The organism is Achromobacter ruhlandii (genome assembly GCF_902859695.1).
Lineage (GTDB): Bacteria > Pseudomonadota > Gammaproteobacteria > Burkholderiales > Burkholderiaceae_B > Achromobacter > Achromobacter ruhlandii.
Genome location: NZ_CADIJL010000007.1, coordinates 169,310 through 224,591 on the forward strand (window position 1 = coordinate 169,310; position 55,282 = coordinate 224,591).

Here is a 55,282-nt window from a genome sequence, read left to right on the forward strand (position 1 = left end):
GAGCGCGGCGCGCGCGGCCAGCAGCGCCGCGCCTTCCATGCCGCGCCCGCCGCCCACGACGCCAACGGTGCCGAAACTGCCCTTGTGGGTGTCCGGATCGCGGACGGCGAACAACGCCGGCAGGTCGTCGCGGCGGATCTCGCCGGCAAAGGAGGGGGCGGGGGTGTTCATGGGCTGAGGCTCCGGGATCGGCGGCGGGCGCTGGGGATGGGGCTATCCACTATAGTGCCCCAAAACGCGCGGCCTTCCGCCCGCGCCACCGGAGACGACGATGACCGATATCACGCTGGAACACTATTCCGCCTACGAGTCCCTCAAGCTGCGCCGCCATCCCAATGGCGTGCTGGAGCTGATCATGGGGTCCAAGGACGGCAAGCCGGGCAAGCTGTCCACCGCCGACGACCGCATGCACCGCGAGCTGGCCGACATCTGGCGCGATATCGACACCGACCCCGACACCCGCGTGGTGGTGATCCGCGGCGAGGGCAAGGGTTTCTCGGGCGGCGGCGACCTGGACCTGGTGCAGCAGATGGCGGACGACTTCGACGTGCGCACCCGCGTCTGGCGCGAGGCGCGCGACCTGGTCTACAACATCATCAACTGCAGCAAGCCGATCGTGTCGGCGATGCACGGCGCCGCCGTGGGCGCGGGGCTGGTGGCCGGCCTGCTGGCCGACATCTCGATCGCCGCGCGCGACGCCCGCATCATCGACGGCCACACCCGCCTGGGCGTCACCGCCGGCGACCATGCCGCCATCGTCTGGCCGCTGCTGTGCGGCATGGCGCGCGCCAAGTACTACCTGATGCTGTGCGAAACCGTGAGCGGCGAAGAGGCCGAGCGCATCGGCCTGGTGTCGCTGTGCGTGGACGAGGCCGAGTTGATCGGCCGCGCTTTCGAGGTGGCCAACCGCCTGGCGGCGGGCTCGCAGACCGCGATCCGCTGGACCAAGTATTCACTGAACAACTGGCTGCGCATGGCCGGCCCGACCTTCGATACGTCGCTGGCGCTGGAGTTCATGGGATTTGGCGGCCCGGACGTGCGCGAAGGCGTGCAGTCGCTGCGTGAGCGGCGGGCGCCGAACTTCCGGCCCGACTCGCCCTTCTGACAAGGACGGCTGCCGGCCGCGTCCGGCCCCGCGCCGGGCGGGATCTGGCCAAGCGTCCCGGCCCAGGCGTCGCATGCGGCGGCGCGGGCGCGCAAGGCGCCCGGCCGTGCCGGATTCACTTCTTGAAGAACGCCGCGAACGCGGCCTGCGCCTCTTCCGTCTGCAGGCGGGCGCGGAACTGCTGCGCCTCGTAATCGAGCGTGTCCTGGATCGCCTGCCGGTCCGGGCGCTTGAGCATGGCCTTGGTCAGCCGCAGCGCGGCCGGCGGTTGTTTCGCCAGGCTGGCGGCGGTGGCCTGCGCGGCCGCCAGGGCGCCGCCCTTGGCGGTGACCGCGGTGGCCAGGCCGGCCTCGCATGCTTCCCGCGCCGAGAACGCCTTGCCCTGCAACAGCCATTCGGCGGCCCGGCGGGCGCCGGCCAGGCGCGGCATCAGCAGGCTGGACGCGCCCTCCGGGCACAGGCCCAGCGCCACGAACGGCATGCGCAGGGTGGCGCCTTCGCCGATGTAGACGAAGTCGCAATGCTGCAGCAGCGTCACGCCGATGCCGATGGCGTAGCCCTCGACGGCGGCGATGACCGGCACGTCGGCCTGCGTCAGCGCGCGCAGGAAGGTCAGGCCGGCGCTGTCGCCGGCGCCGCGTTCGGCCTGGAAATCGCGCAGGTCGTTGCCGGCAGTGAAGTGTTCGCCGGCCCCGGCCAGGATCACCGCCGACACGCCGGTGTCGGCGCTGGCCAGCGCGATCTGTTCGGTCAACGCCGTGTAGGTGGCCGTGTCGAGGGCGTTGCGGCGGTCCTGGCGATCGATCACCAGCGTCAGCACCGCGCCGTCGCGCGTGACCCGCAGCCCGGCGCTCATGCGAAGGTCCTGGCGGCCAGTTGCGTCTTGGCCTCGGCGTATTCGCGGCGCAGCGTGTCGACGATCTGGCGCGTCGGCTGCACGCTGCCGATGTTGCCCACGCCCTGGCCCGCGCCCCAGATGTCCTTCCACGGCTTGACGCGGCTGGAGCCGAAATTGGAGGCGCCGCTGTCCGGCTGCGGCAGGTTGGCCGGATCGAGGCCGGCGGCGCTGATGCTGGCCTTCAGGTAGTTGCCGGGGATGCCGGTGAAGAACGGGGTGTAGAGGATGTCGGCGGCGCTGGCCTCGACGATGGCGGCCTTGTAGCCCTCGCTGGCGTTGGCTTCCTCGCTGGCGATGAAGCGCGTGCCCATGTAGGCGAAGTCCACGCCCATGGCGAGCGCGGCCAGCACCTGGGCGCCGGAGGTGATGGCGCCCGACAGGATCAGCGGGCCATCGTAGAAGCGGCGCACCTCGGACACCAGCGCGAACGGGCTGAGGGTGCCGGCATGGCCGCCCGCGCCCGCGCACACCAGGATCAGGCCGTCCACGCCCGCTTCCAGCGCCTTTTCGGCGTGGCGGATGGTGGTGACGTCGTGGAACACCTTGCCGCCCCAGTCGTGGATGCCTTTGACCAGGTCGCCGGGGGCGCGCAGGCTGGTGATGATCAGTGGCACGCGGTGGCTGGCGCACACTGCCAGGTCCTGTTCGAGCCGGTCGTTGGACTGGTGGATGATCTGGTTGACGGCGTAGGGCGCGACGGCGGCGCGGGGGTTGGCCTCGCGGTACGAGGCCAGGCCGGCCTGGATCTCGTCCAGCCAGTCGGTCAGCAGGCTCTGCGGACGCGCGTTCAGCGCCGGAAACGAACCGACGATGCCGCTCGTGCATTGGGCGACGACCAGCTTCGGGTTGGACACGATGAACATGGGGGCGCTGATGACCGGCAGGGACATCTGGCCATACAGATCTGTCACGAGGGAGTGGGGCATAACGGCGTCACGTGTGGTTTCGGGTTGAGCGCCCAAGCCGCGCTTGCGTGGCGGAAAGGGATGTGTCTACAATTACCTACCGACCGTCCGGTAATTAATTAATCTTTATTTAACGGCAAGCGCCGAACCGCTGTCAATGGAACGGAACCGCCCGTGGTCCGGCATTGCCTGCCTCGACGCCGCCTCACCAGGTTCCCTCATGGCGACTTCCGCAGCCCCCGCCACCAAACGCGCCCGCGCCGGCCGACCGCCAACGCTGGCGGCCCCGCGCGAACGCATCCTGGCCGAAGCCGCCAAGCTGTTCGCGCGCAGCGGCTACGACGGCAGTTCGGTGTCGGACCTGGCCGCCGCCATTGGCGTGTCCAAGGCCGCCATCTATCACTACTTCACCACCAAGCAGGACATCTACGACGCCATCATCCTGGCGGTGCTCAATGGCCTGAACCAGAGCGTCGGCCAGGACGTGGCGCGCGCCGAGGGCGGCGCCGCCCGCCTGCGCGCCTTCATGGTCGGCCACGCCCGCTATTTCGAGCAGCACCACGCCGAGTTCGTCACCATGCTGATCGGCTATTCCGGCATGGCGCTGCCCGAGCGCGAGGACGCTGCCCGATTGCGCGACGGCTACGAGAAGCGCCTGCGCGACCTGATCGCGCAGGGCGTGGCCGAGGGCGCGTTCCGGCCGCTGGACGTGCCCGCCACCGGCCGCGCCGTGCTGTCGATGCTGAACTGGATGGTGCGCTGGTACAAGCCCGGCCAGGGCGACAGCGCCGAGACCATCGCCGCCGGCTATTTCGATTTACTGGTTGGCGGCATGCGCCCCTGAGCGCCGCCGCCCCGCACTCCCGAGAGACTGACATCATGGCCCTGGATACCGAAACCCTGACCCTGTTGCTGGACGCCGTGCGCCGCTTCGTGCACGAACGCCTGATTCCCGCCGAGGACGAACTGGCCGCCAGCGGCCAGGTGCCGCCGGACATCGTCGCCGAAATGCGCGAGCTGGGCCTGTTCGGCCTGTCGATCTCGCCCGACCACGGCGGCCTGGGCCTGACGATGGAAGAAGAAGTGAAGGTGGTGTTCGAACTGGGCCAGACCTCGCCCGCGTTCCGTTCGCTGGCCGGCACCAACATCGGCATCGGCTCGCAGGCCATCGTGCTGGCCGGCACGGACGAACAGCGCGCCCGTTACCTGCCGCGCCTGGCCAGCGGCGAACTGATCGGCTCGTTCGCGCTGACCGAACCCGATGCCGGCTCCGACGCCATGGCGCTGCGCCTGTCGGCCGAACGCGACGGCGACCATTACGTGCTCAACGGCACCAAGCGCTACATCACCAACGCGCCCATCGCCGGCCTGTTCTCGGTGATGGCGCGCACCGCGCCCGAACGCCGCGCCAATTCCATTTCGTGCTTCCTGGTCGAAGCCGGCACGCCGGGCCTCATCATCGGCAAGCCGGACAAGAAAATGGGCCAGGCCGGCGCGCTTACCAGCGACGTGGTGTTCGACAACTGCCGCGTCCCCGCCTCGGCCCTGCTGGGCGGCGAGGAAGGCAATGGTTTCCGCACCTCGATGCGCGTGCTCGACAAGGGCCGCCTGCACATCTCGGCCCTGTGCGTCGGCATCGCCGACCGCCTGCTGCGCGACGCTGTCAAATACGCCACCGAACGCAAGCAGTTCGGCCAGCCCATCGCCGAGTTCCAGTTGATCCAGGCCATGATCGCCGACAGCCAGGCCGAACTCTACGCCGCCCGCTGCATGGTCCTGGACGCCGCCCGCCTGCGCGATCGCGGCGAGAACACCACCATGCAGGCCGCCTGCTGCAAACTCTACGCCACCGAAATGGTCGGCCGCGTCGCCGACCGCGCCGTCCAGATCCACGGCGGCGCCGGCTACATGTCCGAATACGCCGTCGAACGCTTCTACCGCGACGTGCGCCTCTTCCGCATCTTCGAAGGCACCTCGCAAATCCAGCAACTGGTCATCGCCCGCGAGGTCATCAAGGCCAACAGCTAAGCCGTGCGAAGGCGTGGCGGGCATCCACCCGCCACCCCCGATGCCGACACCTCAACACTGGAGCAATAGGGCAGGGCGCCATGCCTCGTGTGCCGCCAGGCGGCCATGCAACGTGAAGGTCCTCCACCCCCGCGCAGCGTCATCACCCAACCGCAAAACAGCATGTAAGCCAAAGAAGGCTGCCCGCGCAGCCGCCTTTGGCGGGCCCCGCACTACCTCTCCACCCCCCGATGGTCGCCATCAAAATGCCAAGCAAACCGCCCGCCCCAGCACCCGCCATGAACCTTCAGCGCAGCCCTTTGCGGTGTGGCGTGGGGAATGGGGGGCGTGTAGATGCGCCCGACGGAAACCGTAGGGAGCCGCAGGCGGACGAGGTTGAGGACGGGGCAGTCCGGAGCGAACGCTCCGGACCGCAATCGTAGCCCCCCATTCCCCACGCCACACCGCAAAGGGCGTCTAAAGAACCCACCCGCGTCCCCCCAAAACGACCACCCCAACACACCCAAGCCCCCACCGGCTAATATCCCCACTGACCTAATACTCTTTGGCGAAAAGATAAAAGATGTCGCAACGTCCCGCTCCCCTGACAGGCATCCGCGTCCTGGACCTGACCCGCGTTCTCGCCGGCCCCTGGTGCACCCAGAACCTGGCCGACCTCGGCGCCGAAGTCATCAAGATCGAGCGCCCCGGCGCCGGTGACGACACCCGCGCCTGGGGCCCCCCGTACCTGAAGGACGCGGCCGGCAACGACACCACCGAAGCCGCCTACTACCTCTCTGCCAACCGCAACAAGTTCTCCGTCGCCCTCGACATCGCCTCGCCGCGCGGCGCCGAACTGGTGCGCGAACTGGCCCTGCAGAGCGACATCCTGGTCGAGAACTTCAAGGTCGGCGGCCTGGCCAAGTACGGCCTGGACTACGCCAGCCTCAAGGAAGTGAACCCGCGCCTGATCTACTGCTCGATCACCGGCTTCGGCCAGACCGGTCCGTACGCCAGCCGCCCGGGTTATGACTTCATGATCCAGGGCATGGGCGGCCTGATGAGCATCACCGGCGAGCGCGACGACCTGCCCGGCGGCGGCCCGCAGAAAGCGGGCGTGGCCGTGGCCGACCTGATGACCGGCATGTACTCCACCGTCGGCATCCTGGCCGCGCTGCACGAGCGCTCGGTCAGCGGCCTGGGCCAGCACATCGACATGGCGCTGCTGGATTGCCAGGTCGCCATGCTGGCGAACCAGAACCTGAACTTCATGACCTCCGGCAACGCGCCGCGCCGGGCCGGCAACGCGCACCAGAACCTGGTGCCGTACCAGGTATTCGCCGCCAGCGACGGCCACCTGATCGTCGCGGTCGGCAACGACAGCCAGTTCCGCAACTACTGCGGCGCCATCGGCCTGCCCGAGCTGTCGGCCGATCCGCGTTTTTCCACCAACCCGCAGCGCGTCAAGAACCGCGAGGCGCTGGTGCCGCTGCTGGCCGAACGCATGGCCACCGGCGCGCGCGATCACTGGCTCGCCTCGCTCGAGGCCGTGGGCGTGCCGGTCGGCCCGATCAATACGCTCGACCAGGTCTACGAAGACCCGCAGGTGCTGGCGCGCGGCATGAAGCGCGAATTGCCGCATCCGACCGCGGGCACCGTGCCCATGGCCGCCAGTCCGCTGAAGTTCTCGGGCAGCCCGGTCGAATATCGCCGCGCGCCGCCCATGCTGGGCGAACACACCGCGCAGGTGCTGGCCGAAAAGCTCGGGCTGTCGGCCGCGGAAATCCAGGCGCTGGCGCAAAGCCCGTCCTGATCCGCGCGCGCCATCCCGTCGCCGCGCTGGGCGCGGCGCACACACCATTCCAATGACAGGCAGGAGAAGTTGATGACGGAGATTCAAACCATCGGCGTCGTGGGCGCCGGGGCCATGGGGCGGGGCATCGCCCAGATCGCGGCGCAGGCCGGCCTGCGCGTGCGCCTGTACGACACCAGCGCCGACGCCGTGGCCGCCGCGCGCGAGTCGCTGCGCCAGACCTGGGACAAGCTGGCCGAGAAGGGCAAGCTGACCGCCGCCGACGCGCAGGCCGCGCTGGCGCGCGTCGAGTCCGCCACGGCGCTGACCGACATGTCGCAATGCCAGTTGGTGGTCGAAGCCATTGTCGAGCGCCTGGACGTCAAGCGCGACCTGTTCGCCGCCCTGGAGGGCGTGGTGGCCGACGACTGCATCCTGGCCTCGAACACCTCGTCGCTGTCGATCACCGCCATCGCCGCGGCTTGCAAGCTGCCGCAGCGCGTCGCGGGCTATCACTTCTTCAACCCGGTGGCGCTGATGAAGGTGGTCGAGGTCATCGACGGCCTGCGCAGCGCGCCCGAGACCGGCGACGCGCTGGCCGAACTGGCGCGCCGCATGGGCCACACGCCGGTGCGCGCCAAGGACATGCCCGGCTTCATCGTCAACCACGCCGGTCGCGGCATGAACACCGAAGGCCTGCGCGTGGCGCAGGAATCGGTGGCGAGCTTCGCGCAGGTGGATGCCATCATGCGCGAGCAGGCCGGTTTCCGCATGGGCCCGTTCGAGCTGCTGGACCTGACCGCGCTGGACGTCTCGCATCCGGTGATGGAATCCATCTACCGCCAGTTCTTCGACGAACCGCGCTTCCGTCCGTCGCCCATCACCACCGTGCGCCTGGCCGGCGGCCTGATCGGCCGGAAGGCCGGCGAGGGCTTCTACAAGTATGTGGACGGCCAGAAGCAGGTGCCGGCCGAGCCGCCCGTGCCGGCGCTGCCGCAAGGCCTGAAGGTCTGGGTCAGCCCGCGCCACGCGGAAGGTTACGCGCGCGCCACCGCGCTGCTGGAAAAGCTGGGCGCGCCGCTGGTGTCCGGCGCCACGCCGGCGGCCGATGCGCTCATCATCGTCACGCCGTTCGGTGAAGACGTATCCACCACGGTGTCGGCGCAAGGGCTGGATCCGGCGCGCTGCGTCGGCCTCGATACGCTGCACGCGTTCGACAAGGCCAAGCGCCGCACCCTGATGGTGTCGCCGGGAACCGACGCCAAATGGCGCGATGCCGCGCACGCGGTGCTGGCCGGCGACGGCGTGCCGGTGTCGGTGGTCGAGGATTCTCCCGGCTTCGTCGCGCAGCGCATCGTGGCCATGATCGTCAACATCGCCGCCGATATCGCGCAACAGCAGATCGCCACCCCCGAGGACATCGACCGCGCCGTGACGCTGGGCCTGGGGTATCCGGTGGGCCCGCTGGCCCTGGGCGACGCGCTGGGCGCGGAGCGCATCCTGGAGATCCTGAAGAACATCCAGCGCGTCACCGGCGATCCGCGCTATCGTCCCAGCCTGTGGCTGCAACGCCGCGTGCAGCTGGGCATGTCGCTGCTCAAGACCTCGGCCGCCGACTGACGGCGCGGCCCCAAACAAAAAGCCCCTCGATGCATCGAGGGGCCTTTTTTTCGACTGGCGCGGCGCCGCGCCCGGGGTGTGCGCGGCTTACTTGGCCGCGTCCACCATGTATTGCACGGCCGCGCGGATGTCGTCTTCCGAGGCGTTGGCCGCGCCGCCCTTGGGCGGCATCGGCGGCTTGCCCTGCATCGCGACCTTGACCATGGCGTCCATGCCGGTCTTGATGTACGGCTCCCAGGCGGCCTTGTCGCCGAACTTGGGAGCGTTGGCCACGCCGGTGGCGTGGCAGGCGAAACAGACGCTCTTGTAGAGCTTCTCGCCAGCGGGGTTGACCGCGGCGGCCTGTTGCGGCGCGGGCGCGGCGGCGGGAGCGGGAGCCGGCGCAGCGGCAGCGGCAGCGGGCGCGGCAGCAGCAGGAGCCGCGGCAGCCGGTGCGGGGGCGGGAGCGGCAGCCGCGGGCGCGGCCGGCGCGGCGTCGGCTTCCTTCTTGGCGCCTTCTTCAGCGGGGGCGGCCGGCTCCGGCAGCGAGCCGCCGGATTTGTTGGCCATGTACACCACGGCGCGCGCAACCTCGAAATCGGACAGAGTCGGGTTGCCGCCCTTGGCGGGCATGCCGCCCTTGCCATGCAGGGCGACGTTCATCATTGCGTCGAAGCCGGACTTGATGAAGGGGGCCCACGCGGCGTTGTCGCCGACCTTGGGCGCGCCCGCCACGCCGGCGGTATGACAGGCCGTACAGACGGCCTGGAAGACCTGTTCGCCGGTCTTGAAGACCTTGGGCGCGTTGGCGTCGACCAGTTCGAATCCCGCGACGGGGGCGATGCGTTTCGTGACGGCTTCCGTGGACAGGGTATCCGAGCCGGCGCCGACCTTGGCGCCCGAGGCGACCATGTTCACCAGTAGGATGATGATGGCGATAGGCACCACGAAGGCCAGTATGACCGTGACGATCAGTTGCTTCGGGGTCTTGATGGGGGAGGAGTGCTCTTCTATGTGTTCCTGCTCGTTGCTCATGACCAAATCCTGCTAACGGGTACCGGGGCGCCTGGCGGCGGCAACAGAAAATCAGTACTGCACAAAGGGCGGCAAAAAGCAGACCGCCTTGCAAGCAAACGCTGGATTATATAACGGTGTCAGGGACGCGCGTCCAACGGACGGACGGGGTTTTCACGCAGTTTGCCCGGCGAATCGATCCACTTCATGCAGATTGCGCAAAACTAGGTACAATACCGCCTCCTTGCGCTGCGCCCGTAGTTCAATGGATAGAATGAGAGTTTCCGAAGCTCTTGATACAGGTTCGATTCCTGTCGGGCGCGCCATCGACCAAATGGCCAATCATCGTCGCTGGCCCATCATCGCGTTGCCGCAACGGCGTCGCGGATGGCCAATGCGATGCCGATGCCCAGGCCGGCCAACAGCACGCCGGCGGCCTGATGGGCCGTTCCAGACGCAAGCAGCGGCGCCGCCAGCGGCACCAGCGACAGAATGGACACGTTGTTCAGCGTCTCCGCCGCGGCCAGCACCGCGCCCTTGTCCCGATCCGATCGTTTCGCCAATACGGCCGTGGATAGCGGCGCGCCCGCGCCCAGCGCGGCGCCCCACGCCGCCAGGCAGGCCAGCGCGCCGGGCAGTGGCAATGGCAGAAGATAGAATGCCGCCACGCAACCACCGAGCAGCGTGGTGGTGATGACCAAAGCGCCTTCTTCTCCGCAGCCCAGCCGGCGCAGCGCGCCGGTGGAAAGGTTGCCGACCCCCAGCCCGATGCCGAATGCCGTTGCGCTCAGGCCGACCTGCGCCACCTCCAGCTGATAGCGCGCGCGCAGGATTTCCCCCGAAAGCAGAAAGGCGGCCACGCCCGCGCCGTTCCAGAGCCCTTTGGCCAACAGCGGACGCACGATGGCCCGCGCGCGCAGCCAATGTACTGCGCTGCGCTGGCGCGGCGCGCGCGCGGCGTGCCCGCGCGGTATCGACATGCCGCTGACAACGCAGGCGACAAGGCAGCCCGCCGACGTCAGCAGGAACGGTGCGCGCCAGCCGATCCAGTCGGTCAGCAGGCCGGCCAGCGCGGGCCCCATCGCGATGCCCGCCGTCATGCCCAGCATGACGACGCCCATGGCCGCGGCCTGGCGGTCGCGCGGCATGCTTTCGGCGACCAGCGCGAACGCGTTCGGAATGATGACGGCGGAGGCGAGGCCGCCGAAAATCCGCAGCGCCAGCGCGACCTCCAGGGTTGGCGCCAACGCGACGCCGACGCCGTCGATCGCGAATGACAGCAGGCCGGCCAGCAACAGCCGGCGCCGATCGACGCGATCCGATAGGTGGCCAAGGATCGGCGCCGCGATGGCGTAGGCGAACGCGTAGCTGGAAATCAGCCACGCGGCCTGGGCCGGACTGGCGCGAAAGGCGTCGGCCAACGGGTTCAACATCGGCGCGAGCATGAACTCGCTCGCGCCGACGAAAAACACGGACAGGGAAAGTGCGGACAGCAAGTGGCGTCCGTTGCCGATGCCGGCAATGGTTCTGGAACAGGACATGCCTTCTCCCGTGCAGATGCGAGTGGAGGGGAATGGAAAGAAAACGGGGAAAAACGGGGAAAAGCGGCGACGCTGGGGAATGCCGCGAGGAGGCGGGGCGTCGGAGTGCGCGAGGCGGGGGAGCAGCCGCGGGAGCCGGGCTACAAGCGGCGCTGATCCGTGGATCAGGCAACCGACGTCATGATACCGGCTTGGTTGTGCGCGTTCAATCGACCAAGCGAAGCCATGGCGTCCATCCGCTGATTGTTGCCGCCGAGGCAACACCATGATCCCCTGGCCGGGCCTTCTGCCGCGGTTCAGGCCGACCTACGATCCGGGTGTCGTTCCAGCGCGCGCACCTTCCCGCGCCACGCTGCCTGGACCTGCCCAACCCCCTGAAGGAGTCACCATGAGTCAACGCCTGAACGCTTTCGCCCAATCGCCCGAACTGTTCAAGAAATTCGTCGAGTTCGGCATGCTCTTGAAGTCCGGCGCGATCGAGCAGTCCATCCTGTCGCTGGTGGAGATCCGGGCATCGCAGCTCAATGGCTGCGGCTTCTGCCTGGACATGCACGTGAAGGAAGCCAAGATCCGTGGCGAGCGCGAGCTGCGCCTGCACCATGTGGCGATCTGGCGCGAATCCACCGAGTTCTCGCCGCGGGAGCGCGCCTGCCTGGCCTGGACCGAGGCGCTGACGACGCTGGGCGCGCAGGGCGTGCCCGACGAGGTCTACGAGCGCGTGCGCACGCAACTGTCCGAAAAGGAGATCAGCGACCTCAGCTTCGCCATCATGTCCATCAACGGCTGGAATCGCCTGAACGTCGGCTTCCGGACCGTGCCCGGCTCGGCCGACAAGGCCTATGGTCTGGACAAGGCCAAGTTCAACTGAGGAGCGCGCCATGAAAATCCTGGTCATCGGCGGCACGGGCCTGATCGGCTCCAAGCTCGTCAAATTGCTCATCGAACGGGGCCATGACGCTGTCGCCGCGTCGCCCGCGACCGGCGTCGACACGATCACCGGCGCGGGCCTGGACGCGGCGCTGGCCGGGGTCGAGACGGTGGTCGACGTGGCCAACTCGCCGTCGTTCGAAGACAGGGCCGTGCTGGAATTCTTCCAGACCTCGGGGCGCAACCTGCTGGCCGCCGAGGCTCGCGCCGGCGTGCGCCACCATGTCGCGCTGTCGGTGGTGGGCACGCACCGCCTGGCCGAAAGCGGTTACTTCCGCGGCAAGATCGCGCAGGAACAATTGATCCAGGCGGCCGGCATTCCCTACACCATCGTTCACAGCACGCAGTTCTTCGAATTCCTGGGCGGCATCGTGCAGTCGGGCACCCAGGATGGCGAAGTGCGCCTGTTGCCCGCCTACGTCCAGCCGATCGCGTCCGACGACGTGGCGCTGGCCATGGCCGACGCCACGCTGGCGCCGCCGGTGAACGGCATTGTGGAAATCGCCGGGCCCGAGCGCCTGCGCCTGGCCGAACTGGCGCGGCGCTACATGGACAGGATCGGTGACTCACGCACGCTGCGGGCGGACGCGGGCGCGCGCTATTTCGGGGCGCTGCTCGACGATACGACGCTGGTGCCCGGCCCCGGCCCGCGCCTGGGCGCGATCGATTTCGAAACCTGGTTCAGCCGTTCCGGTTCGGGCACGTAGCGGCGCGCGCGGGGACTTCCATGAGCAGACCGCGGCCGCCTGCACAGGCGCTCCTGGACAAGTACCGGGGCGGTGATTTCCAACCCCTGTACGCCACCAGCGTGACGGTGCGGGGCGGCGAGGCCGCGCATGGCCGCGCCTCCGGCATCGCCATGTCGGATGACGGCGCGTTGCAGGTCGAGCTGCGCCTGCCTGTCGAACTGGGCGGCCCGGGCGGAGGAACCAACCCCGAGCAACTGTTCGCCGCGGGCTATGCGGCTTGTTTTCACGGTGCGCTCAGCATGCTGGCAGAGCGCGCCGGCCTGGCCATTGCCGATGCCTCGGTGACGGCCATCATCGCCTTTGGCCGCGATCCCGTCGACGGCCTGTTCGCGCTGTCAGCGGACATCAACATCCACCTGCCCGGCGTGGCCAGGGCGGTGGCCGAGGAGCTGGTGCGCAATACGGAACGCCTGTGTCCTTACGCCAAGATGGCGCAGGGCGGCATCGAATGCGTGGTGGCGTTGACGCAATAGCGATTCAGGCCGGCGCCGACAGCAGGCTGTCGAGGATCTGCAGGTCCAGCGCGCGGATGCGCTCGGTCATGTAGTCGATGAAGACCCGCATGCGCGCCGGCAGGTGTTGGCGGCTCAGGAAACACAGGTAGTGTCCGCGGTCGTCGGGCGCGTACTGCGGCAGGCACGCCACCAGCGTGCCGGCACGCAGGTGGTCACAGACCTGATAGCCGGCCATCTGCGCGATGCCATGGCCGTCCAGCACCGCTTGCAAGACCAGGTCGGCGTCATTGAAGGTGAGCATGGCGGGCGGAGCGACTTTGCGCAGCTGGCCGCCGACCTTGAATTCCCACTCATATACGCGTCCGGAGGCGAGCCGGAAGTTCACGCAGCGGTGGCCGGCGATGTCGTCGACGCTGTCCGGCAGGCCATGGCGGGCGACGTAGGCGGGGGCGGCGCACAGCATCATCTGCATGGGTATCACTTTCTTGGCGATCACCTGGCTGTCTTCCATGCGGCCGTTGCGGAACGAGAGGTCGACGCGGTCGGTGGTGAAGTCGGTGGGGCCGTCGTCCAGCAACAGTTCCACCGAAATATCAGGATTGGCGTGGCGGAACCCTTGCAGCAGCGGCGCGACGACCTTGCGGCCGAAACCCACGGTGGAACACACGCGCAATTGACCCGCGGGCGGGCCCTCGCGCAGTTCCCGCATGTCGTCCAGGGCCTGGACGATGCGTTCCACACCGGGATGGCATTGTTCGTAGAAGCGCTCGCCCTCGAGGGTCAGCGAGGTGCTGCGCGTGGTGCGGACGAACAGGCGGGTGCCCAACTGGTCTTCCAGTTTTTGCACGCTGCGGCTGACCGCCGAGCGACCGATGCCCAGGCGGTCGCCGGCCTTGGCGAAGTTGCCTTCCGCGGCGACGGCGATGAAGGCCACGACGCCCGCGTAGCTGGTTGCAAAGCTGTCGGCCAGGGAGTCCGGCGCGGTGGAGCGGGGCGCGGCCGACGAGGCGGATGAGAGTGTCGACATGGTGGTGGCTCGGTGAGTGGGTGGGTCCTACCCCTCAAGACGGCACACCGGCCAACTTTGTGACATCGTCCGCAAAAAATACGGGCTTTCCCTAGAGGCAAGGCCCGCGTGCGCGTGGGCCCGCTCCGGGCCGCCTCCGAACCGCCGACCGCCTATTCGACGGGTGTCAGGGCGGGGGCGCCCTGCTTCTTGATCAGGACCACCAGGAACCTGGCCGGCCTGGTCTGGCTGGCGTTGCGGCCTACGGTGTGAATGTCGTCCGGCCCTTCGTAGAACGTCTGGCCGGCGGTCAGCGTCACTTCCCTGCCGCCCTTGACCTGCATGACGATGCTGCCCTCGAGCACATAGACGAAAGCATGGGCGTCGTGGCGATGGACCGGGTCGGCGCCGCCAGGAGGGTAGTCGACGAGCAGCATCAGGGCGTCCTTGCCGGGAATGTCCGGCAGGTTCCTGGTCGTCAATTCCGTGACCACCGGATTGGCCGGCCCGGCGGTGGCTGCGTGGTGGGAGGCGGCGTGGGCCGGCGAGGCCAGCAATGCGCCGGCGGCAATAAGGGGGAGTGCGAACTTCGCGATTCTCGACATGGCCTGTCCTTGGTTGAAAGGTGACAGGTCGATCGTAGAAGCGCGGCAGGCCCGGCGGTAGGTCCGCGCAGGGGATCACCGTGTTGCCCGCCGCGCACCAACGCGGGCGGCGGGCAGTGGTCAGCCCCGGGCCAGCGCCGCCGCGATGCGCGCCAGCTTGTCCGGGTTGCGTTGCACCAGCACCCGCGTCAGGCGTTCGCCATCGGTCTCATAGGACTGCACGGATTCCAGTTGGCCATCGATGAAGCGCAGCAGGGCCCATTGCCCGTTCACCAGGACCACCTCGGTGCGCAACGCATCGCGGAACCGGCGCTTGCCCGCGTAGAACAGCTGTGCCAGGCGCTTGCCTCCCACCAGGCTGGCAAAGCTGCCGACCTTGCCGCCGCCGTCGCCAATGAGTTCGGCATCGTCGCTGAGCAGCGCATGCAGGCCATGGAAATCGCTGCGCTGCATCGCGTCGGCGAAGGCTTGCAGCAGGCGCTGCAGCGTCGCCCTTGGCACGGCTTCGCGCGGGGTGCCCTGGCGCAACTGCTGCCGCGCCCTTCGGACGAGCTGGCGCACCGCCGCCTGGCTCTTGTCTAGCGTCTGCGCGATGTCTTCATAGTCGGCGTCGAACACGTCGCGCATCAGGAAGGCCGCGCGGGCGTCCGGCGACAGGCGCTCCAGCATGAACAGAAACGCCACCGACACGTTGTCGGCCAGTTCGTGCAGCTGCTCCGGCGTGGACGGCGCGGCCATCAACATGGGTTCGGGCAGCCAGACTCCCACGTAATGGGCGCGCTCGGCCTTGGCCAGGCGCAGGCGGTCGATGGACAGGCGGGTGGCGACGGTGACCAGCCATGCTTCGGGATTTTCGATGGCGCCGCGGTCGGCGCCATGCCAACGCAGCCATGCGTCCTGCACCACGTCTTCGGCCTCGGCCACTTCGCCCAGCATGCGGTACGCGATCGCATACAGGCGCGGGCGATGACTGTCGAACAGGGTCACCGAGTCGGTCATGGCAGGGGTGGACGCGAAGGGAAGGGGATGTGGCAGGCGGCTATTTTGCCGCAGCGAGACGCGCCGCGACAAGCGGAAAACGCCGATGCGAACGCCTGGCGATGCGCAGTGGTGCGTCGCGCACAACAGCATGCTTCCCGCCGCGAGCCTACCGCCAGGGACGCGCCACCCCTAGGATGCCTCCATCGCCTTTCCGGCACGCCGCAAGGCCTTGCCGCCACCCCGCAGGATCGCGTCAATGCCGACCTGCCCGCGCTGTCGCGAGCCTGATCCAACCGCCTCTCTGGAGATCCCGTCATGCCATCCGCAACCCAAACCCTGCCGTTCAGCAGCCTGTCCGATCCGGGCGTCCGGCCTCCCCACGATCTGGTGCCCTCGCGTTATGCGCTGCGGGTGGGCGAGATCGATGCGCTGGTGATCAGCGATGGCGTGCTGCCGTTGCCCACCGCGACCATGGCCACCAATGCCGATCCCGCCGATCTGGCGCGGTGGCTGCAATACATGTTCATGCCGCCGGACGCCTTCGATTGGCCGCTGAACGTGATGGTGGCCCGCAGCGGCGACCAGACGATCCTGATCGACGCCGGCCTCGGCGGGCAGTTCCCGGGCTTTCCGCGCGCCGGCCAATTGCCCCAGCGCCTGGAGGACGCCGGCATCGCGCTGGAGTCGGTGACGGACGTGATCATCACGCACATGCACATGGACCATGTCGGCGGCCTGCTGGTCGATGGCGTGAAGGAACGCCTGCGGCCCGACGTGCGCATCCACGTGTCCGCGACCGAGGTCGCGTTCTGGACGTCGCCGGACTTCTCCCATACGGTCATGCCCAAGCCGGTGCCTGCCGTGCTCAGGTCGACCGCGACCAGTTTCTACAACGAATACCGCGACCGGCTGCGGATCTTCCAGGACCGGCACGAAGTGGCGCCCGGCGTGGTCGTGCGCATCACCGGCGGACATACCCCGGGACACAGCGTGGTCGACCTGATCGGCGGCGATGAGCGGCTGACCTTTGCCGGCGACGCGATATTCCCCGTGGGCTTCGATCATCCCGACTGGCACAATGGCTTCGAGCACGACCCCGAGGAATCCGCCCGCGTGCGGCTCCGCCTTTTCCAGGAACTGGCGCAGAACCGCGGGCTGCTGGTGGCCGCTCATCTGCCGTTCCCCTCCGTTGGCCGGGTGGCGATCGATGGCGAGGCCTTTCGCTGGGTGCCGGTCATCTGGGACTACTGACCGTGCCGGCGCTGCCCTTTAGGCGCTGCTCTTTAAATAGCACACCGTTGTGACACACCGGGGCGCGAGCCCCGATGTGGCTTGGGTGTCGGGCTCGCGCCACAAATTCGTCCGATTTTCATCGATGATGATCCGCGTGTGCCGAGGTCCCAAAAACTGACATACAGCGTTCCTAGAATTCGTTCCGGTCATGCGCGGAATCGCCGCTCGTGTTGCGTGCCGACCCGCATGCGCATGTCTGTTCAATCAACGGGAATCTGTAATGAAAAAGACTCTGTTCGTCACCGCTCTGTTCGCCGCGCTGTCCGGTGTTGCACATGCTGAAACCTCGGTGACGCTGTACGGCCTGATCGATACCGGCATCGGTTTCCAGCGCATCAAGGGCAACGACGGCTACAAGGAATCGAAGGTTGGCATGTCCAACGGCCTGTCCAGCGGTTCGCGCTGGGGCCTGCGTGGCGCCGAAGACCTGGGCGACGGCCTGAGCGCCGTATTCACGCTGGAAAGCGGCTTCAACTCGGCCAACGGCCAGTCGGGCCAGAGCAGCCGCCTGTTCGGCCGCCAGGCCACCGTTGGCCTGAAGGGTGATTCGTGGGGCCTGCTGGAATTCGGCCGCCAGACCAACATCGCCTCGAAGTACATCGCCGCGATCGATCCGTTCGGCGCCAGCTACGGCCAGGCCAACGTGGGTGCGGCCTTCGGCGCCGCCAACACGGTCCGCCACGACAACATGGTCATGTACCAGACCCCGTCGTTCAGCGGCTTCCAGTTCGGCCTGGGCTACTCGTTCAACGTGGCCGACACGACCGCCGCGCAAACCGGCTTCAAGACCGCCAACAACACCCGCGCCATCACCACCGGCCTGCGCTACGTCAACGGTCCGCTGAACCTGGCGCTGACGTATGACCAGCTGAACATGGCCAACCAGCTCGGCACCGACGAGAAGCCGAAGCAGTGGATCATTGGCGGTTCGTACGACTTCGAAGTGGTCAAGCTGGCGCTGGCCTACGGCCAGACGCGTGACGGCTGGTTCACCGGCCAGTCGCTCAACAACTTCAGCAGCGCCGCCAACCCGTCGGGCAAGAGCTTCAGCTCCAACGTCGTGGCCAAGGACTTCAAGTCGAATTCGTACCTGGTCGGCCTGTCGGCTCCGGTCGGTGGCGCGGGCAGCATCCTGGCCTCGTGGCAGCGTGCCGACGCCAACAACACTTCGTTGACTGGCGACGACGCGACCATGAACATCTACAGCCTGGGCTACACCTACAACCTGTCCAAGCGCACCAACCTGTACGCGCTGGGTTCGTACGCCACGAACTTCGCGTTCGTCGACGGCCTGAAGAGCACCGTCGGCATGGTCGGCGTGCGTCACCGCTTCTAAGCGGCGATTCGCCTCGTCCGGCGGCGCGCGCGGGTTGCGCGTCGCCGGACGCCGCGGTTGCAGTGAGCGGACTGGGCGTCTTACCCGGCCACAGACGCGAAAAAAGCGGCCACCTCCCTAGCTCCACTCTCAGTCCGCTCACCCCAACCCTGTGTGGGATGAGCTCCCCGAAGCGGCATGCGCGCCGCCGGCATGCAGATGCCGGCGGCGTTTTGCTTTGCGCGCGGCGGTCAGTCGTCGAGCGACGGCACCGTGCCGATCTGCGCGAGGATGCGCGGCGATTCCATGTCGCCGGTTTCCTTGTCGATCATGACTTCGTAGGCGGCGACGCCGGCGAACTTGCCGGCCATGGAGTTGGCGATGCGGATGGCGCCGAACTCGCTGCTGGCGGGCCGGATTTCGCCGGGGGCCACGCCATTGGCGGCGGCGCGGTAGGGAACGACGATGTATTGGACGACGTGGGTCTGGGCGATTTGAGCGGCTTCGGACACAGGAGTCTCCTGGAAGACGTTTTTCGGGCGAGCGCAATGTAGCACGTCGCACTGTGTTTTTGTACAGTATTTTCGGATTCGTCGCTGGTTTTTTTCCAGGCGGATGACGGGCCCCAGGAAAACCCCTAGCGCGCAATCATTGCCCGATTCGGCCGCCACCTCTAATATTTTCGAAAATCTTTTGATTTTTATAAAAAGAGGCAAGGGATGGAAGCGAACAGGTACGACACCTATCGGGAAGACACCGCTGGCCGCGCCAATGTGGCGGATTCGCCGGAGCGCATCGCCTATTACCAGGATCTGGCCCGGCTCGAGACGGGCGCGCTCTGGACGGTGGCCAACAAGATCGAGCCCTGGGCGCCGCGCTCGGCGTCGGTGCCGGTGGTCTGGCGCTACCAGGAACTGCGCGGCCACGTGTTGCGCTCGGCCGAGCTGGTGTCGCCCGAGGAAGCGGGCCGCCGCGTGATCTATCTGAACAACCCGGGCCGGCGCGACGTCGCCGCCGCGGTCGGCTGGCTGTATTCGGGCCTGCAGGTGATGCGGCCGGGCGAGCTGGCGTCGGCGCACAAGCATTCGCATTCGGCGCTGCGCTTCATCATGGAAGGCAAGGGCGCGTTCACGGTGGTGGACGGCCACAAGATGACGCTGGGCGCGAACGACTTCGTGCTCACGCCCAACGGCACCTGGCACGAGCACGGCGTGGCCGAGGACGGCACCACCTGCATCTGGCAGGACGGCCTGGACATTCCGCTGGTCAACGCATTCGAGGCCGGCTTCTACGCCGTGCATCCCGACCTGAACCAGACCGTGACGCACCCGGTGGACGACACCAGCGCGCTGTGGGGCAGCGCGGCGCTGCGGCCGCAGACGACGGGCTGGACCAAGCCGTATTCGCCGCTGTTCAAGTACGAATGGGAACCCACCTACGAGGCGCTGCGCCGCCACGCGCGGGTGTCGGCGGGCAGCCCCTATGACGGCATCCTGATGGAGTACGTCAACCCGGCCACCGGCGGCCCGGTCATGCCGACCATCGGCGCCAGCATGCAGCTGCTGCGCCCGGGCGAGCACACCAAGGCCCACCGCCACACCGGCAGCTTTCTCTACCAGGTGGCCAAGGGCAGCGGCTTTTCGGTCATCGACGGCAAGCGCTACGACTGGACCGAGCGCGACATCTTCTGTGTGCCGTCGTGGGCCGTGCACGAGCACGCCAACCTGTCGTCCAGCGACGACGCGTGCCTGTTCTGCTTCAACGACCTGCCGGTGATGCGATCGCTGGCGCTCTACCGCGAGGAAGCGGTCAAGGACAACGACGGCCACCAGCAACTGATCTAGCGGCTGGCGCCAACCCCCACTGAATTTTCATCCGCCGCCCGGCGCAGGCCGGGCGCCTGTCTCAACTCGTCTTGAATTTCCTGGAGTTCCTATGCGCTTGGTAACTTTTCGCGCCCATCCCACCGCCGCCGCCCGCCTGGGCGCGCTGGCCGAAGGCTATGTGATCGACCTGGCCCTGCTGGGGCAGGCCGGCGGCGTGGCGCTGCCGGACGACATGCTGGCCTTCATTGACCTGGGCCCGGTGGCCGTGGCGCAGGCCTCGAAGCTGATGGAGTCGTACCGCGGCGCCTGGCCCGTGGGCACCGCGCTGCCGCAGGAGAACGTCAAGCTGCTGGCGCCGATTCCGCGTCCGCGCAAGAACATCTTCGGCATCGGCCTGAACTACGTCGAGCACGTGGCGGAATCGAGCCGCACGCTCGATACCTCGGCCGACCTGCCCAAGCAGCCGGTGATCTTCTCCAAGCCGCCCACCACCGTGATCGGCCCGGGCGACGCCATCGAGCACAACGCCAAGATCACCCAACAGCTGGACTGGGAAGTCGAGCTGGCGGTGATCATGGGCCGCCGCGCTACGCGCGTGGCCGAGGCCGACGCGCTGTCGTACGTGTTCGGCTATAGCGTGATGCTGGACATGAGCGCGCGCGACTGCCGCCGCGCCGGCCAGTGGATCTATTCCAAGGGCCAGGATACCTACGCGCCGTTCGGCCCCTGCATCGTCACGGCCGACGAAATTCCCGATCCGCAGGTGCTGGATCTGTGGCTGACGGTCAACGGCGAGAAGAAGCAGGGCTCGAACACGCGCCACATGCTGTTCAAGGTGCCCTTCCTGATCTCGGACATCAGCGCCGGCATCACGCTGGAGCCGGGCGACATCATCGCCACCGGCACGCCCGAGGGCGTGGGCGCGGGCCGCAAGCCGCAGGAGTGGCTGTGGCCGGGCGACGTGGTGGTGGCGTGCGTGGAAGGCATAGGCACGCTGCGGCATCCGGTGGTGGCGGTCTAGGCGAAATTCCAGCGCCCGCCACGAGACGGCGGGCGCGGCGGTCTCCAAGGGGAAAACAATGATCAAGCAAACCATGTTGGCGGCGGGCCTGGCCTGGACGCTGGGGGGCATCGCGCACGCCGCGGAGCCAGTCAAGATCGGCTTCATCGCCACGCTGTCGACGCCTGCCGGCTACATCGGCGAGGACGAGCGCGACGCCTTCAATCTGGCGATCAAGCAGGGCGGCGGCAAGCTGGGCGGGGTGCCGGTGCAGCTGGTGATCGAGGACGATGGCCTCAAGCCCGCCAACGCCAAGCAGGCGGCCGACCGCATGCTGCAGTCGGGCATCAAGCTGTTCACCGGCGTGAACTTTTCGAATGTGCTGGCGGCGGTGGCGCCGGGTGTGGTCAAGTCGGGCGCGTTCTACGTCAGCCTGAACCCCGGCCCGTCGAGCTTTGCCGGCGAGAAGTGCGACCCGAACTATTTCGTGGCCTCGTACCAGAACGATGCCTTCCACACGGCGGGCGGCGTGGCCGCCAATGAGCTGGGCTACAAGCGCGTGGCGCTGCTGGCGCCGAACTACCAGGCCGGGCGCGACGCCATCGAGGGTTTCAAGCGCACCTACAAGGGCGAGGTGGTGGCCGAGATCTACACCAAGCTGGACCAGTCGGACTTCTCGGTCGAGCTGGCGCGGGTGCGGTCGCTGGCGCCCGATGCCGTCTACCAGTTCCATCCGGGCGGCACCGGCATCAACTTCGTCAAGCAGTACGCCGCGGCCGGCCTGAACAAGACCGTGCCGATGCTGATGCCGAGCTTCTCGATGGATGCGCGCATGATCAAGGCCACCGGCGACGCGGCGCAGGGCGCCTACGTCACCGGCATCTGGTCGCAGGACTTCGACAATCCGCAGTCCAAAGCCTTCGTGCAGGCGTTCAAGGAAGCCTATGGCCGCGTGCCCACCGATTACGCGATGCAGGCCTATGACACGGCGCAGCTGATCGGCGTCGGCCTGAAGGCCACCGGCGGCGACCTGTCGCGCCAGGCCGAGTTCCGCGCCGCGCTGCGCAAGCCCGAGTTCGCCTCGCTGCGCGGCAAGTTCAGCATGAACACCAACCAGCATCCGGTGCAGGACCTGTACCTGATGCGCATCGAGAAGGACGCTGACGGCGGCCTGTCGCCGCGCCTGGTGCGCAAGCTGGTGTCCGATGACAAGGACGCCTACGCCCAATTCTGCAAGATGCCGTCATGACATTGCTCTTCGAACAGTTGCTCAACGGGCTGCAGTTCGGCGCGATGCTGTTCCTGCTCGCCGCCGGGCTGACCCTGATCTTCGGGATCATGGGCGTGGTGAACCTGACCCACGGCTCGTTCTACATGGTGGGCGCATATTGCGCGGCCTATGCCATCGGCACCACCGGCTCGTTCCTGGCGGGTGTGCTGGCGGCGTTGCTGGGGGCGGGGCTGTACGGCCTGTCGGTGGAGGTGCTGGTGATCCGCAAGCTGTACAAGCGCGACCACCTGTACCAGGTGCTGGCCACTTTCGGCCTGCTGCTGTTCTCGAACGAGGCGGTCAGCCTGATCTTCGGCCGGCGGCCGCCGCTGGTGGGCATCCCGTCGTTCCTGGAAGGCGCGGTGACGCTGGCGCCGGGCTTCCAGTATCCGCTGATCCGGCTGTCGTTCATCGCGGTCGGCGCGCTGGTGGCGGTGGGGCTGTGGTGGCTGGTGAACCGCACCCGCATCGGCATGCTGATCCGCGCCGGCGCCGACGACCGTGAAATGGTCGATGCGCTGGGCGTGGATATCAAGAAGCTCTACACCCTGGTGTTCGGCCTGGGCGCGCTGCTGTGCGGACTGGCGGGCGTGATGGCGGCGCCGCTGCTGGCCGTCGAGATCGGCATGGGCGAGCGCATCCTGATCACCACCTTCGTGGTCATCGTGATCGGCGGCGTGGGCTCGGTGCGCGGCGCGCTGGCGGGGGCGCTGCTGGTCGGCATGGTCGACAGCATGGGGCGGGCCTTCCTGCCACAGCTGCTGGGCGCGGTGTTCTCGCCGGCCACGGCGGATCCGCTGGCGGCGGGCCTGGCCTCGGCCAGTATCTATGTGTTGATGGCGATCGTGCTGATCGCCAAGCCGGGCGGGCTGTTCCCGGCGCGAGGATGATGATGGCAAAGACACTTTCGAATCGTGCGCGCTGGGGGCTGGCCGGGCTGATCCTGCTGCTGGCGCTGCCGGGCGCGGCGGCGGCCACCGACACGCCGTTCCTGATCGGCGTGGTGACGCGCTTCCTGATCTACGGCCTGGCCGCGGTCAGCCTGGACCTGGTGATCGGCTACGGCGCCATGGTCAGCTTCGGCCACGCGATGTTCTTCGGGCTGGGCGGCTATGCGGTGGGCATCATCGCCTTCCACACCACCGAAGCCGGGCCGCTGTTCGGCTGGGCCGGCAGCAACGCCGCGCTGGTGGTGTGGCCGATCGCGCTGGCGGTGTGCGCGCTGGCGGGCTGGCTGTTCGGCTACCTGGCGCTGCGCACGCGCGGTGTGCAGTTCATCATGATCACACTGGCGTTCGGGCAGATGGTGTACTTCATCCTGGTGTCGCTGCAGTTCTATGGCGGCGACGACGGGCTGATGATCTCGCAGCGCAACGTGCTGCCGGGCCTGAACCTGGAGAACCCGCTGACGTTCTACTACGTCTGCCTGGCGCTGCTGACCCTCTGGACGCTGCTGTGCATCCGCGTTACCAACTCGCGCTTCGGCATGGTGCTGCAGGCGCTGCGCCAGAGCGAACGGCGCGCCATCAACCTGGGCGTGGCGCCCACGCCCTACCGCCTGAGCGCTTTCGTGCTGTCGGCGGTGGGCACCGGGCTGGCTGGCGTGCTGTGGGCCAACTATGCCGGGCTGGTGACGCCGGACATGGCGGCCTGGACCAAGTCGGGCGAGCTGATGGCCATCGTCATCCTCGGCGGCGTGGGCACGCTGCTGGGTCCGATCGCGGGCGCGGCGGTGTTCCTGGGACTGGAGCAGATGCTGTCGTCGCTGACCGAGCATTGGCTGCTGTACATGGGGCCGGTGCTGGTGCTGGTGGTGCTGTGGGGACAGAAGGGCCTGTTCGGCCGCCTCCTGGAGACGCGTCATGCGGATTGAGACCACCCCCGGAGCGCTGCGCGCTTCCCCCTCAAGGGTGCATGCCGGCGGACCGGCGGAGCCGGATCCGCGGCATTCCGATGAGGCATCGACAGTGGGGACGACTGATATGCAGACGCTGTTGCGTCTATCCGGGCTGCGCAAGGCCTTCGACGCGGTCGTCGCCACCAACGGCGTCGACCTGGACGTGCGCGCCGGAGAGATCCACGCCATCATCGGCCCGAATGGCGCCGGCAAGTCGACGCTGATCGCGCAGATCTGCGGCGAGATCCGGCCCGACTCGGGCACCATCGAACTGGACGGACGCGACGTGACGGCGCTGCGCGCCTTCGAGCGCGCCCGGCTGGGGCTGGGCCGCTCGTTCCAGATCACCGAGCTGTGCCAGGAATACACCGCGCTCGAAAACGTCATCCTGTCCAGCATGCTCAAGGGCGGCCGCGCCTTTGGCGCCTGGTCCGATCCGCGCCGCGACGCCGGCCTGAAGGCGCAGGCGATGCAATGGCTGACCCATGTCGGCCTGGCGGACCGGCGCCACGTGCGCACCGCCGATCTGGCGCACGGCGAGAAGCGCCAGCTGGAACTGGCGGTGGCCCTGGCGCGCTCGCCGCGCCTGTTGCTGCTGGACGAGCCCATGGCCGGCATGGGGCCGGAGGAATCCGCGCGCATGACGCGCCTGCTGCTGGGCATGAAGGGCGACTACGGCATCCTGCTGGTGGAGCACGACATGGACGCGGTGTTCGCGCTGGCCGACCGCATCAGCGTGCTGGTCTACGGCAAGGTGGTGTTCAGCGGCGCGCCCGACGAGGTGCGGCGCCATCCGGAAGTGCGCGCCGCCTACCTGGGAGAAGAACATGTTGAAGGTTGAGGGCCTGACCGGCGGCTACGGGTCGAGCAAGGTGCTGTTCGGCATGGCCTTCGAGGCCGCCGAGGGCGAGGTGATCTCGCTGATCGGCCGCAACGGCATGGGTAAGACCACCACCATCAAGACGCTGATGGGCATGCTGCCGGCCACCGGCGGGCAGGTACAGTTCCGCGGCCAGACGCTGTCGCGGCCCGCGCCCAGCGCGGTGGCGCGGCTGGGCGTGGGACTGGTGCCGGAAGGGCGGCGCGTGTTCGGCTCGCTGTCGGTGGAAGAGAACCTGGTGGCGACCTCGCGCGCCGCGCCTGGCGGCTGGGACCTGGCGCGGGTCTACGCGCTGTTCCCGCGCCTGAAGGAGCGCCGCGCGCAGTCGTCGCGCACGCTGTCGGGCGGCGAGCAGCAGATGCTGGTGGTCGGCCGCGCGCTCATGACCAATCCCAAGCTGCTGATCCTGGACGAGGCCACCGAAGGGCTGGCCCCGCTGATCCGCCAGGAAATCTGGCGTTGCCTGCGGGCGCTGAAGGCCGAGGGCCAGACCATCCTGGTGATCGACAAGAACCTGCCCGAGATGGCGACGCTGGTGGACCGTCACTACATCGTCGACAAGGGCCGCGTGGCCTGGTCGGGCGCGCCCGCGGAACTGTCCGCGCAGCCCGACCTGGCGCAACGTTATCTCGGCATCTGACCGCAATAGGAGCACACGCATGTTGAACCTGCCCGTTTTCAAGGCCGCCGCCGTCCAGGCCGCGCCGGTGTTCCTGGACACCGACGCCACCGTCGAAAAGACCTGCGCACTGATCGCCGAGGCCGCCGGCAACGGCGCCAGCCTGGTGGCCTTTCCCGAGGTGTTCGTCTCGGCCTATCCCTACTGGAGCTGGGTGATGAACCCGGTGCAGGGCAGCCCGTGGTTCGAAAAGCTCTGCAAGAGCGCCATCGAGCTGCCGGGGCCGGAGATCCGCCGCATCGCCCAGGCCGCGCGCCAGCACCGCGTCAACGTGGTGGTGGGCGTGAATGAGCGCAGCCGCCATGGCGTCGGCACGATCTACAACACCATGGTCTTCATCAACGAAGAGGGCCGCGTCCTGGGCCGCCACCGCAAGCTGGTGCCGACCTGGGCCGAGAAGCTGACCTGGGCCCACGGCGACGGCGAGTCGCTGCGCGTGTATGACACGTCCGTCGGCAAGCTCGGCGGCCTGGCCTGCGGCGAGAACACCAACACGCTGGCGCGCTTCTCGCTGCTGGCGCAGGGCGAGATGGTGCACGTCGCCAGCTATATCTCGCTGCCGGTGGCGCCGCCCGACTACGACATGGCCGAGGCCATCCGCCTGCGGGCGGCGGCGCATTCATTCGAGGGCAAGGTGTTCACGGTGGTGTCGTGCTCGACCATTTCCACCGAGATCCAGGACGCCATCAGCGCCAGCCATCCGGAAGCGCGCGAGATGCTGGCGCGCCGCAACAGCGCGTTTTCGGGAATATTGGGGCCGGACGGCCGCGTCATCGGCGAACCGCTGATCGACGACGAAGGCATCGTCTACGCCGAGATCGACCTGTCGCGCTGCATCCAGCCGCGTCAGATGCACGACATCGTCGGCCACTACAACCGCTTCGACGTGTTCGACCTGCGCGTGAACCGGCGGCCGCTGCAGGCGGCGCGCTATGACGACCTGGCCGAATCGGGCGCCGCCGACCTGGACGGAGACTTCGAGCCGTTGCCCGAGGCGCGCGGCTAGGGGCGACCGGGCCGCGGGTAGAATGGGCCGCCTGAGCGCCCGCCGGCCCCGGCCTCAAGGCCGCTGACATCTGGAGAGCACGTTGAAGCCAAGAATCAAAGCTTCCCGCCAGGACGAGCCCGGCGCCGACGGGAACGCCGAGGTAGAGGAAATCACGCTGTCCGAGCAGGTCTACCGCCTGCTCCGGCGCGACATCATGAGCGGGGCGTTCGCGCCGGGCCAGTCGCTGCGCCTGGAATTGCTCAAGCAACGCTACGGCAGCAGCTTTTCCCCGATCCGCGAAGCCCTGAACCGGCTGCGCAGCGAACGCATGGTGATCACCACCACCTCGCGCGGTTTTCGCATCGCGCCGCTGTCGGTCGAGGAAATGTGGGACGCCTGCGAGACCCGCATCCTGATCGATTGCGACGCTCTGCGGCGCTCGCTGGCCAACGCCGATGACGCCTGGGAGGCGCGGCTGGTCGGCGCCTACCATGCGCTGACGCTGGCGGCGCAGCGCGCCGGCGAGGCCGTGCCGCCCAGCCAGGAGCTGGAGGAGTCGCTCGAGGCGCGCCACCTGGACTTCCACCACGCGCTGATCGGGGCCTGCCGCTCGCACTGGCTGCTGGACCTGTCCACGCAGCTGTATGCGCAGACTGAACGCTACCGGCGCCCGGCGCGCGCCGGCGCCACCGCCTACGGCCCCGAGCGCAATGTCGACGACGAGCACCGCCAGTTGCTGGACGCGGCGCTGTCGCGCGACGTCGAAGGCTCGGTGGCGATGCTGGCGGCGCATTACCGCAAGACGGCGCAATTCATCGAACACATCATTTCCCAGGACGACAGGCAGGCCATTCATGCGTGACGCGGACATCGATCTCTTTTTCCCCACCATCGCCGAGCGCGAGGTGCAATACAACGCCCGCGAGTCGGTGGCGGACTTCGACGCCTGCGTGCGCCGCTACGCCGAGTCGGCCGCCGCGGTGAAGTCGCGCCGTCCCGGCCTGCTGAACCTGCGTTACGGCATGGGCCAGGACGAGCGGCTGGACCTGTTCCTGCCGGCGGCGAATCGCGGCCCGGCGCCGCTGTTCGTGTTCATCCATGGCGGCTACTGGCGCGGCCAGCGCAAGGAAGACGCGCCGGTGATGGCCGAGGCCTTCAACGCCGCCGGCGCGGCGGTGGCGGTGCCGGAATACACGCTGGCGCCCGAAGCGACGCTGCCGGAAATCGTGCGCGAGATGCGCTCGGCGCTGGCCTGGCTGTACCACAATGCGGAGATGTACGGCGTCGATCCCGAGCGTATCTACGTCGGCGGCAGTTCGGCCGGGGGGCATCTGGCGGCGATGCTGGCCGCGCCCGCCTGGCCGGCGCGCTACGGCGTGCCGGATGACGTGGTCAAGGGCACGCTGGCGCTGAGCGGCCTGTTCGACCTGCGACCGCTGTGCGACGTGCTGCCCAACACCTGGTTGCAGTTGACGCCGGAGCAGGCCGCGCGCCACAGCCCGATCTTCAACCTGCCCGAGCGCGCCGGCCCCATGTTGCTGGCCGTCGGCGGCCTGGAGACGCAGGGTTTCAAGAACCAGACCGAAGCCTTCGAACGCGCCTGGACCGGCGCCGGCCTGCAGGCCACGCGCATCCCGACGCCGCATTGCAATCACTTCGACCTGGTGAACGAGCTGGAGGACCCGGCCAGCGACCTGACCCGCGCCACCCTGGCGATGATGGGCCTGGCGCAAGCCTGAGCGCGTTCACGGACACGGGCGCGCCATGGCCGACCTGAAACTGCTCGAAGACCTGATCGCGCTGGCGCAGAGCGGCAGCTTCGTGCGCGCCGCCGAGGCGCGGCACGTCACGCATCCAGCCTTCGGGCGTCGCATCCGCGCGCTGGAGGCCTGGGCCGGCGCGCCGCTGGTGGAACGCCAGCGCGTGCCGGTGACGCTGACCGCCGAGGGCGAGGCCCTGCTCAAGACCGCCACCCAGGTGGTCGAGCAGATGGGCCTGGTGCGCCATCGCATCCGCAGTTCCGGCGCGGGCGGCGAGGCGGTGCTGCGCATCGCCACCGGCCGCAGCCTGTCGCGCACCGTGGTGGGCGACTGGATCGCGCGGCTGCGCCATCGCGCGCCGAAGGTGCTGGTCGAAGGCACGCAACTGGAGATCTCCACCGGCAAGATGGAAGACATGGCGATGCGGCTGGAGCAGGGCAAGGTCGACCTGCTGTGCTGTTACGAGCATCCGGCCCTGTCCATGCAGCTCAACCCGGTGCGCTACCGCTACATGACGCTGGGCACCGACAAGCTGGTGCCGGTCAGCCAGGCCGACGGCCGCGGCCGCGCCCGCTATGTGCTGAGCGAGGGCGGGCAGCCGGCGCCGCTGATTACCTACGCCGGCGGCCTGTCGATGGAGCGCATCCTGGGCGACAGGCTCGAATCCACGCCCTATGCGCTGACGCCGTTCGTGCGCATCGATTCGCTCGATGCCGCGCATGGCGCCGCGCTCAAGGGATTGGGGGTGGCCTGGCTGCCCTGGTCGATGGTGGCGGCCGACTGTCGCCGCGGCGTCCTGGTGTCGCTGGGCGGCCGCAGCGACGAGATCGCCTTCGAGGTGCGGCTGTACCGCTCGCGGGCGCGCCTGGCCGATCTCGCCGAGGCGGCTTGGGAAGCCACCGCCAATCGCAAGGCCTGAAGCGGCGCGTCATTGCTCGCAGGGGCAGGCCGGCGGCGATCTGAATTAGCACGGAAATGTGCCGACTTGGCACATCATGCCGCCGGCCCACGCGCAGAATGTCTCCCGAAACTCGAACGAGACGGCGCCGCCGTCCACCTCAGCACCCCAGGGAGAAATTCATGAAATTCGTTCCGCACGCCTTGCGCGGCGCGTCGGTCGCGCTTTGTGCCGCCGTTTCGTTGATCGCCTCGCCGGCCATCGCCGCCGGTTACCCCGACCACCCGGTCTCGTTGATCGTCGGCTACCCGGCCGGCGGCAGCGTTGACCTGACCGCCCGCCTGTTCGGCGAGGAGCTGGCCAAGCGTATCGGCCAGAGCGTGGTGGTCGAGAACGCCGGCGGCGCCGGCGGCACCATCGGCGCGCAGCGCGTGGCCCGCGCCACGCCGGACGGCTACACGCTGTTGCTGGGCTCGACCAATGAAATGGTCGTCGCCCGCATGATCAACAGCGCCGTCAAGTACGACGGCGCCAAGGACTTCACCGCGCTAGGCGTGATTGCCTCGCAACCCATGGTGCTGGCGGCCAGCAAGAATTCCGGCGTGAAGAGCGCCGCCGAATACCTGCAGAAGCTGCGCGCGGCCGCGCCGGGCAGCTTCAACTACGGCTCGTCGGGCGTTGGCACCACGCTGCACCTGGCCGGCGAGATGATCAACCAGGAAACCAATACGCGCGCTGAACATGTTCCTTACCGGGGTGTGTCGCCGCTGGTGACCGACCTGATGAGCGGCCAGCTGGATTTCGGCGTGCTGGTGCTGTCCTCGGGCCTGCCGCAAGTGCGCGCCGACAAGATCGTGGCGCTGGGCGTGACGCAGCCCAAGCGCTCTCCGGTGGCGCCGGACATTCCCGCTTTGGCCGAGACGCCGGGCTTCGAGGCCGTCGATCTCAGCATCACGTTCTCGCTGTACGGGCCGGCCGGCCTGCCGGAGCCGGTGGCCGCCAAGCTGCGCGAGGCCCTGGCCGATACGCTCAGGTCGGAACAATTCCGCGCCAAGATGCTGGAAGCCGGCGGCGTGCTGGCGCAGCCGGGCGTGGATCCGGTGGCCTCGCAGGCGGCCGAGACGCGCAAGTATGGAGAGCTGGTCAAGGCGGCCAAGATCGAAGCGCAATAAGCGCGATGCCTTCCCGCGCCGGCGGCCGCCCCAGCGCGGCCGCCGGCGCATCCGGACCCATTCCACACCCTATCAACGCAGGCCGTTCCATGGATTTCACGCTTTCCGTTCCCGACCTCGCCGCCGAGCGCCTGGGCAACACCGATACGCCGGGCGTCTGGCATTTCGACTCGGGCCTGCCCGGCCGCACCCTCATGCTGTCCGCGCTGGTGCACGGCAACGAGCTGTGCGGCGCCTGGGCGCTGAAGGACCTGCTGGCCGCGGGCCTGCGGCCGCGCCGCGGCCGCCTGACGCTCGCGTTCTGCAACCTGCCGGCGTTCGACCGTTTCGACCTGGCGCGCCATGACGCTTCGCGTTTCGTCGACGAGGACATGAACCGGGTCTGGAGCGCCGAGCGCCTGGACAATCCCACGACCCGCGACCGCCAGCGCGCGGCGCAATTGCGGCCATGGGTCGAGCGCGCCGATTGGCTGCTGGACCTGCATTCCATGCACGAGCCGGGCGCGCCGCTTTTGTTGACGGGCCTTCTGCCGCGCAATATCGCCCTGGCGCGGCGCCTGAAGGCGCCGCGGCACGTCATCGTGGACGCCGGCCACAAGGACGGCGTGCGCATGCGCGATTTCGCGCAGTTCGGCGATCCGGCGCGCGAGGACGCCTGCGCGCTGCTGATCGAATGCGGCTTTCACGGCGATCCGGCGGCGCGCGACGTGGCGCGCGACATGGTGGCGCGCATGCTGGTCGCGGCGGAGGTGGCGGATGCCACCGACCTCCCGGCCGGCTGGCTGCGCCCCGACGCCGCGCAGCGTGTGCTGGAAGTGACCGACGCCGTGGTGGCGCCGTCGATGGACGTGAGCTTCGCGCAGCCCTGGCAGGGCCTGGAAACGCTGGAGAAGGCGGGATCGGTGATCGGCTGGGCCGACGGCCGGGCGATCGTTTCGCCCTATGACCGTTGCACGCTGGTGATGCCGTCGCTGCGCCAGCTCAAGCCGGGCGTGACGGTGGTGCGATTGGCGCGCGACTACGCAGGCTGATGGCACGGACGGTTGGCGCGGCCTGATCGCCGCGCCGATCCGCCCGGCCGGGCGTCGCGTCGCGTCGCATGCCCTCCGGGCATTGCGACGCCGGGCCGGCCGTGTCGTTACTTCTGCGGCGTATAACGCAATTCGTCGAGTTGATAGCCCTGCGCCGTAGCGGCGGCCAGGGCGCGGTCCAGGTCTTCCTTGGGCAGTTGCGGCGAGCGCGACAGGATCCACAGGTACTTGCGGTCGGGCGTGCCGACCACCGCCCAGCGGTAGTCCGGGTCCAGTCCGATGACCCAGTAGTCGCCCTTGAACGGCTTGAAGAACGAGACTTCGAGCTTGGCGTTGTTGCTGCCTTCGACCACCGTGGCGGTGCCCGAGGCCGAGTCGATGTCGCCGTCCTTGGTGCGGCAGCGGTTGTTGACTCCCACGGTGCCGTCCGGATGCAGCGTGTATTCCGCGGTGGTGTCGCCCACGCAATTGCGCTGGAAGAACATCGGGAAGTTGGCGATCTCGTACCACATGCCGGCATAGCGCTTCAGGTCGACCGACTCCACGGTCTGCATGGGCGGCGGCGCGGCGTGGGAGATTCCGGCCGCGCTGGCGGCGACGGCCAACAGTAATGTTGCAATGCGGCGCATGGGGAAAGCCTCCTGATCCAAAACCCTAACGATACGCCTTATTTGCGCGGCGCCTTCAGCGCGGCGTGGTAGCGGGCGACGTAGGTATCGAAATCGACGTCATCGGATTGCTCGATGCGCCGCTGTTCGGCGCTGGAGTCCAGCGCGGCCTGGCGGTATTCGGCCGCCACGTCCGCCGGCAGCGGCTGGGCCCGCAGTGACTGCGCATGCTCGCGGCTCTGGCGCAGCGAATAGTCGTGGAACGATTCGCCGCTGTCGACCAGCGCGGCCAGCAGGCGCGCCGACGGCGTGGCGTCGGGCCGGCCCAGCTTGGCGCGCTGCGCGGCCAGGCTGTCGGCATAGGCGCTGCCGCCCAGGGCCGAATCGTACAGGGCCGCGTAGGGCGCGATCTGGTCCAGCAGTTCCTGGCCCCATTGCGCCAGGCCGATGGCCTTGCCGTCGCGGTCCAGTTGCAGGCCGGGCTTGCGGCCTTCCTTGACCACGGTGGAGAAGTTGTCGGCGCTGCGCTGACAGTAGCCGTTGGCGGGGAAGAAGGGGCTGTCGGAGGCGGCGCAGAACAGCAGGAAGGCGTCGACGAAGCGGCTGGTGTCGGCATCGATGCCCACCGGCGATTCGGGGTTGATGTCCAGGCAGCGCACTTCCACGTACTGCACGCCGCGCTCGGCCAGCGCGGTGATCGGGCGCTCGCAGCGGCCGGTGGCGCGCTTGGGGCGGATGCTGGAGTAGTACTCGTTTTCGATCTGCAGCACGTTGGTGTTGAGCTGGATCCATTCGCCATTGCGATGCGTGCCGAGCTTTTGGTAGTCGGGCCACGGCTGCGTGACCGCGTCGTACAGGCGGCCCAGGAAGGTATCGAGATCGTTGTAGCAGAGCTTGAGCTGCGACTGGGCCTTGTTCTGGTAGCCCAGGTCGCTCATGCGCAGGCTGGTGGCGTGGGGCAGGTACAGGGTGTGGTCGCCCAGGCGTTGCAGGCCGTGTTCGCCATCGCGCAGGAAATCGCGGGCCAGCGCCGGCGCGGCGCCGAACAGGTACATCAGCAGCCAGGAGTAGCGCGTGAAATTGCGGATCAGGCCGATGTAGCCGCGCGAGCGGCGGTCCTGGTCGGTGCCGGGCTGGGTGTCGAGCACCGACCACAGCGCTTCGGGCAGCGAGAAGTTGTAGTGGACGCCGGCGATGCATTGCATGGTCTTGCCGTAGCGCTCGGCCAGGCCGCGGCGGTAGACGTGCTTGAGCATGCCGGTGTTGGACGTGCCATACCAGGCGATGGGAATGTCGGCCTCGGCCGGCAGCGTGGCCGGCATCGACTGGTTCCAGATCAGCTCGTGGTCCAGCACGCTGTAGACGTGGCGGTGGGTGGCGGTCAGTTCGGCCAGCAGGGCGTCGACGTTGTCGTGGGTGCCGGTGATCAGTTCGAGCAGCGATTCCGAATAGTCGGTGGTGACGTGTTCGTTGGTCAGCGCGGAACCGAGCCCGGCCGGGTGCGGCGTGCGGGCCAGGATGCCTTGCTCGTCGACGCGCAGGCCTTCTTTCTCGATGCCCCGCAGGGTCTGGGTCAGTAGCGAGCGGTTGGCCTCCAGGCGGGAGAGGCGTTGGGCGGCGGTATCAGTCACGGAATCTTCTCGATGGGGTCTGTCGCCGGATTTTACGGGGTGCTGGCCTCCTCTGCCGAGGGAGCCTGTACTGGGGACAGGGACAATTGCGCGGCGGTGCGCGCCAGCCACTCGTCCAGGTCGGCGTAGACCGGGTCGGCGATGGGGGCGGTTTCGTTGAAAATCTCGTGCCAGGCGGTGTCGTACCAGCGCAATGTCAGCAATTCGGCGGGCGCGCGCTGGGCGAACTGGCGGCTGCCCTCGGCCGCCACGATGGAATCGTCGCCGGCCACCATCAGCAGGGTGCGGCAGGCCAGGAGATGGGCTTCCCGCAGGGAATCGCGGCCGCCGTCATCGACGAAGCGGGCCAGCCGGCCGGTCATGCTGCGCCGCACCAGGGGGTCGGACCGGTAGGCCTTGACCACCGCCCGGTCGTGCGAGATGCGGGCCGGCGCCAGGCCGTGAGGAACCCGCAGGTCCGGCGCGTGCAGCGACATCCAGGTCAGGGTACGGCGCACCCACAGGGGCACGTTGACCACGAAGGGCGGCGAACTCAGCACCAGGGCGTCGATCGGGGCCAGCCGCTGCAGGGCGATCCGCACCGCCACCAGGGCGCCCAGGCTGTGGCCCAGCAGGATCGGCGGGCGGCCGTGGGCGGCGGTCCAGTCGGCCAGGCGCGCCACGGCGTCGGTTACCAGGTCCTCCTGGCGCGCCAGGGTGGCGGGCCGGCCGCCGGAGCGGCCATGGCCGCGGTGGTCGTGGGCGCCCACCGTCCAGCCGCGCGCGGTCAGCCAGCGCGCCAGCCGGTCATAGCGCCCGGCATGCTCGCTCAGGCCATGCAGCAGGTAGATGCCGGGCGTGCCGGGGCCGATGATCGGCGGGGGCACATTCGGGGCGGCGGGCCAGACATAATTGGCCAGGGGCGTGCCGTCGGGCGCTGGGGTGGTCGAAATCGGCGACAATTTGGGGCTGTCCTCGAAATGAAAAGACCGTGGGGTCTTTACGGTAATGACGATTTCATCGCTGTTTCGTTTCATGTTCAAGAAAGCCGGCCTGATTCTTGTGGTGGCCCTGCTGGCCAGCGCCTGCTCGCCCCGTTACAACTGGCGCGAAGTGGACGTGGCGGACGGCCGGGTGCGGGCGGCGTTCCCGGACCGCGTGCAGACCGAGACCCGCCAGCTGCGGCTGGACACCCATACGCTGTCGTTCACGCTGGCCACCGCCACCGTGGGCGAGGCGGTGTTCGCGATCGGATCGGCGCCGCTGCCGCCGGAGATCGCGGCCGACCCCGTGGCGCGGCAGGCGCTGGGCATGGCCCTGATGCGCTCGCTGTACGTCAACATGCAGGCGCCGCCGCCCACCGAATGGCCGCCCTACGGGCAGGACATCGACGTGCAGGGCAAGGCCATGGGCAAGCCTGGCTGGCTGCGGGCGCGGGTGTGGGTGACCGACACCATGCTGATCGAGGCGGTGGCGGCGGGCACCGAAGCCAGCCTGCCCGAGGAACGGGCGCGTGAATTCCTGAGGTCGGTCGTGGTCAAGCCGTGACGGTTCACACCAATCCCCGCCGGATCGCCGCCGCCACCGCGGCGCGGCGGCCGCGCACCTGCAGCTTGCGGCAGGCGTTGCGCAAATGGAAATTGACGGTGCTTTCGCTGATGTCGAGGATGCGGGCGGTTTCCCAACTGGTCTTGCCGATGGCGCTCCAGTGCAGCGAGGCCGATTCTCGCGGCGACAGGCGGATGGCGGCGGGCGCCCGCGGCGGGGCGAAAGCGGGTTTGGCGGACATGGCGGATACGGCGTGGTGCGACTGGCAAAAGACAACCCATGCTCCGGCCCGGGATGGCCGACGGACAAGCGCCGATGCCGCTACGTATCTCACTTTGAATCTCTGATGGAATAAACGGATGCTGGCCATCGCGCAGTTCTATTTGTCGGCCATCGTGCTAATGCTGCCCCTGTTGTCGTGCGTCGGCATCGGCGTGTTCTGGGGCAAGCGCGACCTGCCGTTCGGCGGCGCCTTCATCACCACCCTGGTCACGTCCGTGACCACGCCGGCGCTGGTGTTCCATACCTTCGTCACCACCCACCTGGACGACCGCGCGCTGGCCGACGTGGCGGCCGCCACGCTGCTGGCGCTGCTGCTGTGCGCACTGGCCTGCGCCGCGCTCCTCAAGCTGGGCCGCCTGCCGGTGCGCACCCTGTTGCCGACGGCCTTCCTGCCCAACGCCGGCAACCTGGGCCTGCCGATCTCGCAACTGGCGTTCGGCGATGCCGGACTGTCGGTGGCGGTGGCGTTCTTTGCCGTCAATTCTTTCGTGATGCACACCATCGCGGTGCGGCTGCTGCCCGGCGTCAACACCAAGGGCAGTTGGAAGAGCCCGATCCTGTTGGCCTCGGTGGTGGCCGTGGCCATGCGCCTGCTGCACATCCCGGTGCCGGCCTGGCTGATCGAGACCGCCCGCATGCTGGGCGCCGTGACCGTGCCGCTGATGCTGCTGAGCCTGGGGCATGCATTGGCGCTGATCCCGGCCAATGGCCTGCGCGATGGCGCCAAGGTGGCGGCGATGCGGCTGGTGACCGGACTGGCCGCGGGCCTGGCGATCGTGTGGATCCTCGATCTGGAGCCGGTGCTGGCCGGTGCGCTGACGCTGCAGATGGCCATGCCGTGCGCGGTGGTCAGCTACATGTACGCCAAGCGCTACACCGCAATGGGCGATACGGCCGCCGGCGCGGTGCTGGTGTCGACCGTGGTGTTCCTGTTGCTGGCGCCGCTGATGCTCTGGTTCAGCCACGCCGGCCCATAGGGTCTGTTCACTCTGGCAAGAGCCTCACACAGGCAGGCAATCGGGCGCCTGGCCTGGCGGGGGCGCCACCGCGCGCCGCCGGGCAACGGCGGCCGCGTTTTTTTTGCGTGCGCTCATGCGGTCCGCGCCGCCGGAATGTGATGCCTCGTGTCATTTTTCCGCCCCGATTTCCGCCCTTTGAGGACTGCGCATTCCGGCCGTCCGATTCTGGATAGCGCGCGCTTCTTTCGCCGCAGGCATTCAGATACTTTGTGTATCCAATTGACCGTGGTGGTCGATTCGCTCACTTAATTTTGTGCGTCGGCCGCGCGGTCTTTTCGTCCATTTCAGGTACCTGGAATCAACGCATTCCTCGTGATTCAGGTTCCGGCGACATCGTCGCGGCCGATGTTGGAAGTATCAAAATGCCTCAGCCCGTTCCCTTGCGGAAATCCATCGCCCATCGCGCGGCCCATTCCAATACGGAATCGTCTCCTGGCAAGATGCCTGCCGACCGTGGCGGGCCCCTGTCCTGCCACGGCATGCGAGCGCTGCTGCTAGCGCTGGCCGCGGCCTTCGCCTCGCCCACGCCAGCCAGGGCGGCCGGGTTGCCCGACTTGCCGGCGCCGCAAGCCGGCGACAAGCGCGAACTCGAACGGGCCTTCGCTTCGTTCCTGCAGGACTCCGCGCGGGCCGAGCAGGCGCGGCGCGATGCCCGCGGCAATCCCATGATGGCCGCGGCGGCCGACACGCGCATGGGCGCGTCAAATGCGAACCTGACCGTGCCCGTGGGCGACGGCACCCTGGCGCTGGGGCGGGATTCCTTCGCGCTGTCCACGCCCGATTCGCGTTTCCGGGTCGGCGGCGGCGCCATGGACAACGCGCCGATCGGCCGCATCGAATATTCCCGGCTCATCACCGATCGTTTCGCGCTCGGCGCGAGCGTGCAGCTCGGTGAATACCAGCGCGAACTGATCGGCCGCGGCATTTTCGTCGACGCCAGCAAGCAATACGAATTCGACGCCGCGGTGTCGCTGATGAAGGGCCGGCCGTCGTTCGATTTCGATTCCGGCAGCGCGCGCGTGCCGGTCACACAGTTGGCGGGCATCGTGGCGGCGCGCCGCCTGTTCGCACCGGAATCGGGGCTGGGACTGCATGCGCTGGGCGCATCCGCGTGGGGCGCGCGCGCCCACAGCCCGAACGACCTGTCGAGCCGCACGGTGGTCGAGGACTACGCCAGCTACACCCGGGTGCTGTACGACCCGCGCCGCATCTCCACGGGCCGCTTGTTCGGCGCCAGCGTCGACATGCAATACGCGCCGTTCTCCACGCTGGTGCTCAACACGTCGCTCGGCTTGGAACACGAACGCTATCCGATGGGCGACGGCTCGGTCGAGAGCCGCCACCGTCCCTATCTGTCCGGCGGCGTGAAGTTCGCGGTCTACAAGGACTACCTGTTCGACATGCGCGTATCGACCGGCGTGTCGCGCGACCTGGTCGCCAGCCTGTCGGGCGACAAGGCGCGGCTGTCGTTCGGCATGTCGCGCGGCCGCGATGGCGCGCTCAACAGCAAGACGGTCATGGTCTACGTCGACCTGATGAAGCTGATCTCGCCGTCGCGCTATACGTCCGACGGCAGCTCGCTGGCCATGCGCGAATCGCTGCGGCAGTACACCGGCGAGCGCCTGCTGGACAAGGCCGTCACGCGGCCCGACCGCATTCCGCAGACGTTCCTGGCCAAGGTCGACCGCACCGGCGTGCAGGAAGTCTTCATCGAGAAGGCCGGCCTGCCGCCGGGCGCCAAGGTCAGCGCCGATGGCCAGCGCCTGACCATCGCCGTGGGCAGTGGCGCGCTGACGCTGGCGGCCGTGCAGAAAAACGGCGCCGCGGTGGCGATGCTGCCGCAGTTCGCGGTCGCGCCCGCGCAACTCTCGGTCGACCTGTTCAGGCTGCCTGTGCCGGCGCAGACCGACGAGTACGTGGTGCGTGTCAGCGACGCCACCATGGCGACCTACAACGTCAAGATCACCGTGGGCCGCAAATGAACGGCCGGATGAAGATGTCAAAATACCTCCAAACCCTTTCCGACCTGGTCGCCTACTTCCTGGCCGGGGTCTGCCTTGTCCTGGGCCTGTCCTGGACCGGCGCGACATTTGCGCAGTCGCGGCTGAGCGTGATCAACGTTGTCGTCGAGAGGGCCACCGCGACTCCGACGCTGAGCTTCGCGCAACCGGCGCTCACCCTGACGCTCGGCGACACGGCCGCCAATCCCGCGCGCAGCGACCAGCCGGCCAGCAAGGGGGCCATCACCTACCGTTCCAGCGATGACGCCATCGCGCGCGTCGCCGCCGATGGCACGGTCACCGCGGTGGCCCCGGGCACCGCCACCATCACCGCCACGCAGGCGGCCGACCTGCCCGCGTTCGAGGCGGGCACCGGCAGCTATCAGGTGGCTGTCGTGGGGCCCCTGTCGGCCAGCGCCAACTTCACCTCCAGGACCTGGCTGGTCAACGAACCGGTCGGTGTCGCTGTGGTTCCCGTGAGTGGCAGCGGTGGGATCGGCAAGCTGCGTTATGCCGTCTCCCCGGCCTTGCCCGCGGGGTTGGATTTCTCGGTGGACTCCGGCACCCTGACGGGTAGCGCCAGCGCCCAGTCGCCGCTGACTACCTATACCGTGACAGTGACCGACGGCGCCACGCCGCCGGGATCGGCCACGGCCACATTCAACCTGGAGGTCGGGCCGGCCATGCGCTCCTTCATCAACAGCGCCACCTTGACCTGGGTGGCGCAGGTAGGTGATGCGCTCAGTGGCACGCCAATGTTGGCCGACGGGGGAATCGGTACGCTCAGCTACGCCGTTGCGCCGGCGCTACCGGAGGGGCTGACAATGAATGCGGCAAACGGCCTCATCACAGGGTCGGCCGCGGTTGCATCGCCCCTGACCGAGTACACCGTGACGATCACTGATAGCGCCTCGCCCGCGCACCAGGTTAGCAGTACCTTCACGTTGGAGATCAGGGGCGCGCTGACGGCGGTTCCTTTCTCCTCGGAGAGAACGCGGGCGGCCGTGGGCTATAAGCTCAGCTATCAGCCGGTGAGTGCCGCGGGCGGTGTGGGCGCGCTTCATTACGCCATTTCCCCCGCATTGCCGTCGGGACTGAACCTGGATGAGGCGACTGGGGCGTTGACAGGAGCCGCGGTCGCGGTAGCGCCCTTGACTACGTACACCGTCACGGTTACCGATAGCGATACGCCGGCGCATACGGTCACGGCCAGTTTCATGATGGAGATTGATGAAATGCTCCTGGCGACGTCTCGGGTCGATTTGGTCTCCGTGATGGCGGAAGATCCCGTGACGGTAACGGCTCCGGTCAATGCTTCTGGGGGTGTGGGTACGTTCCATTTCGAGATTTCACCTGCGTTGCCGCCCGGCCTGGCCATGAATGCGAGCGACGGCAGCATCTCCGGTTCCGCCGTTGGCGAGTCGGCCGAGACCGTTTACACCGTCACCATCAGCGACAGCATCGCGCAGAGGGCCAGCGCGACCTTCTCGCTCCGGGTTTTTCCGACGCTCAAGACGTTCGTATTCAATGCCAGCGAAACGCATCGGGTAAATGACACGGTTTCCTATACGCCGGCCACCACCTCGGGCGGCTTGCGTCCGTATCACTACACCGTGACGCCGGCGTTGCCGGCGGGGCTGGTCATGAATGAGGGAACCGGCGCCGTCACCGGGATCGCCACTGCGGCGTCCGCGTTCACCATATATACCTACACCGTGATGGATGGCCTCGGGCATTTTGTGACTGGCAAGTTCTCTCTGCTGATCGAACCGGAACTGTCCGCGATCACGGTGACTCCGACGATCTCCGTGGTGGCCGATGCCAACGTCATGGAAATCCCGATCAAGGCCGAGGGCGGCCTGGGCCTGCATCATTTCAGCGTGCAGCCTGCCTTGCCGGCCGGGCTGACGATGGATGAACTGAGCGGCGCGATCAAGAATATTCCCGGCACGCGGATCGAGCTGTCGCCCGAGACCGTGTATTCCGTCACGGTCACGGACAGCGCCAATCCCCGGCAGTCGGCATCTGCCACCTTCAAGCTGGGCGTATCTCCCAATCCGGGCATCGCCATTACACTGAATGCGCCGGCAAAGCCCCAGCGCGTCAATCAGGCCTTCCCGCCCTACGCGCCGGTGACGGCGTCCAGCGGCGTCGGCAGCGCGCTCACGTACAAGGTGGCGCCAGCGCTGCCGGCCGGGCTGTCGATGGATTCCGCCACCGGCATCATCTCCGGCATGCCGACTGTCGAACAGATTGATGACGACGCCGCCAGGTACACCGTCACGGTCACCGACAGCGCTTCGCCTGCCCATGAGGCCGAGGCCCGTTTCGGCCTGGTGACGTACCAGTTGCCGACGGCGACGGTCCTGGAGTCGTCGAAGACGTATCAGGTCGGGGAAGCCGTCAATTATCAACCCGCGTCAGGCGTCAGTGCCGCGGGGCGGCCGGTCACCTATCGCGTGGCGGGAGGCGGATTGCCCCCCGGGTTGAAGATGGATCCCAACACGGGTGTCATTACTGGCATGGCCCGCGAGAAAATGAAGAACGAATTCTTCGTTTATATCTCCGACCTTGCCGTACCAGGCGTTGTGTCCGCCTCGGCTTTCTTCTCGCTGGAGATCGTGCAGCCGGCGGTGCCGTGATCGTCTGCGCGGCAGTGGATGGGGGGGCGGACCAAGGGTTGGTCAGCCCGAGTGGCGATCGGGCCGCCGCCACAGGGGCCGGCCAGATCGTCACGGGTCATGCCGAAGAGGGGTCATGGCGAGGAGCGTCGGGCCGGCTGTGCCCGGCGGCCGGTGCGATCCCGGGGAGCAGCCGCCAGGGACAATATCAAGCCACGCCCGCCATGGCGCGCAACTGCGCCATCAGCGCCTCGGGAATCTCCACCCCATGCTTGAGCGCTTCGTCGCGCAGCTTGCGGCGGCGATCGCCGGGCAGGCGCACGCCGTCGTCTTCCAGCATGGCCTCCACCAGCGTTTCGACTCTTTCCAGGTAGGCCTCGTTGCCCGCCAGCGCGCCCGGGTCGATGGCCATGAAGGCCTGCCCCAGCCGCGCCGGGCCACCCTCGTCGACGAAGAACGACTCGGTCTCGAAACCGAAGTGCGAGCCGGTCAGGGCGCAGGCCAGCAGTTCGATGATCAGCGCCAGCATCGCGCCCTTGACGCCGCCGGCTGGCAGCATGCTGCCGGCCAGGCCGGCCTTGGGATCGGTGGTGGGCTGGCCGTCGGCGTCCAGCGCCCAGCCCAGCGGGATCGGCTGGTTGTCGCGCGCCGCGATCATCAGCTTGCCGCGCGCCACCTGCGACAAGGACAGGTCGATGACGATGCGGCCGCCGCCGCGACGCGGAAAGACGGCGGCGATGGGGTTGGTGCCAAACAGCGGACGCTTGCCGCCCCAGGCCGGCATGGCGGCGGGCGAGTTGCTCAGCGCCAGCGCCACCAGGCCGGCATCGGCCAGGGCTTCCAGGTGATAGCCGGCCTCGCCGAAATGGTGGCTGTTGGCCACGCCGATGAAGGCCACGCCGTGTTCGCGCGCGCGGCGGCCGGCTTCGGCCACCGCCAGCGCGCACGCCGGGAACGCCAGGCCCGAGCCGGCATCGATCAGCGCCGCGCCGCCGCGCTCGTGCACGATGCGCGGCACGGCGTTGCCGATGGCGCGTCCGGTGCGCAGGTGGCCGGCGTAGAACGGCACGCGCGACAGGCCGTGGGAACTGAGTCCCTGGCTTTCGGCGAAGACCAGCGCGCGGGCGGTGCTGTCGGCCATGGCCGGGTTGGCGCCCGCGGCGGCCAGGCTGGCCGCGGCCAGGTGTTGGAGTTCGTCCAGATAGATGTGAGCCATATCCTTCCTGTCAGGGAGGCGCGCCGCGCTTCATCGGGCACCGCCGGTAAGCGCTATTGTCACACCGGCGGCCACCATGTCGGAAACGCGGGTGTTGGCTTCCCGCGTCAGGCCGGCGATGTGCGGGGTCAGGATCAGGTTGGGCGCGCCGGCCAGCGGGCCGCCGGCGGGCAACGGTTCCTGTTCGAACACGTCCAGCGCCGCGCCGCCCAGGTGCCCGCCGCGCAAGGCCGCCGCCAGCGCGGTCTCGTCGACGATGCCCCCGCGCGACGTGTTGATCAGCACCGCGCCCGGCCGCATGCGGGCGATGCGGGCGGCGTCCAGCAGGTGGCGGGTGCCGGCGGTCAGGGGCACGTGCAGGGTGACGGCGTCGGCCTGGGCCAGCAGGTCGTCCAGTTCCAGCCGCGTGGCGCCGGTTTCGGCCCAGGCGGGATGATCTGCCGGCAAGGCGGCGTCACAGGCGACGATGCGCATGCCCAGCCCGGCCGCGAGCCGCGCGGTCAACTGGCCGATGCCGCCGAACCCCACCACGCCCAGGGTGCGGCCGTGCGCCTCCAGGCCTTGCGACAAGGCCGCGCGCGGCCACTGTCCGCCCGCCACCTCGGCACTGGCGGCATAGGCGCCCCGCAGCAGCGCCAGCAGCGTGCCGATGACGTATTCCGACACCGCGCGCGCGTTGGCGCCGGTGGCCGGCACCACCTGGATGCCACGCGCGGCGCAGCCGGGCAGGTCGATGTTATCCAGCCCCACGCCCAGCCGGCCGACTGCCCGCAGGCGCGGCGCGGCCGCCAGCAGCGCCGCGTCCACCTGGCTGCGGTTGCGCACGATGAGGGCGTCGGCCTGGCCGGCAGCGCGCAGCAGGGCTTCGCGCCGCTCCACCAGGTCGGGGGCGTAGCGCACGTCGAAGCGCTGGCGCAGCGCGTCGACCGCGGGCGCGTCCATGAATTCCGAGATAAGCACGTGCATGGCGGCTCCGGCGTCAGGCGATCTGGATGTTGGCGTCGCGGATGATCCTGGCCCAGCGGTCGACCTCGGATCGCAGATAACTGCCGAATTCCGCCGGTCCGCGCGGCTGCGGCACGAAGCCCAGTTGTTGCAGGGCCTGCTGCATGGCGGGCTGCGAAATCTGTTTGACGATGGCATCGCCGATGCGCTGCACCAGCGCCGGTGGCGTGCTGGCGGGCGCCATGACGCCGGTGAAATTCTCCACGATCAGGTCCGGCAGGCCGGCCTGCGCCACGGTGGGCACGTCGGGCAGATCCCGGCTGCGCTCCCGGGTCGTGATGGCCAGCGCCCGCAACGATCCGTTCTTCACGTGCGACAGGGATTCGGGATAGTTCGAGAACACCACGTCCAGGTGGCCGCCGATGAGGTCGGTCAGCGACGGCGCGCCGCCCTTGTAGGGCACGTGCATCAGCGGCGCGCCGGTCAGCTTCTGGTACAGCGCCAGCGTCAGGTGCGGCGGCGTGCCGTTGCCGCTGGAGCCGGCCGCCAGCGGCTTGGCGGCCGCCGCGCGGGCCAGGTCGTCCATGGTCTTGATCGGGCTCTTGGCGTTGACCACCACCATGATGGGCGAGGACGCCAGGCCGGCCACCGGCGTCAGGTCGCGGGTCAGGTCGTAGCCGGCCTTGCCGGCGAACAGGGTGGCATTGGCGGCGTGCGACAGGGTGATGGCCAGCCAGGTATAGCCGTCAGGCGCGGCGTGCGAGACGTGAGCGGCGCCGATGTTGGCGCTGCCGCCGGGCTTGTTCTCCACCACCACGTTCCAGCGTTCGGCGTCGCCAAGCGCCTTGCCCACCTGGCGGGCGGCCACGTCGGTCAGGCCGCCGGGCGGGAAGGGCACGACGTAGTTGATGGGGCGATTGGGCCAGTTGCCCTTCTGCGCCAGCGCCTGTTGCCACGGCGCCAGCGCACAGAGGCCGGCGGCGCCCAGCGCGCCGAGTACGCGCCGGCGTTGCGCGTCGTCGATAGGGGGGTGTTGCTCGCGGTTCATCGGTCTTCCTCCTTGGGGATGGGCGCCCGGGTAGGAATGCTTGCGCCTGTGCTGCCGTGGCGGCTTGCGCCCGGGTCTGCATGCATTTTTTGCGTGTGCTGCGAGGGACTGCGGGTGCTGCGCGAGAGCGAGGTGTTGCAAGGGCTGCGGGTGCTGCGCGAGAGCGAGGTGTTGCAAGGACTGCGGGTGCTGCGCGAGAGCGAGGTGTTGCAGGGACTGCGGGTGCCGCGCGAGAGCGCGGTGTTGCAAGGACTGCGATTGCGGCAGGGCCGCCGCCGCGACGGTCCCGCGCGCGGCGGCGCGGACGGCCGCCGCGCGCCGGGCCGGGACCCCGTCAGGCGCTTTCGAAGATGCGGGTCAGGACGAACTCGCGGTGCCCCAGGGCCTCGGCCGCGGTCCAGCGGCCGTTGGCGGTGGCCAGCATGCATTCGAGCAGCTTGTCGCCGGCCTGGTTCAGGTCGATTTCGCGTTGCAGCAGGGCGCTGGTGTCGACGTCGATGTGTTCCGACATGGTGCGCACGGTGCGCGGATTGGCGCAGATCTTGATGACCGGCAGGATCGGGTTGCCGATGACGTTGCCCTGGCCGGTGGGGAAGAAATGCACCGCGTAGCCCGAGGCCGCGCACAGCGTCACCATCTCGGCGGCGGCCGAGGACGAGTCCATGAACCACAGGCCCGGGCCGTCGGGAATCTCGGCCTTGTCGATCACGCCGTCGACGCGGCACTGCTTGCCGATCTTCTGGATGTTGCCCAGCGCCTTTTCCTCGATGGTGGTCAGGCCGCCGGCGATGTTGCCCTTGGTGGGCTGCGATTCGGACAGGTCGCTGGTCTTCCAGCGGTCGATCATGGCCTGGTAGCGGTCGAACATGAACATGAAGCGTTCCCGCACGGCGTCGTTGGCGCAGCGCTCGGCCACGATGTGCTCGCCGCCGGTCAGTTCCGAGGTCTCGCCGAACACCAGCGTCGAGCCCAGCGCGTAGAGTTTGTCGAAGGCGTTGCCGACGGTGGGGTTGGCGCCACAGCCCGAGGTGGTGTCGGACTCACCGCACTTGGTCGAGACCCACAGGTCGGAGATGGGACACGTGCTGCGGGTGAGCGCGGTGGCGTAGTGCACGAATTCCTTGGCGCAGCGCGAGGCGCGCATGATGGTGTCGTGGTCGCCGTGTAGTTCGATGCTGAAGCCCATGACCGGCTTGCCGGTGGCGGCAATGCCGTCGACCACGCGCTTGGTCCAGCCTTCCTCGATGCCGATCACCACCACCGCCGCGACGTTGGGGTTGCAGCCGGTGCCGATGAGGGTGCGGAAGTGCAGTTCCAGGTCTTCGCCGAATTGCAGGCGGCCGTAGGGGTGGGGCAGGGCCAGCGTGCCCTTGATGTTGTTGGCGACGGCCTCGGCCGCGGCGTTGGAGATGTCGTCCACGGGCAGCACGATGACGTGGTTGCGCACGCCGACCCGGCCGTTGTCGCGGCGGTAGCCCTGGAAGGTGGTCTGAGCATTGATGACGGACATGATGGTTTCCTGTGTGGGCGAAGGATCGGCTTACCAGCGCTTGGTCTTGATGTTGTGCACGTGGGCGTGCTGGCCGGCCTGGATCGGCGCGACCACGCGGCCGATGTCCACGCCGTACTTGTAGACCGTGTCGCCCACGGCCATGTCCTTCATCGCGACCTTGTGGCCGATGGGGATGTCCTGCGAGGCCCGCACATGGATGATCTTGTCCTCGTCCATGATCCAGGCATTGAGCTCCGTTCCGGCGGTCAGTCCTTCCACCACGGCGACCGCCACCGTGTCCTTGGCATCGTGCAATACGGCGTGAATCATCGTCTTTCCCTCCTGGGTGAGCGCCGCGGCGGAGTGCCGCGGGCGCTTCGGATCACAACGTCCGGCAAATCTTAGGGCGGGCTTTTTTGCATGTCAACTAAATCATATATATGAATTGTATGACTTGAGTGAGGCCCGCTCGCGCCGCTACACTGGAGGCCCGGATTTATTGCGATGCACCCATGAACACCAGCCTGTCATCGACTGTGCCTTTGGGCAGTCCCTTGTACGAGCAGGTCAAGCAGGCCGTGCTTGCCGCGCTGGCCCAAGGCGAATGGAAGCAGGGCGAGGCGATTCCGCCGGAAAAGAACCTCGCCGAGCGTTTCGGCGTGTCGATCGGCACGCTGCGCAAGGCGATCGACGAACTGGCCGCCGAGAACATCCTGGTGCGGCACCAGGGCCGCGGCACCTATGTGGCGGTGCACACCCGCAACCACCACTTCTTCAAGTTCTTCCGCATCCTGCGCCAGGACGGCCACAAGTCGTACCCGACCACCGAGCTGCTGCGCTTTCGTCGCGTCAAGGCCTCGGCCGAGGCGCGCGACAAGCTGGGGCTGCCGGCCGGCGCCTACGTGTTCGAGTTCCTCAACATGCTGTCGCTGAACGGCGACGTGGTCATGGTCGATGACATCTGCCTGCCGGAATCGCGCTTTCCCGGCATGACCGAGGCGCACCTGCGGGAGCGCGCCAGCACGCTGTATGCGCTGTACCAGGACGTCTTCGGCGTCAATGTCATCGCCACGGACGAACGCCTGCGCACCTGCCTGGCGGACCGCGCCCATGCCCGCTGGCTCGGCGTGGCCGAGGGCGCGGCGCTGCTGGAGATCCGCCGCGTGGCTTATTCGTACAACCGCCAGCCGGTCGAATGGCGCATCTCGCGCGTCAATACCGAACGCTACGAATACCTGGGCCACGAGCCCTGGGAGGCGGGGGCCTGAGGCGCATGCCGCCCCGCAGCGGAAGGACGCGGCCGGCGGGGAAGGGGGCTGGCATTCCGATGCGGGCCTTCCCGCGATCACGGCGCTGACGGCCGCGGCCGTTCCCGGCCGCTTGCCGTCCCTGCCGCCAGCAGTGCTAGAATTCCTGCCGCACTACCCAATTTTCGGCGCCGATTTGCCTGATCCGCTTGCGGGCGCCTTCCAATAAATTCAGCTAAAGAGGTCCGTATGACCACTCCTGCCCAACATTTGGCCGGTGATTCGGCCAGCGCCGCGCTCGCGACCCTGCCCGCCGCCGCCATCACGCAGTCCGACGCCGCTGATCCCGGTTCCGTCGGACTCGTCGCTCCCATCTTCCTGCGTTTCGACGAGCCGCTGCCGTTGCTCAGCGGCCAGTCGCTGGCCAGCTACGAGCTGGCGGTCGAGACCTATGGCACGCTCAATGCCACGCGCAGCAATGCGGTGCTGATCTGCCATGCCCTGAACGCCTCGCACCACGTGGCCGGCCAGGCCGCGGACAGCCCCAGCGACGTCGGCTGGTGGGACAACATGGTGGGCCCCGGCAAGCCGGTCGACACCAACGTGTTCTTCGTCATCGGCGTCAACAACCTGGGCTCGTGCTTTGGCTCGACCGGCCCGGCCAGCATCAATCCCGAGACCGGCAAGCCCTGGGGCGCCGCCTTTCCGGTGCTGACGGTGGAGGACTGGGTGCAGGCGCAGGCGCGGGTCGCGGACCACTTCGGCATCGAACGCTTCGCCGCCGTGATGGGCGGGTCGCTGGGCGGCATGCAGGCCCTGAGCTGGGCCATCACGCTGCCCGAGCGCGTGGCCCATTGCGTGGTCATCGCCAGCACGCCGCGCCTGTCGGCGCAGAACATCGGCTTTAACGAAGTGGCGCGGCGCGCCATCATCACCGATCCGGATTTCCATGGCGGCGACTATTACGCGCAGGAAACCGTGCCGCGCCGCGGCCTGTCGGTGGCGCGCATGATCGGCCACATCACCTACCTGTCCGACGACGACATGGCCGAGAAATTCGGCCGCGCCCAGCGCGAACCCGCCGCCAATGGCGCCTACCGCTACGGCTACGACGTTGAGTTCGAGGTCGAGTCGTATCTGCGCTACCAGGGCGAGAAGTTCACCCGCTATTTCGACGCCAATACCTACCTGCTGATCACCCGCGCGCTGGATTATTTCGATCCGGCGCGCAAGACCGGCGGCGACCTGGCGCGCGCGCTGGCGCCGGCCAAGGCCGACTTCCTGCTGGTGTCATTCACCACCGACTGGCGCTTCCCGCCGGAGCGCTCGCGCGAGATCGTGCGCGCCCTGCTCAAGAATTCCAGCCCCGTCACCTATGCCGAGATCGACGCGCCGCATGGTCACGATGCCTTCCTGCTGGACGACGCGCGCTACCATGCCGTGGTTCGCGGCTATTACGAGCGCATCGCCCGCGAATTGGGGCTGACCGACGCCGCTCAGACCGAAGGACGCTCCGCATGAATCCCGTGACTCCCCGTCCCGCCGTCAATACGCTGCGTCCCGACCTGGCGCGCATTGCCAGCTGGATCGAACCCGGCAGCCGGGTGCTGGACCTGGGCTGCGGCGACGGCGCGCTGCTGGCGCACCTGCGCGACCATCGCCAGGTGCGCGGCGCTGGCGTCGAACTGGACGACACCTGCGTCATCGCCTGCGTGCGGCGCGGCGTCGAGGTGATCCAGCAGAACCTGGAAGACGGCCTGGCGCTGTTCGACGACAAGCAATTCGATACCGTGGTGCTGTCGCAGACGCTGCAGTCGATGCATCGCACCGAGCACATCCTGCGCGAAATGGCGCGGGTGGCGCGCCATGGCGTGGTGTCGTTTCCCAACTTCGGCTACTGGCCGCACGGTTGGGCCATCCTGCGCGGCCGCATGCCGGTGACGGGCCAGATGCCGTATCAGTGGTACAACACGCCCAACATCCACCTGTGCACGCTGCGCGATTTCGAGCAGCTGGCTGGCGAACTCGGCCTGCGCATCCTGGAGCGCGCCACCTTCAACGAGGGGCGCGAGATCAAGGCCTTTCCGAGCTGGCGCAGCACGCTGGCGGTGTACCGCTTCGCCTCGCCCTGACATTCTGAAACGCAGGCTGACGGCCCGGGCGCCAGCGCCTAAAATGCCGCAAGCCCGCCGCGCCCGTCCGTGCGCCCGGCCGGGCCGTTTCAGGAGACCGTCATTACCGCTGTATCCAACGTCTACACCAGTCCCCGCGTCGCGCCCCTGCTGGTCCTGGGGTTCGCCAGCGGATTGCCGCTGGCGCTGACCAGCGGCACCCTGCAGGCCTGGGCCACGGTGGCCGGCGTGCCCTTGCAGCAGATCGGTTTCCTGACCCTGGTGGGCACGGCCTACACGCTCAAGTTCCTGTGGGCGCCGCTGGTGGACCGCTATGCGCCGCCGCTGCTGGGCCGGCGCCGCGGCTGGATGCTGGTGACGCAGGTGCTGCTGGGGCTGGCGATCATGGTCATGGGCACGCTGTCGCCGTCCTCGGCGCTGCAGACGCTGGCCCTGCTGGCCGTGCTGGTGGCGTTCCTCTCGGCCACCCAGGATATCGCCTTCGACGCCTATTGCACCGACGTGCTGCGCAAGGAAGAGCGCGGCGCGGGCGCGGCCATCAAGGTCATGGGCTACCGGGTGGCGATGATCGTCTCGGGCGGGCTGGCGCTGATCCTGGCCGACCAGTGGATCGGCTGGGGCAATACCTACGTGGTGATGGGCGGCCTGATGCTGCTGTGCGCGCTGGCGACGCTGTGGGCGCCCGAGCCGGAGCACGTGGCCAAGCCGCCGCGCAGCCTGGGCGAGGCCGTGTCGGCGCCCCTGCAGGAATTCTTCACCCGGCGCGGCGCGCTGGCGGTGCTGCTGCTGATCGTGCTGTACAAGCTGGGCGACGCCTTTGCCGGCGCGCTCTCGACCACCTTCCTGATCCGAGGCGCGGGCTACACGCCCACCGAGGTCGGCGCGGTCAACAAGGTCATGGGCATGGCCGCGACCGTGGTGGGAGCGCTGGCCGGTGGCCTCGTCATGTCGCGCTGGACCCTGTACCGGTCGCTGATGGTGTTCGGCCTGCTGCAGGCGGTGTCCAACCTGGGCTACTGGCTGATCGCCGTCACCCCCAAGAGCATCTGGCTGATGGGCGCGGCGGTGGGGCTGGAAAACCTGTGCGGCGGCCTGGGCACGGCGGCCTTCGTCGGGCTCTTGATGGCCCTGTGCCGCCAGCGCTTTTCGGCCACGCAGTTCGCGCTGCTGTCGGCCTTGTCGGCGGTGGGCCGGACCTATCTGGCCGGGCCTTTGACGCCGCCATTGGTGGAGCATCTGGGCTGGCCCGGATTCTTCCTGGTGACGGTCGTCATCGCGCTGCCGGGCCTGTTGCTGCTGTATCTGCTGCGCGGCCGCATCGAGGCCATGATGCAGGACGGCGACGCCTGACGCCAGGCCCGCCAGGACCCGGCGCCAGGGCGGTGGGCTACGCCTCGTCGGTCAGGCGCACGATCAGCACGTCGCTCGGCAGGGCTTCCAGCAGGCGCTCGGCAACGCTGCCGATGGCCGTGCGCAGCAGGCCGGTGCGGCCATGGGTGCCCGTGACGACCAGGTCGGAACGGTGGTTGAACGAGTATTCCGACAGCACCGTTTCCGGCTGGCCGCATTCCAGCACCACCTTGGGCGGCGCCACGTTGGCCAGTTCCGGCGTTTCGGCGATGAATTCGCGCGAGCTCTGCTCGGCCGCGTGATAAAAGCTGCGGGTCACCGCATCGTCCGGCACGTTCTTGCCCTGGAACGGCACATCATAGGCATGGAACAGCGTCAGGTCGGCGTTGGGCACCAGTTGCAGCGCGGCGCGCAGCGCCCGGCGCGAGCCGGCCGAGAAGTCGGTGGCCACCAGCACGTCGCGGTACGGCTTGCGCGGCCGGTTCTTGACCACCAGCACCGGCTGGCGCGCCTGGCGAACCAGTTTTTCGACCGTGGTGCCCAGCAGCAGACGGCCCAGGGTTTCGTCGCGGGCGAGGCCGGCGATGATCAGCGAGCAGCCGAAGCTGTCGGCGGTTTCCATGATGCGCACCAGCGGATCGCCCGAGACCACCACGACTTCGGTGGCGACGCCGGCGTTGGCGAGGTCCTCGGCCAGCTCGCGTTCGGCCACCGCCTTGTGGTCGGCGGCCAGGCGGCGCCAGACCGGCGTGGTCAGGCGCGGCGATACGCCGTGACTTTCCATCACGTGCAGCACGACCAGCTTGGTATCGAGTTCCTTGGCCAGTTGCAGCGCGCGATCGAGGGCGCGATCGCCCCGCGCGCTGAGGTCGGTGGCCAGTAGGATGGGACCAGGTTGTTGCGACATACGTTTCTCCCGATATGGGGCCCGCCGGTGGCTCCCGCTAGCCCGCCGGTGGCCGAAATCGCCCTTGCGGGCACATCCCCATTGTCCCGCCGGGGCATGGACAGGGGCTTGACCGATATCAACGCGCTTCCAGGGTAAGGGAGGATCGGGCGGGGAGCAATCGCCCGGCCCGTGGGCTGTCAATACAATGGGGCCTGCCGCGCCGCGGCTTCGTCCATCGCCCACCTGTTTCATGTTCTACGACCTTTCTCCTGCCCTGCTGCACACCCTGTACCTGGTCGCCATCGTGGCCGAAGCCATGACGGCGGCGCTGTCGGCCGGCCGGCGCGACATGGACTGGATGGGCGTCTGCATCATCGCCTGCGTTACCGCGCTGGGCGGAGGCTCGCTGCGCGATGTGCTGTTGGGTCACTATCCGCTGACCTGGGTGGTGCACCCCGAATACCTGTGGATGACGGCGGGCGCGGCCTTGCTGACCGCCCTGATCGCGCCGGTGATGCGGCGCCTGCGCAGCGTGTTCCTGCTGGCGGACGCGCTGGGCCTGGTGGCATTCACGGTCATCGGCTGCCAGGTGGCGCAGCTGATGCAGCTGCCGATCACGGTCGTGCTGATCAGCGGCATGATCACCGGCTGCGCCGGCGGGGTCTTGCGCGACGTGCTCTGCAACGAGGTGCCGCTGCTGTTCCGCAAGGAACTGTATGCCAGCGTGTCGGTGGTGACCGGAGCACTCTACCTGGGCGCGCAGTCCCTGGGACTGCCGGCCAACGCGGCCGTGCCCATCGCGCTGGCGGTCGGGCTGGCGCTGCGCCTGCTGGCCCTGCGCTTCAATTGGCAGATGCCGAAGTTCGTATACCGCGACGACTGGCACTGAGATTTCCCGGCACGCGCTCCTGCAACAATTTTCCTATTTGTGTTTCAATAGATTTCTAGTATCTTGTCGCTGTCGCAATACTTGCATCACGCAGTACAAGGGGAGCCGATTGGACGTCAAAGCGCCCGCCACGATTCCGTATTTCCTACAGGAACAGATTCGTGAGTTGATAGTGGATGGCACTATCAGGCCCGGGCAGCCATTGCGGGAACAGGAACTGGAGCAGCGTTTCGGCACCAGCCGCAGCCCCATCCGGGAAGCGCTGCGTCTGCTGGAACTGAGCGGCCTGGTGACCCACGTCCAACGCAAAGGCTTCCGGGTCACCCTGTATTCCGAAACCCAGATCCGCCACCTGTACAAGCTGCGCGCGGAGCTGGAGGCTTATTGCATCCGCCAGGTCGCCGAGATCGACGACATCTCGCCCCTGGTGGCCGAGCTGCGCACCTATGACGAGGCGATCGCCGCCGCCATGGCCAAGCGCGACGTGCGCGCCTATATCGCGGCGCTGCGCGAGTTCTACCTGGCCGGCGCGCGCTTCACCGGCAACGCGCCGCTGGCGGACGTGCTGACCAAGCTTTACGAGCAGGTCGAGCCGCTTCGCTACCTTTTGGCGCGGCAGACCATGGCATCGAACAACCTGCAGACCTATACGCAGGGCATCACGCAGGCGCTGGCCAGCCGCGATTTCGACCGCGCCGCCGAGCTGACGCGCAATTACGTGATCGATGTGCTGCCGGGCATCCTGCGGGCCTACCATGAGGCGTCGCTGCAGGATGCCGAAGAGGCCGCGCCGCGCTACGGGCGCGCCTAAGCCCGTGACCGCGCCCGGCGCTTGAGGTGCCGGCGCGGCCCCGACCCTGCGCAGTGAAGCACGACGGTCCGCCACCCGCGTCCGCGGATGGCGGCGCCGACGGGTTTCAGGCGTGCGCGGCCGGCGTGCGCACGGCGATGCCGGCCCGTTCCAGCGCTTCGCGGATGGCGCGGGCGAACACCAGCGCATTGGGCTGGTCGCCGTGGATACAGAGCGTGTCGGCCTGCACGGGTACGTCCTTGCCGTCGACCGAGCGCACCTTGCCTTCCCGAACCATGCGCACCACTTGCGCCACCGCCTGGTCGACGTCCTCGATCATGGCGCCGGCGCGGGTGCGCGGCGTGAGCGAGCCGTCGTCCTGGTAGGAACGGTCGGCGAAGACTTCGTTGGCCGCCGCCAGCCCGATGGCGCGCGCGGCGTCGATCAGCTTGCTGCCGGCCAGCCCGTACAGCAGTAGCGAGGCATCCACGTCCTTGACCGCCTGGCAGATGGCGCGCGCCAGGGCCTCGTCCTTGGCGGCCATGTTGTAGAGCGCGCCATGCGCCTTGACGTGGTGCAGCCGCGCGCCTTGCGAGGCGGCCACGCCGGCCAGCGCGCCGATCTGGTAGACCGTGATGTCATAGGCTTCGTCCGGCGTGATCGGAATCGCGCGGCGGCCGAAGCCGACCAGGTCCTGCAGGCTGGGATGCGCGCCCAGCGCCACGCCCTGCCTGAGCGCGGCGGCCACGGTCTTGCGCATGGTGGCGGGGTCGCCGCCATGGAAGCCGCAGGCAATGTTGGCCGAGCTGACGAAGGCCAGCACCGCGGCGTCGTTGCCCATGCTCCAGGCGCCATAGCTTTCGCCCATGTCGCAGTTCAGGTCGATGCTTGTGCTCATGATGGGGTTCCTGTGGAGGTTCGGGCTGTTATTCGGGGGGCGCGTGCGAGCTGGCCTCACGGGTGGCCAGGCCCCAGCAGCGCGCGCAGCGGCGCCAGCGCGTCCAGCAACTGGGCGAAGGCGCGTTCGCGCTCGCCGTCCAGGCGTTGCGCCTCGTCGAGTTCGATCATGGCGAACCGCAGCGCGCGTCCCGGCGCGTATTGCGCCAGCAAGGGCAGGTCGACGGTGGCGATCTGCGCGATCTTGGGATAGCCGCCGGTGGTCTGACGGTCGGCCATGAGAATGATGGCCTCGCCGCCCGAGGGCACCTGCACGGTGCCGAAGCAGGCGGCCTCCGACAGCATCTGGCGCGGCTGGCTCATGGACAGCGCCGGACCCTGCAGGCGGTAGCCCATGCGGTCGGACTGCGGGCTGATGCGGAATTCCGCGCCGCCGAAGGCATGGCGGGAGGCTTCGGAGAATTCCTGCCACTGCATGCCGGGCAGGAAGCGGATGGTGTCGCGTTGCTTGTTGCCGAGCGCGCCGGGCAGGTAGATGCGCAGGTCCCACAGGGCCTTTTGCAACGCATCGAGGTCGCGGCCGGCAAGCGTGTGGCGCAGGCCGACCTGGTCGCCCTTGGCCAGCGCGCGGCCTTCGAAGCCGCCGAAGCCGCTGCGCAGATAGGTGGTTTCGCTGCCCATCACCGGCGCCAGCGCAAAGCCGCCGTGCACCGCCAGATAGGCGCGCACGCCGTTGGCCGGCCGCGCGCCAAAGGCCAGCGTGTCGCCGGCGCGGGCGACCAGCGGCCGGTGCCGGGGGATATCCTGGCCGTTGAGCGTGGCGCCCAGGTCGGCGCCCGCCAGCGCGAAGCAGGCCGGCGCGTCGAAGCGCAGCGTCGGGCCGGTCAGGGTCATTTCCAGGGTGGCGGGATCGCCGGTGTTGCCGGCGAGCGCGTTGGCCAGGCGGTGGGCGCGTTCGTCCATGGCGCCGGCGGCCGGGATGCCCTGGTGCTGGTAGCCCTCGCGGCCGCGGTTCTGGAAGCTGGACAGCATGCCCGGCTTGATGACGGCAACGCTCACGGCCGCGCCTCCCGCAGGCGTTGGAATTCGTCGGGGGTGATGGGCAC

The 55,282-nt window shown here is 68.3% G+C and carries 55 protein-coding genes, 1 tRNA gene and 1 riboswitch (2 of these 57 cut by a window edge); of the genes, 34 read left to right on the top strand and 22 right to left on the bottom strand.

Translation table 11 applies throughout. The features are described 5' to 3' along the window. Positions 1-171: the start of an NAD(P)H-hydrate dehydratase gene (locus HV742_RS11635; RefSeq protein ID WP_175145207.1), read on the bottom strand. 699 nt of this gene lie to the left of the window's left edge; 171 of the gene's 870 nt are visible here — the first part of the coding sequence; its start codon is at positions 169-171; the stop codon falls past the left edge of the window. Positions 172-271: 100 nt separating this feature from the next. On the opposite strand from HV742_RS11635, the gene HV742_RS11640 reads away from it, so the two are divergent. Continuing rightward, a complete protein-coding gene (locus HV742_RS11640; RefSeq protein ID WP_006392559.1) occupies positions 272-1,105 on the top strand; it encodes an enoyl-CoA hydratase/isomerase family protein in 834 nt (277 codons plus the stop codon). 115 nt (positions 1,106-1,220) lie between these two features. Here HV742_RS11640 and HV742_RS11645 read toward each other — a convergent pair whose 3' ends face one another. Both HV742_RS11645 and HV742_RS11650 read right to left on the bottom strand, forming a co-directional pair. Continuing rightward, on the bottom strand, positions 1,221-1,961 hold the full coding sequence (locus tag HV742_RS11645) for an enoyl-CoA hydratase-related protein (RefSeq protein WP_049070868.1): 741 nt from the start codon (positions 1,959-1,961) through the stop codon (positions 1,221-1,223). Next, positions 1,958-2,929, bottom strand: a complete 972-nt coding sequence (locus tag HV742_RS11650) for an NAD(P)H-dependent flavin oxidoreductase (RefSeq protein WP_175145209.1) — start codon at positions 2,927-2,929, stop codon at positions 1,958-1,960. The genes HV742_RS11645 and HV742_RS11650 overlap by 4 nt, the downstream gene beginning before the upstream one ends. A 199-nt stretch (positions 2,930-3,128) precedes the next feature. Here HV742_RS11650 and HV742_RS11655 point away from each other — a divergent pair, with 199 nt between their 5' ends. The 4 genes from HV742_RS11655 to HV742_RS11670 all read left to right on the top strand — a co-directional run bounded on the left by HV742_RS11655 (position 3,129) and on the right by HV742_RS11670 (position 8,327). Continuing rightward, positions 3,129-3,752 (top strand): TetR/AcrR family transcriptional regulator, encoded by a 624-nt coding sequence (locus HV742_RS11655; RefSeq protein WP_020925435.1) that lies wholly within the window; start codon positions 3,129-3,131, stop codon positions 3,750-3,752. 35 nt (positions 3,753-3,787) lie between these two features. Further along, complete coding sequence (locus HV742_RS11660) at positions 3,788-4,936, top strand: acyl-CoA dehydrogenase family protein (RefSeq protein ID WP_006386797.1); 1,149 nt, start codon at positions 3,788-3,790, stop codon at positions 4,934-4,936. A gap of 562 nt (positions 4,937-5,498) precedes the next feature. Then, positions 5,499-6,728, top strand: coding sequence for a CaiB/BaiF CoA transferase family protein (locus tag HV742_RS11665; RefSeq protein ID WP_175145210.1), 1,230 nt, complete (start codon positions 5,499-5,501; stop codon positions 6,726-6,728). A 12-nt stretch (positions 6,729-6,740) separates the two neighbouring features. Then, positions 6,741-8,327: a 3-hydroxyacyl-CoA dehydrogenase gene (locus tag HV742_RS11670; RefSeq protein ID WP_341461528.1), complete on the top strand. Its 1,587-nt coding sequence runs from the start codon at positions 6,741-6,743 to the stop codon at positions 8,325-8,327. An 87-nt stretch (positions 8,328-8,414) separates the two neighbouring features. On the opposite strand, the gene HV742_RS11675 is transcribed toward HV742_RS11670, so the two are convergent. Beyond that, positions 8,415-9,341, bottom strand: coding sequence for a c-type cytochrome (locus tag HV742_RS11675; RefSeq protein ID WP_175145214.1), 927 nt, complete (start codon positions 9,339-9,341; stop codon positions 8,415-8,417). A gap of 230 nt (positions 9,342-9,571) precedes the next feature. On the opposite strand from HV742_RS11675, the gene HV742_RS11680 reads away from it, so the two are divergent. After that, positions 9,572-9,646: transfer RNA gene (locus HV742_RS11680), tRNA-Arg, on the top strand. Positions 9,647-9,679: 33 nt separating this feature from the next. Here HV742_RS11680 and HV742_RS11685 read toward each other — a convergent pair. After that, the gene (locus HV742_RS11685; protein ID WP_254601071.1) at positions 9,680-10,816 is read right to left on the bottom strand and encodes an MFS transporter; all 1,137 of its coding nucleotides are present in this window, start codon (positions 10,814-10,816) and stop codon (positions 9,680-9,682) included. A 433-nt stretch (positions 10,817-11,249) separates the two neighbouring features. On the opposite strand from HV742_RS11685, the gene HV742_RS11690 reads away from it, so the two are divergent. The 3 genes from HV742_RS11690 to HV742_RS11700 are packed head-to-tail and all read left to right on the top strand — an operon-like array spanning position 11,250 to position 13,010. Then, positions 11,250-11,729 (top strand): carboxymuconolactone decarboxylase family protein, encoded by a 480-nt coding sequence (locus tag HV742_RS11690; protein ID WP_006386803.1) that lies wholly within the window; start codon positions 11,250-11,252, stop codon positions 11,727-11,729. Positions 11,730-11,739: 10 nt separating this feature from the next. Then, positions 11,740-12,495 carry an SDR family oxidoreductase gene (locus HV742_RS11695; RefSeq protein ID WP_175145216.1) on the top strand — a complete coding sequence of 252 codons (756 nt, stop codon included), beginning with the start codon at positions 11,740-11,742 and terminating at the stop codon, positions 12,493-12,495. 20 nt (positions 12,496-12,515) lie between these two features. After that, positions 12,516-13,010, top strand: a complete 495-nt coding sequence (locus HV742_RS11700) for an Ohr family peroxiredoxin (RefSeq protein ID WP_006386805.1) — start codon at positions 12,516-12,518, stop codon at positions 13,008-13,010. Between the two features lie 4 nt (positions 13,011-13,014). On the opposite strand, the gene HV742_RS11705 is transcribed toward HV742_RS11700, so the two are convergent. From HV742_RS11705 to HV742_RS11715, 3 genes are all read right to left on the bottom strand, one after another. After that, complete coding sequence (locus tag HV742_RS11705) at positions 13,015-14,019, bottom strand: LysR family transcriptional regulator (RefSeq protein WP_024067564.1); 1,005 nt, start codon at positions 14,017-14,019, stop codon at positions 13,015-13,017. A 152-nt stretch (positions 14,020-14,171) separates the two neighbouring features. Continuing rightward, positions 14,172-14,603, bottom strand: coding sequence for a cupin domain-containing protein (locus tag HV742_RS11710; RefSeq protein ID WP_049053329.1), 432 nt, complete (start codon positions 14,601-14,603; stop codon positions 14,172-14,174). A gap of 120 nt (positions 14,604-14,723) precedes the next feature. After that, complete coding sequence (locus tag HV742_RS11715; RefSeq protein ID WP_148317685.1) at positions 14,724-15,602, bottom strand: RNA polymerase sigma-70 factor; 879 nt, start codon at positions 15,600-15,602, stop codon at positions 14,724-14,726. A gap of 297 nt (positions 15,603-15,899) precedes the next feature. Between HV742_RS11715 and HV742_RS11720 the strand changes: the two genes are divergently transcribed. Further along, on the top strand, positions 15,900-16,835 hold the full coding sequence (locus HV742_RS11720; protein WP_020925411.1) for an MBL fold metallo-hydrolase: 936 nt from the start codon (positions 15,900-15,902) through the stop codon (positions 16,833-16,835). 262 nt (positions 16,836-17,097) lie between these two features. Next, the gene (locus tag HV742_RS11725; RefSeq protein ID WP_100503886.1) at positions 17,098-18,213 is read left to right on the top strand and encodes a porin; all 1,116 of its coding nucleotides are present in this window, start codon (positions 17,098-17,100) and stop codon (positions 18,211-18,213) included. Between the two features lie 230 nt (positions 18,214-18,443). Here HV742_RS11725 and HV742_RS11730 read toward each other — a convergent pair whose 3' ends face one another. After that, positions 18,444-18,704 carry a hypothetical protein gene (locus HV742_RS11730; protein WP_049070880.1) on the bottom strand — a complete coding sequence of 87 codons (261 nt, stop codon included), beginning with the start codon at positions 18,702-18,704 and terminating at the stop codon, positions 18,444-18,446. 207 nt (positions 18,705-18,911) lie between these two features. Between HV742_RS11730 and HV742_RS11735 the strand changes: the two genes are divergently transcribed. The 13 genes from HV742_RS11735 (at position 18,912) to HV742_RS11795 (ending at position 31,593) form a co-directional block, all read left to right on the top strand. Further along, positions 18,912-20,036, top strand: a complete 1,125-nt coding sequence (locus HV742_RS11735) for a cupin domain-containing protein (protein WP_175145218.1) — start codon at positions 18,912-18,914, stop codon at positions 20,034-20,036. A 91-nt stretch (positions 20,037-20,127) separates the two neighbouring features. Next, positions 20,128-21,039, top strand: a complete 912-nt coding sequence (locus HV742_RS11740) for a fumarylacetoacetate hydrolase family protein (protein ID WP_020925409.1) — start codon at positions 20,128-20,130, stop codon at positions 21,037-21,039. Positions 21,040-21,097: 58 nt separating this feature from the next. Continuing rightward, the gene (locus HV742_RS11745; protein ID WP_175145220.1) at positions 21,098-22,267 is read left to right on the top strand and encodes an ABC transporter substrate-binding protein; all 1,170 of its coding nucleotides are present in this window, start codon (positions 21,098-21,100) and stop codon (positions 22,265-22,267) included. Beyond that, positions 22,264-23,178 carry a branched-chain amino acid ABC transporter permease gene (locus HV742_RS11750; RefSeq protein WP_006392582.1) on the top strand — a complete coding sequence of 305 codons (915 nt, stop codon included), beginning with the start codon at positions 22,264-22,266 and terminating at the stop codon, positions 23,176-23,178. The genes HV742_RS11745 and HV742_RS11750 overlap by 4 nt, the downstream gene beginning before the upstream one ends. Then, a complete protein-coding gene (locus HV742_RS11755; protein ID WP_049070885.1) occupies positions 23,175-24,161 on the top strand; it encodes a branched-chain amino acid ABC transporter permease in 987 nt (328 codons plus the stop codon). Before HV742_RS11750 ends, HV742_RS11755 begins: the two co-directional genes overlap by 4 nt. 109 nt (positions 24,162-24,270) lie before the next feature. Further along, on the top strand, positions 24,271-25,026 hold the full coding sequence (locus HV742_RS11760; protein ID WP_049070886.1) for an ABC transporter ATP-binding protein: 756 nt from the start codon (positions 24,271-24,273) through the stop codon (positions 25,024-25,026). Then, positions 25,013-25,705, top strand: a complete 693-nt coding sequence (locus tag HV742_RS11765) for an ABC transporter ATP-binding protein (RefSeq protein ID WP_175145221.1) — start codon at positions 25,013-25,015, stop codon at positions 25,703-25,705. The genes HV742_RS11760 and HV742_RS11765 overlap by 14 nt, the downstream gene beginning before the upstream one ends. A 19-nt stretch (positions 25,706-25,724) precedes the next feature. Beyond that, positions 25,725-26,750, top strand: coding sequence for a carbon-nitrogen hydrolase family protein (locus tag HV742_RS11770; RefSeq protein WP_175145223.1), 1,026 nt, complete (start codon positions 25,725-25,727; stop codon positions 26,748-26,750). An 82-nt stretch (positions 26,751-26,832) separates the two neighbouring features. Beyond that, complete coding sequence (locus tag HV742_RS11775) at positions 26,833-27,594, top strand: GntR family transcriptional regulator (RefSeq protein WP_049070888.1); 762 nt, start codon at positions 26,833-26,835, stop codon at positions 27,592-27,594. Beyond that, positions 27,587-28,471, top strand: a complete 885-nt coding sequence (locus HV742_RS11780; RefSeq protein WP_175145225.1) for an alpha/beta hydrolase — start codon at positions 27,587-27,589, stop codon at positions 28,469-28,471. Before HV742_RS11775 ends, HV742_RS11780 begins: the two co-directional genes overlap by 8 nt. A 25-nt stretch (positions 28,472-28,496) precedes the next feature. Further along, positions 28,497-29,411 carry a LysR family transcriptional regulator gene (locus HV742_RS11785; RefSeq protein ID WP_059269135.1) on the top strand — a complete coding sequence of 305 codons (915 nt, stop codon included), beginning with the start codon at positions 28,497-28,499 and terminating at the stop codon, positions 29,409-29,411. A 161-nt stretch (positions 29,412-29,572) separates the two neighbouring features. After that, a complete protein-coding gene (locus HV742_RS11790) occupies positions 29,573-30,562 on the top strand; it encodes a Bug family tripartite tricarboxylate transporter substrate binding protein (RefSeq protein ID WP_175145227.1) in 990 nt (329 codons plus the stop codon). A gap of 89 nt (positions 30,563-30,651) precedes the next feature. After that, entirely contained in the window at positions 30,652-31,593 is a 942-nt protein-coding gene (locus tag HV742_RS11795) for a M14 family metallopeptidase (RefSeq protein ID WP_059269139.1), read from the top strand. A gap of 107 nt (positions 31,594-31,700) precedes the next feature. On the opposite strand, the gene HV742_RS11800 is transcribed toward HV742_RS11795, so the two are convergent. Genes HV742_RS11800 through HV742_RS11810 form a run of 3 tightly spaced genes read right to left on the bottom strand, consistent with a single transcriptional unit; the run spans position 31,701 to position 34,773 of the window. Beyond that, the gene (locus HV742_RS11800) at positions 31,701-32,222 is read right to left on the bottom strand and encodes a lipocalin family protein (RefSeq protein WP_049070897.1); all 522 of its coding nucleotides are present in this window, start codon (positions 32,220-32,222) and stop codon (positions 31,701-31,703) included. A 38-nt stretch (positions 32,223-32,260) separates the two neighbouring features. Continuing rightward, entirely contained in the window at positions 32,261-33,832 is a 1,572-nt protein-coding gene (gene gshA / locus HV742_RS11805; RefSeq protein WP_175145229.1) for a glutamate--cysteine ligase, read from the bottom strand. 32 nt (positions 33,833-33,864) lie between these two features. Next, a complete protein-coding gene (locus HV742_RS11810) occupies positions 33,865-34,773 on the bottom strand; it encodes an alpha/beta hydrolase (protein ID WP_063584589.1) in 909 nt (302 codons plus the stop codon). 46 nt (positions 34,774-34,819) lie between these two features. Between HV742_RS11810 and HV742_RS11815 the strand changes: the two genes are divergently transcribed. Beyond that, positions 34,820-35,359: a hypothetical protein gene (locus HV742_RS11815; RefSeq protein WP_049070903.1), complete on the top strand. Its 540-nt coding sequence runs from the start codon at positions 34,820-34,822 to the stop codon at positions 35,357-35,359. 4 nt (positions 35,360-35,363) lie between these two features. Here the strand turns inward: HV742_RS11815 and HV742_RS11820 are convergent, their stop codons facing one another. Further along, positions 35,364-35,600 (bottom strand): helix-turn-helix domain-containing protein, encoded by a 237-nt coding sequence (locus HV742_RS11820; RefSeq protein ID WP_054418955.1) that lies wholly within the window; start codon positions 35,598-35,600, stop codon positions 35,364-35,366. Positions 35,601-35,718: 118 nt separating this feature from the next. Here HV742_RS11820 and HV742_RS11825 point away from each other — a divergent pair, with 118 nt between their 5' ends. From HV742_RS11825 to HV742_RS11835, 3 genes are all read left to right on the top strand, one after another. Continuing rightward, complete coding sequence (locus HV742_RS11825; protein WP_175145231.1) at positions 35,719-36,618, top strand: AEC family transporter; 900 nt, start codon at positions 35,719-35,721, stop codon at positions 36,616-36,618. 482 nt (positions 36,619-37,100) lie between these two features. Next, the gene (locus HV742_RS11830) at positions 37,101-38,642 is read left to right on the top strand and encodes a hypothetical protein (protein WP_175145233.1); all 1,542 of its coding nucleotides are present in this window, start codon (positions 37,101-37,103) and stop codon (positions 38,640-38,642) included. Between the two features lie 8 nt (positions 38,643-38,650). After that, on the top strand, positions 38,651-41,302 hold the full coding sequence (locus HV742_RS11835; RefSeq protein ID WP_175145235.1) for a putative Ig domain-containing protein: 2,652 nt from the start codon (positions 38,651-38,653) through the stop codon (positions 41,300-41,302). Positions 41,303-41,489: 187 nt separating this feature from the next. Here HV742_RS11835 and HV742_RS11840 read toward each other — a convergent pair whose 3' ends face one another. From HV742_RS11840 to HV742_RS11860, 5 genes are all read right to left on the bottom strand, one after another. After that, positions 41,490-42,497 carry an Ldh family oxidoreductase gene (locus tag HV742_RS11840; RefSeq protein WP_175145237.1) on the bottom strand — a complete coding sequence of 336 codons (1,008 nt, stop codon included), beginning with the start codon at positions 42,495-42,497 and terminating at the stop codon, positions 41,490-41,492. Positions 42,498-42,527: 30 nt separating this feature from the next. After that, positions 42,528-43,463 (bottom strand): hydroxyacid dehydrogenase, encoded by a 936-nt coding sequence (locus HV742_RS11845; protein ID WP_175145239.1) that lies wholly within the window; start codon positions 43,461-43,463, stop codon positions 42,528-42,530. Between the two features lie 13 nt (positions 43,464-43,476). Continuing rightward, positions 43,477-44,490, bottom strand: a complete 1,014-nt coding sequence (locus HV742_RS11850; protein WP_175145240.1) for a Bug family tripartite tricarboxylate transporter substrate binding protein — start codon at positions 44,488-44,490, stop codon at positions 43,477-43,479. Positions 44,491-44,824: 334 nt separating this feature from the next. Further along, entirely contained in the window at positions 44,825-46,000 is a 1,176-nt protein-coding gene (locus HV742_RS11855) for a UxaA family hydrolase (protein WP_054433131.1), read from the bottom strand. Between the two features lie 30 nt (positions 46,001-46,030). Next, positions 46,031-46,312, bottom strand: a complete 282-nt coding sequence (locus HV742_RS11860; RefSeq protein ID WP_026385179.1) for a UxaA family hydrolase — start codon at positions 46,310-46,312, stop codon at positions 46,031-46,033. Positions 46,313-46,494: 182 nt separating this feature from the next. Here HV742_RS11860 and HV742_RS11865 point away from each other — a divergent pair, with 182 nt between their 5' ends. The 4 genes from HV742_RS11865 to HV742_RS11880 all read left to right on the top strand — a co-directional run bounded on the left by HV742_RS11865 (position 46,495) and on the right by HV742_RS11880 (position 50,711). Further along, the gene (locus HV742_RS11865; RefSeq protein ID WP_054503569.1) at positions 46,495-47,250 is read left to right on the top strand and encodes a GntR family transcriptional regulator; all 756 of its coding nucleotides are present in this window, start codon (positions 46,495-46,497) and stop codon (positions 47,248-47,250) included. Between the two features lie 157 nt (positions 47,251-47,407). Then, positions 47,408-47,489, top strand: a riboswitch (SAM riboswitch). Next, entirely contained in the window at positions 47,479-48,750 is a 1,272-nt protein-coding gene (gene metX / locus HV742_RS11870) for a homoserine O-succinyltransferase MetX (RefSeq protein WP_063584595.1), read from the top strand. It overlaps the preceding riboswitch by 11 nt. Continuing rightward, on the top strand, positions 48,747-49,361 hold the full coding sequence (gene metW, locus HV742_RS11875; RefSeq protein ID WP_049070919.1) for a methionine biosynthesis protein MetW: 615 nt from the start codon (positions 48,747-48,749) through the stop codon (positions 49,359-49,361). The genes metX and metW overlap by 4 nt, the downstream gene beginning before the upstream one ends. A gap of 69 nt (positions 49,362-49,430) precedes the next feature. Then, entirely contained in the window at positions 49,431-50,711 is a 1,281-nt protein-coding gene (locus HV742_RS11880) for a muropeptide transporter (protein ID WP_081330420.1), read from the top strand. Positions 50,712-50,748: 37 nt separating this feature from the next. Here the strand turns inward: HV742_RS11880 and HV742_RS11885 are convergent, their stop codons facing one another. Next, entirely contained in the window at positions 50,749-51,618 is an 870-nt protein-coding gene (locus tag HV742_RS11885) for a universal stress protein (protein ID WP_049070920.1), read from the bottom strand. A gap of 232 nt (positions 51,619-51,850) precedes the next feature. On the opposite strand from HV742_RS11885, the gene HV742_RS11890 reads away from it, so the two are divergent. Together HV742_RS11890 and HV742_RS11895 are read left to right on the top strand one after the other, a co-directional pair. After that, on the top strand, positions 51,851-52,489 hold the full coding sequence (locus HV742_RS11890) for a trimeric intracellular cation channel family protein (protein WP_049070921.1): 639 nt from the start codon (positions 51,851-51,853) through the stop codon (positions 52,487-52,489). A gap of 85 nt (positions 52,490-52,574) precedes the next feature. Then, positions 52,575-53,300 carry a GntR family transcriptional regulator gene (locus HV742_RS11895; protein WP_049077407.1) on the top strand — a complete coding sequence of 242 codons (726 nt, stop codon included), beginning with the start codon at positions 52,575-52,577 and terminating at the stop codon, positions 53,298-53,300. Between the two features lie 106 nt (positions 53,301-53,406). On the opposite strand, the gene HV742_RS11900 is transcribed toward HV742_RS11895, so the two are convergent. The 3 genes in view from HV742_RS11900 to pxpB are tightly spaced (at most 56 nt apart) and all read right to left on the bottom strand, a layout consistent with a single transcriptional unit that may run on beyond the window. Continuing rightward, on the bottom strand, positions 53,407-54,177 hold the full coding sequence (locus HV742_RS11900; RefSeq protein ID WP_063580559.1) for a LamB/YcsF family protein: 771 nt from the start codon (positions 54,175-54,177) through the stop codon (positions 53,407-53,409). A 56-nt stretch (positions 54,178-54,233) separates the two neighbouring features. Then, a complete protein-coding gene (locus HV742_RS11905) occupies positions 54,234-55,235 on the bottom strand; it encodes a 5-oxoprolinase subunit C family protein (protein WP_063584598.1) in 1,002 nt (333 codons plus the stop codon). Next, positions 55,232-55,282, bottom strand: the 3' portion of a protein-coding gene (gene pxpB, locus HV742_RS11910; RefSeq protein ID WP_175145242.1) for a 5-oxoprolinase subunit PxpB. It continues 684 nt past the right edge of the window; the window shows 51 of its 735 coding nt (coding positions 685-735); the start codon falls outside the window, past its right edge; its stop codon occupies positions 55,232-55,234. Before pxpB ends, HV742_RS11905 begins: the two co-directional genes overlap by 4 nt.

Bases quoted from the DNA above. Each gene is read 5' to 3' on its own strand.
- HV742_RS11695 (WP_175145216.1), top strand. From the start codon at position 11,740: ATGAAAATCCTGGTCATCGGCGGCACGGGCCTGATCGGCTCCAAGCTC.
- HV742_RS11690 (WP_006386803.1), top strand. From the start codon at position 11,250: ATGAGTCAACGCCTGAACGCTTTCGCCCAATCGCCCGAACTGTTCAAG.
- HV742_RS11740 (WP_020925409.1), top strand. From the start codon at position 20,128: ATGCGCTTGGTAACTTTTCGCGCCCATCCCACCGCCGCCGCCCGCCTG.
- HV742_RS11885 (WP_049070920.1), bottom strand. From the start codon at position 51,618: ATGTCGCAACAACCTGGTCCCATCCTACTGGCCACCGACCTCAGCGCG.
- HV742_RS11845 (WP_175145239.1), bottom strand. From the start codon at position 43,463: ATGCACGTGCTTATCTCGGAATTCATGGACGCGCCCGCGGTCGACGCG.
- HV742_RS11815 (WP_049070903.1), top strand. From the start codon at position 34,820: ATGACGATTTCATCGCTGTTTCGTTTCATGTTCAAGAAAGCCGGCCTG.
- HV742_RS11725 (WP_100503886.1), top strand. From the start codon at position 17,098: ATGAAAAAGACTCTGTTCGTCACCGCTCTGTTCGCCGCGCTGTCCGGT.
- HV742_RS11720 (WP_020925411.1), top strand. From the start codon at position 15,900: ATGCCATCCGCAACCCAAACCCTGCCGTTCAGCAGCCTGTCCGATCCG.
- HV742_RS11700 (WP_006386805.1), top strand. From the start codon at position 12,516: ATGAGCAGACCGCGGCCGCCTGCACAGGCGCTCCTGGACAAGTACCGG.
- metX (WP_063584595.1), top strand. From the start codon at position 47,479: ATGACCACTCCTGCCCAACATTTGGCCGGTGATTCGGCCAGCGCCGCG.
- HV742_RS11650 (WP_175145209.1), bottom strand. From the start codon at position 2,929: ATGCCCCACTCCCTCGTGACAGATCTGTATGGCCAGATGTCCCTGCCG.
- HV742_RS11825 (WP_175145231.1), top strand. From the start codon at position 35,719: ATGCTGGCCATCGCGCAGTTCTATTTGTCGGCCATCGTGCTAATGCTG.
- HV742_RS11890 (WP_049070921.1), top strand. From the start codon at position 51,851: ATGTTCTACGACCTTTCTCCTGCCCTGCTGCACACCCTGTACCTGGTC.
- HV742_RS11860 (WP_026385179.1), bottom strand. From the start codon at position 46,312: ATGATTCACGCCGTATTGCACGATGCCAAGGACACGGTGGCGGTCGCC.
- HV742_RS11855 (WP_054433131.1), bottom strand. From the start codon at position 46,000: ATGTCCGTCATCAATGCTCAGACCACCTTCCAGGGCTACCGCCGCGAC.
- HV742_RS11820 (WP_054418955.1), bottom strand. From the start codon at position 35,600: ATGTCCGCCAAACCCGCTTTCGCCCCGCCGCGGGCGCCCGCCGCCATC.
- HV742_RS11800 (WP_049070897.1), bottom strand. From the start codon at position 32,222: ATGCGCCGCATTGCAACATTACTGTTGGCCGTCGCCGCCAGCGCGGCC.
- HV742_RS11850 (WP_175145240.1), bottom strand. From the start codon at position 44,490: ATGAACCGCGAGCAACACCCCCCTATCGACGACGCGCAACGCCGGCGC.
- metW (WP_049070919.1), top strand. From the start codon at position 48,747: ATGAATCCCGTGACTCCCCGTCCCGCCGTCAATACGCTGCGTCCCGAC.
- HV742_RS11660 (WP_006386797.1), top strand. From the start codon at position 3,788: ATGGCCCTGGATACCGAAACCCTGACCCTGTTGCTGGACGCCGTGCGC.
- HV742_RS11665 (WP_175145210.1), top strand. From the start codon at position 5,499: ATGTCGCAACGTCCCGCTCCCCTGACAGGCATCCGCGTCCTGGACCTG.
- HV742_RS11745 (WP_175145220.1), top strand. From the start codon at position 21,098: ATGATCAAGCAAACCATGTTGGCGGCGGGCCTGGCCTGGACGCTGGGG.
- HV742_RS11675 (WP_175145214.1), bottom strand. From the start codon at position 9,341: ATGAGCAACGAGCAGGAACACATAGAAGAGCACTCCTCCCCCATCAAG.
- HV742_RS11795 (WP_059269139.1), top strand. From the start codon at position 30,652: ATGGATTTCACGCTTTCCGTTCCCGACCTCGCCGCCGAGCGCCTGGGC.
- HV742_RS11840 (WP_175145237.1), bottom strand. From the start codon at position 42,497: ATGGCTCACATCTATCTGGACGAACTCCAACACCTGGCCGCGGCCAGC.
- HV742_RS11835 (WP_175145235.1), top strand. From the start codon at position 38,651: ATGAAGATGTCAAAATACCTCCAAACCCTTTCCGACCTGGTCGCCTAC.
- HV742_RS11710 (WP_049053329.1), bottom strand. From the start codon at position 14,603: ATGTCGAGAATCGCGAAGTTCGCACTCCCCCTTATTGCCGCCGGCGCA.
- HV742_RS11790 (WP_175145227.1), top strand. From the start codon at position 29,573: ATGAAATTCGTTCCGCACGCCTTGCGCGGCGCGTCGGTCGCGCTTTGT.
- HV742_RS11770 (WP_175145223.1), top strand. From the start codon at position 25,725: ATGTTGAACCTGCCCGTTTTCAAGGCCGCCGCCGTCCAGGCCGCGCCG.
- HV742_RS11830 (WP_175145233.1), top strand. From the start codon at position 37,101: ATGCCTGCCGACCGTGGCGGGCCCCTGTCCTGCCACGGCATGCGAGCG.
- HV742_RS11785 (WP_059269135.1), top strand. From the start codon at position 28,497: ATGGCCGACCTGAAACTGCTCGAAGACCTGATCGCGCTGGCGCAGAGC.
- HV742_RS11780 (WP_175145225.1), top strand. From the start codon at position 27,587: ATGCGTGACGCGGACATCGATCTCTTTTTCCCCACCATCGCCGAGCGC.
- HV742_RS11640 (WP_006392559.1), top strand. From the start codon at position 272: ATGACCGATATCACGCTGGAACACTATTCCGCCTACGAGTCCCTCAAG.
- HV742_RS11760 (WP_049070886.1), top strand. From the start codon at position 24,271: ATGCAGACGCTGTTGCGTCTATCCGGGCTGCGCAAGGCCTTCGACGCG.
- HV742_RS11705 (WP_024067564.1), bottom strand. From the start codon at position 14,019: ATGTCGACACTCTCATCCGCCTCGTCGGCCGCGCCCCGCTCCACCGCG.
- HV742_RS11645 (WP_049070868.1), bottom strand. From the start codon at position 1,961: ATGAGCGCCGGGCTGCGGGTCACGCGCGACGGCGCGGTGCTGACGCTG.
- HV742_RS11715 (WP_148317685.1), bottom strand. From the start codon at position 15,602: ATGACCGACTCGGTGACCCTGTTCGACAGTCATCGCCCGCGCCTGTAT.
- HV742_RS11765 (WP_175145221.1), top strand. From the start codon at position 25,013: ATGTTGAAGGTTGAGGGCCTGACCGGCGGCTACGGGTCGAGCAAGGTG.
- HV742_RS11755 (WP_049070885.1), top strand. From the start codon at position 23,175: ATGATGATGGCAAAGACACTTTCGAATCGTGCGCGCTGGGGGCTGGCC.
- HV742_RS11900 (WP_063580559.1), bottom strand. From the start codon at position 54,177: ATGAGCACAAGCATCGACCTGAACTGCGACATGGGCGAAAGCTATGGC.
- HV742_RS11655 (WP_020925435.1), top strand. From the start codon at position 3,129: ATGGCGACTTCCGCAGCCCCCGCCACCAAACGCGCCCGCGCCGGCCGA.
- HV742_RS11865 (WP_054503569.1), top strand. From the start codon at position 46,495: ATGAACACCAGCCTGTCATCGACTGTGCCTTTGGGCAGTCCCTTGTAC.
- HV742_RS11750 (WP_006392582.1), top strand. From the start codon at position 22,264: ATGACATTGCTCTTCGAACAGTTGCTCAACGGGCTGCAGTTCGGCGCG.
- HV742_RS11735 (WP_175145218.1), top strand. From the start codon at position 18,912: ATGGAAGCGAACAGGTACGACACCTATCGGGAAGACACCGCTGGCCGC.